General features: G+C 63.4%; 51 protein-coding genes and 2 pseudogenes (2 of these 53 cut by a window edge). 33 read left to right on the top strand and 20 right to left on the bottom strand.

The window, feature by feature from the left end:
* Together clpA and G7B69_RS07575 are read right to left on the bottom strand one after the other, a co-directional pair.
* A protein-coding gene (gene clpA, locus G7B69_RS07570) for an ATP-dependent Clp protease ATP-binding subunit ClpA (protein WP_166177779.1) crosses the window boundary here: on the bottom strand, window positions 1-1,360 show its 5' portion. Its footprint begins 977 nt before the window's first position; the window shows 1,360 of its 2,337 coding nt (coding positions 1-1,360); its start codon is at window positions 1,358-1,360; its stop codon lies beyond the left edge, outside the window.
* A gap of 136 nt (window positions 1,361-1,496) precedes the next feature.
* Window positions 1,497-1,703, bottom strand: coding sequence for a DUF1192 family protein (locus G7B69_RS07575; protein ID WP_166177781.1), 207 nt, complete (start codon window positions 1,701-1,703; stop codon window positions 1,497-1,499).
* A 112-nt stretch (window positions 1,704-1,815) separates the two neighbouring features.
* On the opposite strand from G7B69_RS07575, the gene G7B69_RS07580 reads away from it, so the two are divergent.
* The 5 genes from G7B69_RS07580 (at window position 1,816) to G7B69_RS07600 (ending at window position 6,098) form a co-directional block, all read left to right on the top strand.
* On the top strand, window positions 1,816-2,802 hold the full coding sequence (locus G7B69_RS07580) for an NAD(P)H-quinone oxidoreductase (protein ID WP_166177783.1): 987 nt from the start codon (window positions 1,816-1,818) through the stop codon (window positions 2,800-2,802).
* Complete coding sequence (locus tag G7B69_RS07585) at window positions 2,799-3,686, top strand: DUF8021 domain-containing protein (protein WP_166177785.1); 888 nt, start codon at window positions 2,799-2,801, stop codon at window positions 3,684-3,686. The genes G7B69_RS07580 and G7B69_RS07585 overlap by 4 nt, the downstream gene beginning before the upstream one ends.
* Window positions 3,687-4,682: an LLM class flavin-dependent oxidoreductase gene (locus G7B69_RS07590; protein ID WP_166177787.1), complete on the top strand. Its 996-nt coding sequence runs from the start codon at window positions 3,687-3,689 to the stop codon at window positions 4,680-4,682.
* 4 nt (window positions 4,683-4,686) lie between these two features.
* Window positions 4,687-5,301 carry a glutathione S-transferase family protein gene (locus tag G7B69_RS07595; protein ID WP_166177789.1) on the top strand — a complete coding sequence of 205 codons (615 nt, stop codon included), beginning with the start codon at window positions 4,687-4,689 and terminating at the stop codon, window positions 5,299-5,301.
* Window positions 5,302-5,393: 92 nt separating this feature from the next.
* Complete coding sequence (locus G7B69_RS07600; RefSeq protein WP_166177791.1) at window positions 5,394-6,098, top strand: DUF1013 domain-containing protein; 705 nt, start codon at window positions 5,394-5,396, stop codon at window positions 6,096-6,098.
* 78 nt (window positions 6,099-6,176) lie between these two features.
* Here the strand turns inward: G7B69_RS07600 and G7B69_RS07605 are convergent, their stop codons facing one another.
* Complete coding sequence (locus G7B69_RS07605; RefSeq protein ID WP_243415068.1) at window positions 6,177-6,581, bottom strand: bactofilin family protein; 405 nt, start codon at window positions 6,579-6,581, stop codon at window positions 6,177-6,179.
* Window positions 6,574-7,716 (bottom strand): M23 family metallopeptidase, encoded by a 1,143-nt coding sequence (locus G7B69_RS07610; protein ID WP_243415069.1) that lies wholly within the window; start codon window positions 7,714-7,716, stop codon window positions 6,574-6,576. The genes G7B69_RS07605 and G7B69_RS07610 overlap by 8 nt, the downstream gene beginning before the upstream one ends.
* Window positions 7,717-7,948: 232 nt before the next feature.
* Between G7B69_RS07610 and G7B69_RS07615 the strand changes: the two genes are divergently transcribed.
* The 19 genes from G7B69_RS07615 (at window position 7,949) to G7B69_RS07705 (ending at window position 29,261) form a co-directional block, all read left to right on the top strand.
* Window positions 7,949-9,223: a glutamate-5-semialdehyde dehydrogenase gene (locus tag G7B69_RS07615; RefSeq protein ID WP_166177795.1), complete on the top strand. Its 1,275-nt coding sequence runs from the start codon at window positions 7,949-7,951 to the stop codon at window positions 9,221-9,223.
* A 61-nt stretch (window positions 9,224-9,284) separates the two neighbouring features.
* Complete coding sequence (locus G7B69_RS07620) at window positions 9,285-10,331, top strand: aldo/keto reductase (protein WP_166177797.1); 1,047 nt, start codon at window positions 9,285-9,287, stop codon at window positions 10,329-10,331.
* Window positions 10,328-10,993 (top strand): nicotinate-nucleotide adenylyltransferase, encoded by a 666-nt coding sequence (locus G7B69_RS07625; protein ID WP_243415070.1) that lies wholly within the window; start codon window positions 10,328-10,330, stop codon window positions 10,991-10,993. Before G7B69_RS07620 ends, G7B69_RS07625 begins: the two co-directional genes overlap by 4 nt.
* A gap of 108 nt (window positions 10,994-11,101) precedes the next feature.
* On the top strand, window positions 11,102-11,482 hold the full coding sequence (gene rsfS / locus G7B69_RS07630) for a ribosome silencing factor (RefSeq protein ID WP_243415071.1): 381 nt from the start codon (window positions 11,102-11,104) through the stop codon (window positions 11,480-11,482).
* Between the two features lie 18 nt (window positions 11,483-11,500).
* On the top strand, window positions 11,501-11,923 hold the full coding sequence (locus G7B69_RS07635; protein ID WP_166177803.1) for a 23S rRNA (pseudouridine(1915)-N(3))-methyltransferase RlmH: 423 nt from the start codon (window positions 11,501-11,503) through the stop codon (window positions 11,921-11,923).
* 4 nt (window positions 11,924-11,927) lie between these two features.
* Complete coding sequence (locus G7B69_RS07640; RefSeq protein ID WP_166177805.1) at window positions 11,928-13,130, top strand: murein hydrolase activator EnvC family protein; 1,203 nt, start codon at window positions 11,928-11,930, stop codon at window positions 13,128-13,130.
* A gap of 78 nt (window positions 13,131-13,208) precedes the next feature.
* Window positions 13,209-14,543 carry a S41 family peptidase gene (locus G7B69_RS07645; protein ID WP_166177807.1) on the top strand — a complete coding sequence of 445 codons (1,335 nt, stop codon included), beginning with the start codon at window positions 13,209-13,211 and terminating at the stop codon, window positions 14,541-14,543.
* An 8-nt stretch (window positions 14,544-14,551) separates the two neighbouring features.
* Window positions 14,552-15,022: a disulfide bond formation protein B gene (locus G7B69_RS07650; RefSeq protein ID WP_166177809.1), complete on the top strand. Its 471-nt coding sequence runs from the start codon at window positions 14,552-14,554 to the stop codon at window positions 15,020-15,022.
* A 17-nt stretch (window positions 15,023-15,039) separates the two neighbouring features.
* On the top strand, window positions 15,040-15,537 hold the full coding sequence (locus tag G7B69_RS07655; RefSeq protein WP_166178102.1) for a demethoxyubiquinone hydroxylase family protein: 498 nt from the start codon (window positions 15,040-15,042) through the stop codon (window positions 15,535-15,537).
* A 103-nt stretch (window positions 15,538-15,640) separates the two neighbouring features.
* Window positions 15,641-16,213, top strand: a complete 573-nt coding sequence (locus G7B69_RS07660) for a hypothetical protein (RefSeq protein WP_166177811.1) — start codon at window positions 15,641-15,643, stop codon at window positions 16,211-16,213.
* Window positions 16,214-16,256: 43 nt separating this feature from the next.
* Complete coding sequence (gene wecB, locus G7B69_RS07665; RefSeq protein WP_166177813.1) at window positions 16,257-17,381, top strand: non-hydrolyzing UDP-N-acetylglucosamine 2-epimerase; 1,125 nt, start codon at window positions 16,257-16,259, stop codon at window positions 17,379-17,381.
* A gap of 61 nt (window positions 17,382-17,442) precedes the next feature.
* Complete coding sequence (gene wecC, locus G7B69_RS07670) at window positions 17,443-18,819, top strand: UDP-N-acetyl-D-mannosamine dehydrogenase (RefSeq protein WP_166177815.1); 1,377 nt, start codon at window positions 17,443-17,445, stop codon at window positions 18,817-18,819.
* A 487-nt stretch (window positions 18,820-19,306) separates the two neighbouring features.
* Complete coding sequence (locus G7B69_RS07675) at window positions 19,307-20,671, top strand: O-antigen ligase family protein (RefSeq protein WP_166177817.1); 1,365 nt, start codon at window positions 19,307-19,309, stop codon at window positions 20,669-20,671.
* 230 nt (window positions 20,672-20,901) lie between these two features.
* The gene (locus tag G7B69_RS07680; RefSeq protein ID WP_279323154.1) at window positions 20,902-21,456 is read left to right on the top strand and encodes a polysaccharide biosynthesis/export family protein; all 555 of its coding nucleotides are present in this window, start codon (window positions 20,902-20,904) and stop codon (window positions 21,454-21,456) included.
* Window positions 21,457-21,470: 14 nt separating this feature from the next.
* Entirely contained in the window at window positions 21,471-23,675 is a 2,205-nt protein-coding gene (locus G7B69_RS07685; RefSeq protein ID WP_166177821.1) for a GumC family protein, read from the top strand.
* Between the two features lie 73 nt (window positions 23,676-23,748).
* Window positions 23,749-24,921: a hypothetical protein gene (locus G7B69_RS07690; protein WP_166177823.1), complete on the top strand. Its 1,173-nt coding sequence runs from the start codon at window positions 23,749-23,751 to the stop codon at window positions 24,919-24,921.
* Window positions 24,922-25,091: 170 nt separating this feature from the next.
* The gene (locus G7B69_RS07695) at window positions 25,092-26,534 is read left to right on the top strand and encodes a lipopolysaccharide biosynthesis protein (RefSeq protein WP_166177825.1); all 1,443 of its coding nucleotides are present in this window, start codon (window positions 25,092-25,094) and stop codon (window positions 26,532-26,534) included.
* On the top strand, window positions 26,527-28,113 hold the full coding sequence (locus tag G7B69_RS07700) for a glycosyltransferase (protein WP_166177827.1): 1,587 nt from the start codon (window positions 26,527-26,529) through the stop codon (window positions 28,111-28,113). Before G7B69_RS07695 ends, G7B69_RS07700 begins: the two co-directional genes overlap by 8 nt.
* Complete coding sequence (locus tag G7B69_RS07705) at window positions 28,110-29,261, top strand: glycosyltransferase (RefSeq protein ID WP_166177829.1); 1,152 nt, start codon at window positions 28,110-28,112, stop codon at window positions 29,259-29,261. The genes G7B69_RS07700 and G7B69_RS07705 overlap by 4 nt, the downstream gene beginning before the upstream one ends.
* Here the strand turns inward: G7B69_RS07705 and G7B69_RS07710 are convergent.
* From G7B69_RS07710 to G7B69_RS07720, 3 genes are all read right to left on the bottom strand, one after another.
* Entirely contained in the window at window positions 29,258-30,664 is a 1,407-nt protein-coding gene (locus G7B69_RS07710) for a right-handed parallel beta-helix repeat-containing protein (protein WP_166177831.1), read from the bottom strand. The genes G7B69_RS07705 and G7B69_RS07710 overlap by 4 nt on opposite strands.
* 46 nt (window positions 30,665-30,710) lie before the next feature.
* Window positions 30,711-31,622 carry a hypothetical protein gene (locus tag G7B69_RS07715; RefSeq protein WP_166177833.1) on the bottom strand — a complete coding sequence of 304 codons (912 nt, stop codon included), beginning with the start codon at window positions 31,620-31,622 and terminating at the stop codon, window positions 30,711-30,713.
* Window positions 31,623-31,766: 144 nt separating this feature from the next.
* The gene (locus G7B69_RS07720) at window positions 31,767-32,615 is read right to left on the bottom strand and encodes a class I SAM-dependent methyltransferase (protein WP_166177835.1); all 849 of its coding nucleotides are present in this window, start codon (window positions 32,613-32,615) and stop codon (window positions 31,767-31,769) included.
* Window positions 32,616-32,760: 145 nt separating this feature from the next.
* On the opposite strand from G7B69_RS07720, the gene G7B69_RS07725 reads away from it, so the two are divergent.
* The 3 genes from G7B69_RS07725 (at window position 32,761) to G7B69_RS07735 (ending at window position 36,765) form a co-directional block, all read left to right on the top strand.
* Window positions 32,761-33,927 (top strand): glycosyltransferase, encoded by a 1,167-nt coding sequence (locus tag G7B69_RS07725; RefSeq protein ID WP_279323149.1) that lies wholly within the window; start codon window positions 32,761-32,763, stop codon window positions 33,925-33,927.
* A gap of 193 nt (window positions 33,928-34,120) precedes the next feature.
* Complete coding sequence (gene asnB, locus G7B69_RS07730) at window positions 34,121-36,130, top strand: asparagine synthase (glutamine-hydrolyzing) (protein ID WP_166178104.1); 2,010 nt, start codon at window positions 34,121-34,123, stop codon at window positions 36,128-36,130.
* Window positions 36,131-36,141: 11 nt separating this feature from the next.
* Entirely contained in the window at window positions 36,142-36,765 is a 624-nt protein-coding gene (locus G7B69_RS07735; RefSeq protein WP_166178106.1) for a sugar transferase, read from the top strand.
* 43 nt (window positions 36,766-36,808) lie between these two features.
* Here G7B69_RS07735 and G7B69_RS07740 read toward each other — a convergent pair whose 3' ends face one another.
* Window positions 36,809-37,672 carry an NAD-dependent epimerase/dehydratase family protein gene (locus G7B69_RS07740; RefSeq protein WP_243415085.1) on the bottom strand — a complete coding sequence of 288 codons (864 nt, stop codon included), beginning with the start codon at window positions 37,670-37,672 and terminating at the stop codon, window positions 36,809-36,811.
* Window positions 37,672-38,796: a glycosyltransferase family 4 protein gene (locus G7B69_RS07745; protein ID WP_166177841.1), complete on the bottom strand. Its 1,125-nt coding sequence runs from the start codon at window positions 38,794-38,796 to the stop codon at window positions 37,672-37,674. Before G7B69_RS07745 ends, G7B69_RS07740 begins: the two co-directional genes overlap by 1 nt.
* Before the next feature lie 131 nt (window positions 38,797-38,927).
* On the opposite strand from G7B69_RS07745, the gene G7B69_RS07750 reads away from it, so the two are divergent.
* The gene (locus G7B69_RS07750) at window positions 38,928-40,871 is read left to right on the top strand and encodes a nucleoside-diphosphate sugar epimerase/dehydratase (protein WP_166177843.1); all 1,944 of its coding nucleotides are present in this window, start codon (window positions 38,928-38,930) and stop codon (window positions 40,869-40,871) included.
* A gap of 42 nt (window positions 40,872-40,913) precedes the next feature.
* Here the strand turns inward: G7B69_RS07750 and G7B69_RS07755 are convergent, their stop codons facing one another.
* On the bottom strand, window positions 40,914-41,912 hold the full coding sequence (locus tag G7B69_RS07755) for an SDR family NAD(P)-dependent oxidoreductase (protein WP_166177845.1): 999 nt from the start codon (window positions 41,910-41,912) through the stop codon (window positions 40,914-40,916).
* A gap of 12 nt (window positions 41,913-41,924) precedes the next feature.
* Entirely contained in the window at window positions 41,925-43,184 is a 1,260-nt protein-coding gene (locus G7B69_RS07760; protein WP_341479174.1) for a nucleotide sugar dehydrogenase, read from the bottom strand.
* Window positions 43,185-43,766: 582 nt separating this feature from the next.
* On the opposite strand from G7B69_RS07760, the gene G7B69_RS07765 reads away from it, so the two are divergent.
* A complete protein-coding gene (locus G7B69_RS07765) occupies window positions 43,767-44,630 on the top strand; it encodes an FkbM family methyltransferase (RefSeq protein ID WP_166177849.1) in 864 nt (287 codons plus the stop codon).
* Here G7B69_RS07765 and G7B69_RS07770 read toward each other — a convergent pair.
* Together G7B69_RS07770 and G7B69_RS16785 are read right to left on the bottom strand one after the other, a co-directional pair.
* Window positions 44,627-45,259: pseudogene (locus G7B69_RS07770) on the bottom strand (SDR family oxidoreductase); the annotation flags it as partial. The gene G7B69_RS07765 and the pseudogene G7B69_RS07770 sit on opposite strands and share 4 nt — an antisense overlap.
* Before the next feature lie 256 nt (window positions 45,260-45,515).
* Window positions 45,516-46,053: pseudogene (locus G7B69_RS16785) on the bottom strand (UDP binding domain-containing protein); the annotation flags it as partial.
* A 68-nt stretch (window positions 46,054-46,121) separates the two neighbouring features.
* On the opposite strand from G7B69_RS16785, the gene G7B69_RS07780 reads away from it, so the two are divergent.
* Window positions 46,122-47,381 carry a nucleotidyltransferase family protein gene (locus tag G7B69_RS07780; RefSeq protein ID WP_166177851.1) on the top strand — a complete coding sequence of 420 codons (1,260 nt, stop codon included), beginning with the start codon at window positions 46,122-46,124 and terminating at the stop codon, window positions 47,379-47,381.
* Between the two features lie 541 nt (window positions 47,382-47,922).
* On the opposite strand, the gene terL is transcribed toward G7B69_RS07780, so the two are convergent.
* From terL to G7B69_RS07810, 6 genes are all read right to left on the bottom strand, one after another.
* Window positions 47,923-49,308: a phage terminase large subunit gene (terL, locus tag G7B69_RS07785; protein ID WP_166177853.1), complete on the bottom strand. Its 1,386-nt coding sequence runs from the start codon at window positions 49,306-49,308 to the stop codon at window positions 47,923-47,925.
* Window positions 49,305-49,832, bottom strand: coding sequence for a DUF5681 domain-containing protein (locus G7B69_RS07790; RefSeq protein ID WP_166177855.1), 528 nt, complete (start codon window positions 49,830-49,832; stop codon window positions 49,305-49,307). The genes terL and G7B69_RS07790 overlap by 4 nt, the downstream gene beginning before the upstream one ends.
* 122 nt (window positions 49,833-49,954) lie before the next feature.
* Window positions 49,955-51,322 (bottom strand): site-specific DNA-methyltransferase, encoded by a 1,368-nt coding sequence (locus tag G7B69_RS07795; protein WP_166177857.1) that lies wholly within the window; start codon window positions 51,320-51,322, stop codon window positions 49,955-49,957.
* A 458-nt stretch (window positions 51,323-51,780) separates the two neighbouring features.
* On the bottom strand, window positions 51,781-52,584 hold the full coding sequence (fabI, locus tag G7B69_RS07800; protein ID WP_166177859.1) for an enoyl-ACP reductase FabI: 804 nt from the start codon (window positions 52,582-52,584) through the stop codon (window positions 51,781-51,783).
* Window positions 52,581-53,621, bottom strand: a complete 1,041-nt coding sequence (locus G7B69_RS07805) for a YihY/virulence factor BrkB family protein (protein WP_166177861.1) — start codon at window positions 53,619-53,621, stop codon at window positions 52,581-52,583. Before G7B69_RS07805 ends, fabI begins: the two co-directional genes overlap by 4 nt.
* A 62-nt stretch (window positions 53,622-53,683) precedes the next feature.
* The gene (locus G7B69_RS07810; RefSeq protein ID WP_166177863.1) at window positions 53,684-54,619 is read right to left on the bottom strand and encodes a DnaJ C-terminal domain-containing protein; all 936 of its coding nucleotides are present in this window, start codon (window positions 54,617-54,619) and stop codon (window positions 53,684-53,686) included.
* 78 nt (window positions 54,620-54,697) lie between these two features.
* On the opposite strand from G7B69_RS07810, the gene pdxH reads away from it, so the two are divergent.
* Genes pdxH through G7B69_RS07825 form a run of 3 tightly spaced genes read left to right on the top strand, consistent with a single transcriptional unit; the run spans window position 54,698 to window position 57,032 of the window.
* The gene (gene pdxH, locus G7B69_RS07815; protein ID WP_166177865.1) at window positions 54,698-55,300 is read left to right on the top strand and encodes a pyridoxamine 5'-phosphate oxidase; all 603 of its coding nucleotides are present in this window, start codon (window positions 54,698-54,700) and stop codon (window positions 55,298-55,300) included.
* The gene (locus tag G7B69_RS07820) at window positions 55,297-56,238 is read left to right on the top strand and encodes a cation diffusion facilitator family transporter (RefSeq protein ID WP_166177867.1); all 942 of its coding nucleotides are present in this window, start codon (window positions 55,297-55,299) and stop codon (window positions 56,236-56,238) included. The genes pdxH and G7B69_RS07820 overlap by 4 nt, the downstream gene beginning before the upstream one ends.
* A complete protein-coding gene (locus G7B69_RS07825) occupies window positions 56,235-57,032 on the top strand; it encodes a PhzF family phenazine biosynthesis protein (protein WP_166177869.1) in 798 nt (265 codons plus the stop codon). Before G7B69_RS07820 ends, G7B69_RS07825 begins: the two co-directional genes overlap by 4 nt.
* On the opposite strand, the gene G7B69_RS07830 is transcribed toward G7B69_RS07825, so the two are convergent.
* Window positions 57,017-57,671 carry the 3' portion of a serine hydrolase domain-containing protein gene (locus tag G7B69_RS07830; protein WP_166177871.1) on the bottom strand. Its footprint extends 473 nt past the window's final position, so the window shows 655 of its 1,128 coding nt (coding positions 474-1,128); its start codon lies off the right edge, out of view; the stop codon is at window positions 57,017-57,019. The two genes, G7B69_RS07825 and G7B69_RS07830, sit on opposite strands and share 16 nt — an antisense overlap.

Genomic DNA, 57,671 nt, shown 5'->3' on the forward strand with positions numbered 1-57,671 from the left:
CGTCGCTCGACACGCTCTTGGGCGGAATGCGCGCCATCGTCGCGATCACCGCCTCGATTTCCTTGGCGGTGATTTTCTTCTTCCGCTTGCTCGGCGGCACGAGCATCTGCATCGCGCCGACCTCGTCGATCACGTCGATCGCCTTGTCGGGCAGCTTGCGGTCGTTGATGTAGCGGCTCGACAGTTCGACCGCGGTCTTGATCGCGTCGGGCGTGTAGCTGACCTTGTGGTGTTCCTCGAACGCGCTTCTGAGCCCCTTGAGGATCTTGATCGTGTCCTCGACCGTCGGCTCGTTGACGTCGATCTTCTGGAAGCGGCGCAGCAGCGCGCGATCCTTCTCGAAGTGGTTGCGGAATTCCTTGTAGGTGGTCGAGCCGATGCAGCGGATCGCCCCGCTGGAGAGCGCAGGCTTGAGCAGGTTCGAGGCATCCATCGCCCCGCCGCTGGTCGCGCCGGCACCGATCACGGTGTGAATCTCGTCGATGAACAGCACTGCTTCGGGCATCTTCTCGAGCTCGGAGACGACCTGCTTCAAGCGCTCCTCGAAGTCGCCGCGATAACGCGTGCCGGCGAGCAGCGCGCCCATGTCGAGCGAGTAGATCACCGCGTCCTGCAGCACTTCGGGCACGTCGCCCTCGACGATCTTTCGAGCGAGGCCTTCGGCGATGGCGGTCTTGCCGACGCCCGGATCGCCCACATAGAGCGGGTTGTTCTTCGACCGGCGGCAGAGGATCTGGATCGTCCGGTCGACCTCCGGCCCGCGGCCGATCAGCGGATCGACCTTCCCGTCGAGGGCCTTCTGGTTGAGGTTGACGGTGAACTGGTCGAGCGCGGAATCCTTCTTGCCCTTCTCCGGCTTCTCGTCGCTTTTTTCGCCCGGCGCCTCGCTGCCTTGCGGCGCGCGGGTGTCGAGCTGCTTGCCGCCCTTGCCGATCCCGTGGCTGATGAAGCTGACCGCGTCGAGCCGGCTCATGTCCTGCTGCTGGAGGAAGTAGACGGCGTAGCTGTCGCGCTCGGAAAACAGCGCGACGAGCACGTTGGCGCCCGTCACGGTGTCCTTGCCCGACGACTGCACGTGCAGGATCGCGCGCTGGATCACCCGCTGGAACCCGGCGGTCGGCTGCGGGTCGGTGTCGTCTTCGGTCTTGAGCGACTGGTATTCCTGGTCGAGGTACTGGCGCACCACGCCGGCCAGCTCGTCGATATCGACGCCGCAGGCGGTCATCACTTCGGCGGCGTCCGGGTCGTCGACCAGAGCAAGCAGCAAGTGCTCGAGAGTGGCGTATTCGTGACTGCGGTCGGTCGCGTTCTGCAACGCGCCGTGCAGGGTTTTCTCGAGGCTCTGGGCGAAACTAGGCATGATCAGGTGTCCGTGAGGTAGTGATACGATCCAATGGTTGAGACTTTCGCAAAGCGGCTATTAACCGCCTGAAAACGTCTCGGTCCGGCAACAGAAATATGGGGCGCCCCGGAGCGAATGCGAGGGGCGGAATCCATCAATCGGTCTCTCGCGGCCGGAAAAGCTCGTCGGCCGCCTGGCGATGATGGGCCGCTTTGGCGTGGTGCGCCTTGACCCGGGCGATCTCGGTTTCGAGCGTGGCGATGCGCTCCAGCAGCTCATCCTGCGAATACGTGTCGAGAGATTCCTTCGCCAGCAGGCTGGCGGCATCGCCGCGCGGGCGCGGGAGTTCCTCTGCGTCCATTGCGCTGCAGCATCGCAACGCGCGCCGGTTGCTGTCAATACACCGCGCGGTTAGGACTGTGGACGTGGCGCGGATGCAACAGGGGGCTTAAGCGGTGGAATTGCCTGAGCGAATGACCGCTGTCGGGATGGCGCAGCCGGGCGGGCCCGAGGTGCTGCGGCCCGAAGACACGGCGGTGCCGCGCCCGGGCGCCGGGCAGGTGCTCGTCAAGGTCGCCGCCGCCGGGGTCAACCGGCCGGACGTGATCCAGCGTCTCGGCCGCTACCCGCCGCCACCGGGCGCGTCGCCGATTCCGGGACTGGAGATCGCCGGCGAAGTGGTCGCGCTCGGCGAAGGCGCGCCGGCGGAGATGCTCGGGCGCAAGGTCTGCGCGCTTGTTACCGGCGGCGGCTATGCCGAATATTGCGTCGCGGTCGCCAGCCATTGCCTGCCGGTGCCCGACGGGCTCTCGCTCGCCGAAGCGGCTGCGCTGCCCGAGACGCTGTTCACCGTGTGGCACAACGTGTTCGAGCGCGGCTTCGCCCGCGACGGCGAAACCCTGCTGGTCCACGGCGGCACCAGCGGAATCGGCACCATGGCAATCAAGCTCGCCAAACTGTTCGACCTGAGGGTGATCGTCACATGCGGCAGCGACGGGAAGTGCGCGGCCGCCCGCGAGCTCGGCGCCGATCACGCGATCAATTACCGCACGCAGGATTTCGTCGAGGAAGTGAACAAGCTCACCGGCGGCAACGGTGCCGAGCTCGCGCTCGACATGGTTGCCGGCGACTATACCCAGCGGAATCTCGATTGCCTCGGCGTCAACGGCCGGCTGGTGACCATCGCCGTCCTCGGCGGTGCGCAGGCAACGATCAATATGGCCGGGTTGATGGTCAAGCGGCAGACGATCACCGGCTCGACGCTGCGCGCGCGCTCGGATGCGTTCAAGGCCGCGCTGGCCGAGGAGATCGAGCGGACCGTGTGGCCGTTCGTCGCCGCAGGCCGTCTGCGCCCGGCAATGGACAAGGCGTTCCCTTTGCGCGAAGCCGCTGCGGCGCACGCGCGGATGGAAGCGGGCGAGCATGTCGGCAAAATCGTGCTGACGATGGAGGACCGATGAATTCGAACCGCTTTCCTGAGGCCGATCGCGCGGCGCTCTACGCGCACGCCGAGGCCTATCTCGACGCCTTGGCGGCGCGCGATCCTTCGCGGTTGCCATGGGCCGAACGCGTCGTTTTCACCGAAAACAACGTCCAGCTGGCGATCGGCGACGGCACCTGGAACACTGCCAGCGGCCGGCGCGACTACGACCTCAAGATGGCCGATCCCGCCACCGGGCAGGTCGCCTGGTTCGGGGTCATCGAGGAGCATGGGCTACCGGCGATCATGGCGCTGCGGCTGCGCATCGAGCGCGGCCGGATCGCCGAGGTCGAGGCGATCGTCACCCGCAAGGTCGAGAACAGTCCCTTCCCGAGCATCGACACCTACATCGAGCCCCGTCCGCTGATGCTCGCCGACGTGGCGCCGGCCCAGCGCACCCCGCGCGAGCGGATGATCGCGCTTGCCGACGGCTATTTCGACACTCTGCAGCTCAACGACGGCAAGCTGTTCACCCACTTCACCGACGACTGCGAGCGCATCGAGAACGGGATGCAGACGACGCACAGCGACAGCTTTCCCAACTACCCTGTGGCCGCGCTCGGCACCCGCGAACAGTTCGAAAAAGGGCAGTACAGGTACGACGACCGCCTGCGCGCCCGCCGCTTCCCGCTGGTCGACGAGGAGAAGGGCCTGGTGCTGGCCGGCGGGTTCATCGATCACTGCGGCAAGCTGGTCGACTTCGCGTGGACCGACGGCACCCCGGTCAGGAGCTTCTACCATTTCCCGCACTCGTACTGCCTGCTCGAGGCGTTCAAGATCGTCGACGGTTCCATCGCCGGGATCGAGGCGGTGTTCATTGACGTGCCTTATCACATGCCTTCGCCATGGGGCGGAGAACGGTAGATGAAGTTCGGCGTTTTCGACCATATCGACGCCAACGGAATGGCCATTGGCGAGCAGTACGAGCAGCGCCTGAGGCTGGTCGAACTCTATGAAAAGCGTGGCTTTTACTGCTATCACCTGACCGAGCATCACGCGACCGACCTGGGCATGGCTTCGTCCCCCTCGGTGTTCCTCGCCGCCGCCTCGCAGCACACCCGCACGATCAAGCTCGGCACGCTGGTTTACCTCCTGCCGCTGCACCACCCGGTGCGGCTGCTTGAGGAAATCGGCATGCTCGATCAGTTGACGGGCGGGCGCTTCCAGCTCGGCGTCGGCCGAGGGGGACAGCCGGCCGAACACTCGCGCTTCGGGCTCGCCGAGGAGGATCTCGGGCCGATGTTCGAGGAGGCGCTCGGGATAATCCTCGAGGGGCTCGCGGGTGACCTAAAGGCGCACAAGGGCACCTACTACAACCTCCCCGACGTTCCGCTGCGCATCCGCACCGTTCAGCGGCCGCACCCGCCGCTGTGGTACGGCACCGCCTCGAGCCACCGTAACCAGTGGGCCGCCGAGCACGACGTCAATTTGCTCTGCCTGGTGCCCAACGCCCGCTCGCGCGAGGTGTTCGACGATTATCGAGAGAAGCTGGCCCGGCTCGGCAAGGCGGAGCCGTGCATCGGCCTTGCCCGCCAGCTGATCGTCGCCGAAACCGATGCCGACGCCGAGCGGATCGCCGAGCGCGCGTGGCAGCCGTTCGTCCGTTCCTTCAACTGGCTGGTCGAACACCTCGGGCGCCCGGCGTTTCCGATCGCTCAGACCTTTGCCGGCGCGGTCGAGCAAGGGCTTGCCTTCGCCGGCTCGCCCGCCTCGGTGCGCGATTTCGTCGGGAGGGCGCGTGACGAGGCGGGGGCCAACTACCTTGCGCTCGAAGTGGCGTTCGGCGACATTTCCGAACATGAGGCGGCGCAGACCGCCGAGCTATTCGCGCGCGAGGTAATGCCCGCATTCGAGGAGTGATCCAATGGAAGCCCTGATCCTTCACGAGGACCGCCGCAGCGGCAATTGCTACAAGATCCGGCTGACCGCGGCGCTGCTCGGCCTGCCGCTCGAGCGCCGCGAGTACGACATCATGAAGGGCGAGACGCGCACTCCCGAGTTTCTCGCCAACGTCAACGGTAATGGCCGCATCCCGGTGCTGCAGGTGTACAACCGCTTTCTGCCGGAAAGCAACGCGGCGTGCTTCTATCTCGCCGAGGGCAGCAACCTAGTTCCGGCCGACCGCTTCGAGCGCGCCGACATGCTTAGGTGGATGTTCTTCGAGCAGTACAACCACGAGCCCAACATCGCCACGCTGCGCTTCTGGCTCGCCTATGTCGGCGAGACCAACCTGACCGACCAGCAGCGCGCGCAGGTCCCGGCCAAGAGGATCGCCGGCGAGGATGCCCTGGCTCTGATGGAGCAGGAATTGACGAAACGCGACTGGTTCGTCGGCGAGTCCTGCACGCTGGCCGACATCTCGCTTTACGCTTACACCCACGTCGCCGAAGCCGGGGGCTTCCGGCTGGAGGATTACCGCAACGTCTGCGCCTGGATCCGCAGGATCGCGGCGCTGCCGGGCTACGTGGCGATGGATTGAATCGCTTGCCGTAACTTGCCGCAAAGCCTACATGAACCGCAAGCGGCCGTCCCGAGAGGGGCGGCCCTTCTATTTTCACCGGAGAGAACACAGTGGCCCAGCCCGCCCCCCTGATGCCGCACGCGACCGCTTCCTGGCTGGTCGACAACACCTCGCTGAGCTTCGAGCAGATCGCCGAATTCTGCGGGCTGCACATCCTCGAAGTGCAGGCGATGGCCGACGACCTCGCCAGCTCGAAGTACACCGGGCGCGATCCCGTGCACTCGGGCGAGCTGACCCACGCCGAAATCGAGCGCGGCCAGGCCGATGTGAATTACAGCCTCAAGATGCAGCGCGCCCCGGTCGACGTCAGCCGCACCAAGGGACCGCGCTACACGCCGGTTTCCAAGCGGCAGGACAAGCCCGACGGCATCGCCTGGATCATCCGCAACCACCCGGAAATTTCCGACGCGCAGATCGGCAAGCTGATCGGCACCACGCGCAACACCATCAATGCGATCCGCGAGCGGACGCACTGGAACATCCAGAACATCCAGCCGAAGGACCCGGTCACGCTCGGCCTGTGCTCGCAGCGCGAGCTTGACGCGGCGGTTGCCCGCGCGGCGAAGAAGGCCGGCACCGATGTCGGTGAAACGGCGGTCGAGGAAAGCCGCGACGATCGCGCCAGGCTGATCGAGGAACTGCGCGCCGAACGCGATACCGCGGTCAAGGCCGCTGTCGAAGCCGCCCAGGAGGCCGAGGCCGAGGCGTGGCTCGAAGCCAAGCGCGCGGCGGAGGCTGACGAAGCGAACGCCTGATCTGCGGACCGAAGACAAAAGAAGGGGCCGCTTCCAACCGGGAGCGGCCCCTTTCTTGTTCGGCTTGGGCTGCGGCGGTCAGCCGGCCAGGGACAGCCGCTGTTCCTCGTCCTGGCCGAGCTCGAGAACCTGGCCGGATACCACGGGCGCCGCCGCCTTGGCCGCGTCGCCGGCGAAGCGGCCTTCGACCTGGGCGCCCTGCTCGATCGTCAGCGTGTCGTAATGCACGTCACCTTCGATCCGCGCGCTGCGCAGGATCACCAGCTCGCGCACCGTGATCGTGCCCTTGACGCGGCCCGACAGGCGCGCGGTCTCGGCTTCGATCGCGCCTTCGACGAGGCTCGATTCGCCCTGCACCAGCGAGGCGCAGGAGATATCGCCCTGGACGGTTCCGTCGACATGCAGGTCGGCACTGGCCGACACGTTGCCCTTGATGACGACGTCGGCGCCGATCACCGAGAAGGTTCCGGCGCTGCTAGCCACGGACCGCGGTCCCACGGCTGGCGATCGTTCCGCGGGCTTCTTCGAGAACATCGGGAGCCTTCTCCAGGAAGGGGCGCGGATTGACCACGCGATTGTTGATGCGCACCTCGAAGTGGAGGTGCGGGCCGGTCGAGCGGCCGGTGCTGCCGATCGCCCCGATCACGGTTCCCGCGGCAACTTGCTGTCCGACTTTGGCCATGGTCTTCGACATGTGCGCGTAACGCGTAAGCAAACCGTTACCGTGACTGATCTCGACCACGTTGCCGTAGCCCCTGATCTGTCCGACGAAGCTGACCTGGCCATCGGCGGTGGCGTGGATCGGCGCGCCGTAGGCGCCCTTGAAGTCAAGTCCGGGGTGGAACGCGCCGCCGCCGGTGAAGGGATCGCTGCGATAACCGAAGGTCGAGGTGATCAGCCCGCCGTCGGCCGGCATGACCTGTGGAATGCCTTCGAGCCCCTGCTCATACGCGTCCATCCGGGCGAGGCTGAGGCCGAGCCGCTCGAAGCGCGGGTCGGTCGAGCCGTCGCGACTGGTCGAGAGCTTCTCGAGCGGGCCGCCCTGCGCTTCGCGCATCGAGGCGAGCACTGCCCGCGGATCAAGGCCGAGCTTGCGCAGCGCCAGTTCGCTGCGCTTGGCGCGGCGATCGGCATAGCGGGTGAGATTCTCGACGAAAGCGAGCTGGCGCGCCTCGAGCCGGGCGAGGCCCGCCGCTTCGGGGATCGATTCGCTGACCTTGTCGACGGTCTTGGCCGCTTCGCCACGGCTGTCGGAGACATGCTCGTCGGGACGCACGTCGTCAGGCAGCATCGGCAACACGTCTTCGATGAAGTCCTGCCGCCGCTTGAGGTCGTCGGCCACTTTGCCGAGATCGCCGCGATAGGCGGCGACGCGATTTTCCGCCTTGGCGACTTGCGCCTCGCGATCGAGCAGGTCGGCGCGGTGATATTGCATGAAACCCATCACTGCCATCGACCCGCCCCAGGCGAGCAGAATCGCCAGCGCTCCGCCGGCGGCGGCCATCTGCATCTTCGACGTGACGGTGACGAAGCGCACCTGTCCGCGTGAACGCATGAAGAATTCGCGGTCTGGGAACCAGCCTTGCAGGCGCTCCCGTACCGCGGCGACGGTAATCATTATTTCGGTGACCCCCGAGTCCCGTTCCGATCGCCAACGGCGGTAGCGCGACAATTGTTAATGACAAATCGGACGAGCCCGACTCGCCGCCGAGTCGAGCGGGAATCGGGGTGAAGCGTTAAGATGTTGCGGGGAATCGCAATTTCGCCGGGAACCTGACCCGAATCGGCCAAAACCGAGTCCACGTTGAGTCCGGCCTGACAGACGCGTTCGGCAATGCTAAGGGGCGCCGATGTCGACCGCCCCGGACCCTCAATTCGACGCAGAAGCGCTCGTCGGCGTTCTCGCCCGCGCGGGCCGCAAGGCGCAGCGCGTGCTGGCCCGGATGGACGAGGGGGCGAAGGCCGCCGCGCTGCGGGCCGCCGCCGCGGCGCTGCGCCGCCATGGCGAAAAGATTCTCGCCGCCAACGCCCAGGACGTCACTGCCGGCGAAGCGCGCGGGTTGACCGGCGCGTTGCTCGACCGGTTGCGGCTCGATCCCGGCAGGCTCGAAGCCATGGCCGCCGCCGTCGAAGCGGTCGCCGCGCTGCCCGACCCGGTCGGCGAAGTGATTTCGCACAGCACCGTGCCGAGCGGGCTCGATCTCACGCGCGTGCGCATCCCGATCGGGCTGATCGGCATCGTCTACGAAAGCCGCCCCAACGTCACCGCCGATGCCGCGGCGCTGTGCGTGCGCGCCGGCAACGCGGTGCTGCTGCGCGGGGGCAGCGAGGCGGTCAACTCGAACCGCGCGATCCATGCCGCGCTCGCCGAGGGGCTCGCCGAGGCGGGCGTCCCGGCCGAGGTGGTGCAACTGATGCCGACGCAGGACCGCGAGGCGGTCGGGGCGATGCTCCGCGCCGCGGGGCTGATCGACATGATCGTGCCGCGCGGCGGCAAGGGGCTCGTCGAGCGGGTGCAGAACGATGCCCGCGTGCCGGTGCTCGCGCACCTCGACGGCATTTGCCACACCTACATCCACGCCGCGGCCGACCCGGCGATGGCCGAGAAGGTCGCGCTCAATGCCAAGATGCGCCGCACCGGCATCTGCGGGGCGATGGAGACGCTGCTGCTCGACACCGCCTTTCCGGCGGCTCACGCGGTGGTCGATGCCTTGCTCGAGTCCGGGTGCGAGCTGCGCGGCGATGCGCGCGCGCAGGCGATCGATCCGCGGATCAAGCCGGCGAGCGCCAACGACTGGGACTGCGAGTATCTCGACGCCATCCTTTCGGTCGCGGTGGTCGACGGCCTGGATGCCGCACTCGACCATATCGCCCGCCATTCCTCGGGCCATACCGACGCGATCGTCACCGCCGACCAGGCCGCCGCCGAGCGCTTTCTTGCCGAAGTCGACAGCGCGATCGTGATGGTCAACGCCAGCACGCAGTTCGCCGATGGCGGCGAGTTCGGCCTCGGCGCCGAGATCGGCATCGCCACCGGCCGCCTGCACGCGCGCGGCCCGGTCGCACTCGAAGGCCTGACGACCTACAAGTGGGTCGTGCGCGGCACCGGCCAGACGCGGCCCTGAACGAGCGCGCTTGAACGACTCCGCTACTCGCCCCTAAGAGCGGGCGAAGAAGGAGACCTCCATGCGCTACAATCGCCTCGGCAGTTCCGGCCTGATCGTCTCCGAGCTGTGCCTTGGGGCGATGACCTTCGGCACGCGGGCGAGCCGCTTCGGGCTGGTCCACGGCCTCGACCAGGACGCGGCGACCGCGCTGGTCAGGCAGGCCTTCGACGCCGGCGTGAACTTCATCGACACCGCCAATGTATACACCGAGGGGCAGTCGGAGGAATTCGTCGGCGGCGCGCTCAAGGCGCTCGGCCTGCCGCGCAGCCAGGCGATCGTCGCCACCAAGGCGACCGGCGGGATGGGCCCCGGCAAGATGGAATCCGGGTTCTCGAAGAAGCACCTGCTCGACCAGATCGACGCCAGCCTCGCGCGCCTCTCGCTCGACTACGTCGACCTCTACCAAATCCACGCCTGGGATCCGCACACGCCGATGGAGGAAGCGCTTCGCGCTCTGGAGGACATCGTCCGCTCCGGCCGGGCGCGTTACGTCGGGGTGTCCAATTGGGCCGCCTGGCAGATCATGAAGGCGCTCGGCATCCAGGAACGGCGCGGGTGGGACAAGTTCGTCAGCCTGCAAGCCTATTACACCGTCGCCGGGCGCGACCTCGAGCGCGAGCTCGCGCCGCTGCTCAGGAGCGAAGGCGTCGGACTGATGGTCTGGAGCCCGCTCGCCGGTGGGCTGCTCTCGGGCAAGTACACGCTCAATGCCGAGGGCGAGATCGAAGGCGAGGGCCGCCGCGCGGCGTTCGATTTCCCGGTGGTCGACAAGCCCCGCGCAATGGCGCTGGTCGAGGCGATGCGCCCGCTGGCCGAGGCCAAGGGCGTGTCGGTTGCGGGGATTGCGCTCGCCTGGCTACTCCACCAGGAGGTCGTCTCGACTGTGATCGTCGGCGCCAAGCGCGCCGAGCAGCTGAGCGAGAACCTCGCCGCCACCGAGATTGAGCTCACCGCCGACGAGCTCGCCGGTCTTGCCGATCTGAGCGCATTGCCGCGCGAATACCCCGGATGGATGTTCGACATGCAGGGCGGGTACTATGCCGACAAGGTTTCGCCGAGGCGGTGAACCGCTCCGGCCCGCTTACCGGGCTGCTCGGGGGCAGCTTCAATCCGGCGCACGGGGCGCACCGCCGAATCTCGCTCGCGGCGCTCGAGGCACTCGGGCTGGACGAGGTCTGGTGGCTGGTCTCGCCGGGCAATCCCCTCAAGCCGCAGGCCGGGATGGCGCCGCTCGCCGCGCGCGTGCGCTCGGCCCGCGCCCAGGCCCACCGCGCCCCGATCCGGGTGAGCGCGATCGAGCGCCAGCTGGGCACCCGCTACACCATCGATACGTTGCGGGCGCTCAAGCGGCGGTACCCGAAACGGCGGTTCGTCTGGCTGATGGGAGCGGACAATCTCGCCCAGCTGCACTTGTGGCGGGATTGGCGGGGATTGGCCCGGGAGATGCCGATTGCGGTGATCGCCCGTCCCGGCTATGATGGCAAGGCCCTCGCGAGCCCCGCGATGGCCTGGCTGCGGCGCTACCGGTTGCCCGCGACCTGCTTGAAAAACCGGCTGGAATGGAGCGCCCCGGCGCTGATCGAATTGCGTTTTGACCCCGATCCGCGCTCGGCGACTGCGATGCGCCAGGCGGATCCGGACTGGGCCCGGCGACTGGCCGGCCCCCCGCCCCGCGACGCGGTGACGCACTCGCTCATTTCCGATTTCGCAGGCAGCCACGCTGGATGACGCCAGCCGCACCTGCGTCGGCCATTCCTTGCTTCAGGAGCACACACTGCTGCGATGACTCCAGCGCAGACTGCGCCGGCTGCTGCCGGCATCTCGAAACCCGCCCGCATGGGTGAGATCTCCTCTTCTCCAACCGCCGTGCCCGGCTCGCTCCACGCGCTCGTTCTCGAAAGCCTCGACGACGACCAGGCGCTCGACGTCGTGTCGATCCCGCTGGAGGGCAAGTCGAGCATCGCCGACTTCATGGTGATCGCCTCGGGCCGCTCGACGCGGCAAGTCGCCGCGATCGCCACGCACCTGGCCGAGCGGCTCAAGGCCCGCGGTCACGGAAGCCCGCGGATCGAGGGCTTGCCGGCGGCCGACTGGGTGCTGATCGACGCCGGCGATGTCGTCGTCCACCTGTTCCGCCCCGAGGTTCGCAGCTTCTACAATCTCGAGCGGATGTGGGGCTTCGGCGACGAACCGGCCGCGGCCGCCGGCAGCGCCTGAGCGTTCGCGACCGGGGCGATGCTGCTGCACGTCGTCGCCCGCGGCAAGATCGGCCGTTCGCCTGAGGCCGAGCTGGTCGAGCGTTACGCCAGGCGGATCGCCTGGCCGCTCAAGCTGACCGAGCTCCCCGAAACGGGCGGTCGCCTCCCTGCAGCGCGAACGCCCATGCGCACGGTGCTGCTCGACGAGAAGGGCCGGCAGCTTTCGTCGGAAGATCTCGCCAGGCAGCTTGAAACCTGGCGCGACGGCGGCATTCGCGAGGCGCGGTTTGTGATCGGCGCGGCCGATGGGCACGAAAATGCAGAGCGCGCCGAAGCCGACGTCCTGCTTGCGTTCGGCGCCGCGACCTGGCCGCACCTCCTCGCCCGGGCGATGCTGCTCGAGCAGTTGTTCCGCGCGACCAGCATCCTTGCGGGGCATCCCTATCATCGGGCAGGGTAGCGCCATGAACCGCGCGCCGTTCCTGTTCCCCCTCGCCGCCCTGCTCGCGGCGGGCGCCGGCGCGGTGCAGTTCTCGCCTGACGCCGATCCGGCCGCGACGCGCGAGGAATTGCGCCAGGCGCTCGCCGACGGCCGGATGGCCGAAGCGCGCAGCAGGATCCTCGAAGCCCAGGCCGCGCGAGCGGTCGAGGCTGCCGACAAGACCGCGCGCCAGGCGGCTGCCCTCGCCGCGCGCATCCAGCAGGCAGAGGCCGGGATCGCCGCCGCGCAGGCGCGTATCAGCCTGATCGACCGCGAGCGCCAGGCGCTGCGCGAGCAACTCGGCGCGGAGCAGCGCCCGGTGGTGCGGCTGACCGCCGCGCTGCAGCAGTTTTCGCGGCGCCCGGTCGCGCTCTCCGTGCTGCGGCCCGGCTCGGTGCTCGAGATGGTCTACACCCGCGCCTTGCTGGCGAGCGCGGTGCCGGTGGTCCGCAAGCGCACCTCGCACTTGCGGGCGCAGCTCGCGCGCGGTCGCGAGCTGCGCCGGCAAGCGGCGCTCGCTCTCGCCGGCTTGCATGACGAGAGCCTCGCGCTTGCCGGGCGCAAGCGGCAGTTGGCGGACATCGAGACCCGCCAGCGGCTCGCTTCGCGCACCGCCACCGGCAGTGCCGCGCGCGAGAGCGAGCGGGCGTTGGCGCTCGCCGAACAGGCGCGTGACCTCAGCTCGCTGGTCGGCGAGCTCGACCGAGCCGGGGCCCTGCGGCGCCGGCTGGCGGCGTTGCCCGGCCCGGTCCTGCGGCCCGCGCGGCCCGAGGACGCGCAGCTCGTCACCATAGCGCCATCCGCTGTGAGCGGCGTCGGCCCCCCGCCGGCGCCGTACCTGCTGCCGGTTGCCGGCCGCACGGTGGCCGGCTTCGCAGCGAGCGGGGACGCCGGGACCAGCAACGGCCTCACCCTCGCCCCGCGCCCCGGCGCCCAGGTTGTCGCGCCAGGTGCGGGGCGCGTCGCCTTCGCCGGCCCCTACCGCGGTTATGGCCGCATCGTCATCCTCGAGCACGATGGCGGCTGGACCAGCCTGGTCACCGGCCTTGCCCGGGTCGACGTCCGGGTCGGGGACCGCCTGGTCGGCGGCGCGCCGCTCGGCGTCGCCGGGCAGGGGCAGCCGACGGTGTCGCTCGAGCTGCGGCGCGACAACGAGCCGGTCAACCCGCTCCAATATCTGCGCTGATATCGACGAGGGCCACGCCTCATCTGGCGTTAAGGCCTCTCACGCGATAGAAGGCGCGCAGAAATGCAAGGATTCCCGATGAAGATTGCCGCCTCGCTGCGTGCGCTCGCTCTGCTGACTTCGGTCGCGCTCCTGCCCGCCGCCACCGCCGGCTTCGCCCAGGTGGACGGCCGCATCTCGCCCGAATTCGCCAAGTTCTTCGCGGTCTACGAACGGATCAAGGCGAACTATGTCGAATCGGTCGACGACAAGACGCTGATCAAGGGCGCGATCGACGGCATGCTCGCCTCGCTCGACCCCCACTCGGCTTATCTCGAAGGCGCCGGCTTCGAGCGGCTGACAACGATGATCGACGGCAATTACCAGGGCCTCGGCATTTCGGTGCAGATGGACGACGGCGCCGTGAAAGTGGTCTCACCGTTCAAGGGCAGCCCCGCGGACAAGGCCGGCATCAAGGCAGGCGACTATATCACGCACATCAACGGCAAGCTGATCTACGGGCTCGATATCGACGACGCGGTCGAGCAGATGCGCGGGCCGGCTGGCAGCACGATTCGCCTCTCGCTGGTGCGCGAAGGCCGCGACGAGCCGTTCGACGTCACCGTGACCCGCGGGACGATCGAACTCGAGCCGGTCACCTCGGAGCTCAAGAGCGGCAATATCGGCTACATCAGCGTCAACGAGTTCAGCCGCGACGTTGGCCGCGACGTCAACGGCGCTCTGAAGGCACTCAAGGCGCAGGCCAAGGGCCATCTCGGCGGCCTGGTGCTCGACTTGCGCAAGAACCCGGGCGGTTCACTCGACGAAGCGGTGGCGCTCAGCGACCTGTTCCTCACCGACGGGCAGATCGTTTCGCAGCGCGGCCGCAACAAGCGCGACACGATCTATTACGACGCCGAGAGCATGTTCCCCGGCGACGTCGCCGCGGGCACCCCGATCATCGTGCTGATCGACGGCGGCACCGCTTCGGCCAGCGAGATCGTCGCCGGCGCGTTGCAGGACCAGCACCGCGCGCTGATCATGGGCGAGCGCAGCTTCGGCAAGGGCAGCGTTCAGTCGCTGCTGCCGCTGACCAAGGACAGCGCGCTCAAGCTGACCACCGCGCGCTATTACACCCCGGCCGGGCGGTCTGTGCAGGAAGGCGGCATCAAGCCCGACATCCGCGTGCCCCAGCTCAGCGATCCCGACGAGGCGCTGCGGCTGAAGTACGCCTATCGCGAAAGCGATCTCAAGCGACACCTGGTCAACGAGGCAGCGCTCAAGGACGACGACCTCGAGAACGACGCCAAGCCCGATCCGCGCTTCACCGAGACCGCCGAGCAGTTGAAGAAGCAAGGCATCGACGACTTCCAGCTGCATTACGCGCTGCAGACGTTGGCTCACACCGCCAACGTACGAACCGCGCAACGCTGAGCGCCAGGGTGACGGCATCGGACAAGCTCGCCCAGCGGCTCGCGATCGGCGTGCCGGCGCTGCTGCTCGGCGGCGCCTATCTGTCACAGTACGGCTTCGGGCTGTTCCCGTGCGAGATGTGCTGGTGGCAACGCTATGCCCATTTCGCCGCGCTGGCGCTGGCGCTGGCTTCGACAATTGCCGCGCCCAAACGGCTCTGGATCGGTCTCGCAGGACTGGCGATCCTGGTCGCTGGATTGCTCGGGGCTTATCATGCCGGCGTCGAGTACAAGTGGTGGGAGGGGGTCACCACCTGCAGCAGCACCGCCGGGGGCAATTCGCTCGACGACATTCTCAACGCCCCGCTGATCCGCTGCGATGAGCCGCAATGGACGCTGCTGGGCATTTCGCTCGCCGGCTTCAATTTCCTCTTCTCGACCGCCGCGGCGGTGATCATTTTCGTACTGCTCGGCAGCCGTGCCCAGGAAACCCGGGCGTGAGCAAGGACCGTTCAGCGATGATCCGGGTCGACCAGGCCGGCGAATACGGGGCGACGCGGATCTATGCCGGGCAGCTGGCGGTGATGGGCGATCGCGGGCCGCATTCGCCCGACATCCGGGCGATGGCCGAGCAGGAAGCCGGCCACCTCGCTAAGTTCGACGCCCTTGTAGCCCGGCGCGGGACGCGGCCGACCGCGTTGCAGCCGTTCTGGTCGGTCGCCGGCTATGCGCTAGGCGCGGCCACTGCGCTGATCGGGCCCGAAGCGGCGATGGCCTGCACCGCGGCGATCGAGGAAGAGATCGACCGCCACTATACCCGCCAGCTCGCCGAACTCGACGAAAGCGGCGAGGACCCCGAGCTGGCCCGGATGATCGGTGAATTCCGCGAGGACGAGCGCGAGCATCGCGACCTGGCGATCGCTGCCGGGGCCGAACGAGCCCCGGGTTACGCGCTGCTGTCGACGGCGATCCGCCTCGGCTGCCGCGCGGCGATCCGCCTTTCCGAGAAGATTTGACGAGGAACAACGCGTGGGCGCAAAGCGCTTCACTAGGTGTTCACCTGATGGAGGCTTCATTCGCCGGCTGGCATACGCGGGGCCGCACCGAAGGACAAAGACGATGAAACGCTTCGCTCTCCTCACGCTCGCAGCGCTCGCCGCGAGTCCCGCCGCGGCGCAAAACGGCTCGGCGCAAGGGCCGGCCGAGCCGAAGGTCAATCAGCTGATCGTCTACGGCGACGACCAGTGCCCGCCGTCGACCGGCGACGAGATCACCGTTTGCGCCCGTCTCGACGAAAGCGAGCGCTACCGCATCCCCGAATCGCTGCGCCAGCTCGACGGGCCGCAAAACGAAGCCTGGACGAATAAGGTGAGGTCGTTCGAGACGGTCGGCGATTTTGGCCCGCTGTCGTGCACCCCGACGGGCGCCGGCGGCGAGCTCGGCTGTACCGCGAAGATGATCGAGGCCGCGTACGCCGAGAAGCGCGAGATCGCGCGAACCAACGTCCACATGGCCGAGCTGGTCGCGCAGGCGCGCCAGCAACGCCTGTCGACCCTCGACGCTGACGCTGCGGCGACCCAGGCCCGCGTCGAGGCGCTCGAAAAGGAGCGCGCGCGGCTCGAAGCGCAAGGCGTTCCGCCGGCCGAAGCCGCCGCCCAGGCGGCCGACAACATCGCCAAGACCCAACGGTGACAGCGTAAGTGCGCGATTAATAAAAATAATCTAGTGCGGCCGGATGAGCGGTCGCAAGCGCATCCTGACGGTATTCGGCACGCGGCCGGAAGCGATCAAGCTGTTCCCGCTGGTCCATGCCCTCGAAGCCGATCCGCGCTTCGAAAGCCGCGTGTGCGTTAGCGGACAGCACCGCTCGATGCTCGACCAGGTGCTCGAAATCGCCAGCATCGCCCCCGACCACGACCTCGACCTGATGCGGCCCGACCAATCGCTCGATGCGCTCACCGCTGAGCTGCTCACCGGGCTCGGCAAGATTTTCGACGCCGAGCGGCCCGATTGGGTGGTCGTCCAGGGCGACACCGCTACGGCAATGACCGCAGCGATCGCCGCGTATTATCGCAAGATCCCCGTCGCGCATGTCGAGGCGGGGCTGCGTAGCGGCAATATCCATCATCCCTGGCCCGAGGAGGTCAACCGCAAGATCATCGGCACGATCGCCGCACTTCATTGCGCTCCCACCGAGACTTCGGCGGCGGCCCTGCGGCGCGAAAACGTCGATCCGGCGGCGGTCCATGTTACCGGCAACACGGTGATCGATGCGTTGCACTGGATCACCGCCAAGATCGCCGAGCGACCCGAGCTCGCCGACGGGCTCGCTCATCTCGAACGGCGCTTCGCCGGCAAGCGGATCGTCGGCGTGACCAGCCACCGGCGGGAGAATTTCGGCGAGGGAATGGCGGCGATCGCGGATGCAATCCGCCGCCTTGCCGGACGCAATGACCTGGCGATGATCTTCCCGGTCCATCTCAACCCCAATGTCCGCGCGGTAATGAACGAAAGGCTCGGCGGGCTAGACAACGTCGCGCTGATCGAGCCGCTCGATTACCCACATTTCGCGCGCCTGCTGGACCTTGCCACGCTGATGCTGACCGACAGTGGCGGCGTGCAGGAAGAAGCGCCTGCACTCGGCAAGCCGGTGCTGGTCATGCGCGAGACCACTGAGCGGCCCGAAGGTGTCGAAGCGGGAACCGCGAAGCTCGTCGGTACCGATGCGGACCGGATCGTCGCCGAGGCCGAGCGCTTGCTGGATGACCCGGCGGCCTATGCCGCGATGGCCCGCGCCCACAATCCGTTCGGCGATGGGCGCAGCGCCGCGCGGATCGTCGGGCTGCTCGCAACTACCTGATCGTTACCGTATTTTTCATCCCTTGCTGCCACACGGGCCCGGACGACAGCGAGGAATAAGCATGCGCGGCGAGAACCTGCCCCAGGTCAGTGTCATCGGGCTCGGTTACATCGGCCTGCCGACAGCGGCGGTGATCGCCCGTGCCGGCATGCGCGTGCACGGGGTCGACGTCAGCCAGGCGGTGGTCGACACGATCAACCGCGGCGACATCCATATCGAGGAGGTCGATCTCGATGGGCTTGTCCAGGCCGTCGTCCAGCGCGGCCTGCTGCGCGCCGGGACCGAGGTCGAGACGGCCGACGTATTCGTGATCGCGGTGCCGACCCCGTTCCACAGGGACGGCCAGCATACCCCGGACCTGTCCTACGTTCTCGCTGCCGCGGAAAGCGTCGCCAAGGTGCTCAAGGCGGGCGACACGATCATTCTCGAATCGACCTCGCCCGTCGGGACGACCGAGCAGTTGCGCGATGCGATCGCGGCGGTGCGGTCCGACCTGGCGCTGCCCGGGCTTACCGCCGGCACGCCCGATATCGCGATCGCCTATTGTCCGGAGCGCGTGCTGCCCGGCCGCATCCTCGAGGAACTCACCCACAACGACCGCTCGATCGGCGGTGTGACCCCGCGCTGCGCGAGAAAGGCACTCACGTTCTACAAGCGCTTCGTGCGCGGTACCTGCGTCACCACGGACGCGCGCTCGGCCGAGATGACCAAGCTGGTCGAGAACGCCTACCGCGACGTCAACATCGCCTTCGCCAACGAGCTGTCGGTCGTGGCCGATGCAATGGACCTCGACGTGTGGGAAGTGATCCGCCTGGCCAACCGCCATCCGCGGGTGAACATCCTCTCGCCCGGGCCGGGTGTGGGCGGGCATTGCATCGCGGTCGACCCGTGGTTCATCGTCCACGGCGCGCCGCAGGAGACCCCGCTGATCCGCACCGCGCGCGGCGTCAATGACAACAAGATCCACCACGTGATCGCGCGCGCGAGCGCGCTGGTAGAAACCAACCCCCAGGCGCGAGTGGCGTGCCTTGGGCTCGCTTTCAAAGCCAATATCGACGATTTTCGCGAAAGCCCCGCGCGCTTGGTCGCCGCGACGCTGGCGCGCCGCTTCGGGGAAAGGATCGCTATCGTCGAGCCTTTCGCCGCCGAGCTGCCGCCTGAATTTGAGGGTACCGGCGCGACCCAAATCGATATCGACACCGCCCTCGAGGATTGTGGCGTTCTGATCGTCCTCGTCGATCACGATCTGTTCAAGTCGGTTCCACTTGCCGAGCGCGCCGGGAAGGTCGTTTATGACACTCGCGGTGCCTGGGCCGATCAACCAGGGGTTGGCGCCTTGTCTTGCGAAGTGTTGTCTCGCGAAGTGGGTGAGGCAGTGCCCGAAGCGGGCCGCTGGGCGCAGACGCGGACCACCTCCCGTACGGCCTCTGGAACCTGATCCCAGGCAGGGCCTTGCAGAACAACCTGGCCGGGTGTTGTTCTATCGATTGCCAATCCCGCCTGCGCGATGAGGCGCATGACGTTATCGCACCGCGAATCGTTCGCGACCGCGGCCGCGGGGGCGATGTCGGCTGTTGGCGTCAGCGATTGGCTCGAAAAGATGCCCGTTTGGTACAACCCAATCAGGAGGATGATAGCTGGGTAGATTATCCCTGCAGCCGCTCTCGCGCGTGGGATTGCCAGCGCTAACCCCATTGGCAGCAGCATGAGTGCGTAGAGCACCAGTGCACACAGGCTCGCGAGTGTTTGGGACATAATTCCTGACGCTGCTAGGCTGCTTTAAGCCACGGTGCAATGTGCCCCAAATTTTCGCAAGATGCGGGCAGCTTTACACCGGCGCGCGGACCCTATAGCGCCCGAAGCGGGTACATCGATAATCGGAAATTGATCGCATGCGGTTCACCCGCCGATTCGAAAATTCACGCTTGGCTGTCCTGCTCCTTCTGTTCGCCGCGTGTTTTGTCCTCGGAGGCGCCTCCCGGGTCGACGTTTTCAGCCTCATTCTTCTGCAGCCGCTCGCCGTGGTCTGCGCTGTGGGGTTGCTGCTCCTCCCCGGTCCGATCGAATGGAGCCGTATCCGCGTGCCTTTCTTACTGCTGGCGGCGCTTGCTGCAACGATAGCCGCGCAGCTCGTGCCGCTTCCTCCTGCCATTTGGACCAACCTGCCTGGGCACGCAGCTTTCGCTCAGACCGCAACGATAGCCGGGATCGAACAACCCTGGCGGCCGATCAGCCTCACGCCAGATTTGACGCTTGCCAGTCTGGTGGGCCTGGTCGTCCCGTTGGCCGTCCTGATTGGGATCGGCTCGCTGGGCGTGGAACACAAGCGGTCCGTTCTCGCGGTGCTCATTCTGGGGACCATGCTCAGCGCCATGTTCGGCCTGGCCCAGATCGCCGGCGGCGAACGAAGCCCCTTTTATCTGTACCAGATCTCCAACTTCGGTTCGGCGGTCGGTCTGTTCTCAAACCGCAATCACCAAGCGGTGCTGATCGCCATGACGTGGCCGATGCTCGCCGTGTGGTCGGCGATGCCTCAGGACGACAAACGGCGGGGAGTTGTTAGGTTCTGGGTGGCGGTCAGCGTCGGCATATTCTTGATGCCGCTTATCCTTGTCACCGGCTCACGGGCTGGCATTCTTCTTGGTGCCTTTGGATTGGCTTGCGCATTTCAAATCGGGCGGACGCGACGAAACAAGACTTCCTTCGTACACGGCAAATGGAAGCGCCGGTCGCAGATCGTGGTGGCAATAAGCGGAGTTGCAGTCCTGCTGATCGCCGTGTTCCTTTCGCGCGACGAAGCCATTCGGCGGCTGGTGGACGGTGGGAGCGAAGAGACGCGTGTGGCGAATACGCCGACGTTGCTCCACATCGCGGCTGACTTTTTCCCGATCGGTTCTGGATTTGGAAGTTTCGATCCGGTCTTTCGTTTCTACGAACCACTGCGCCTGCTCAAACCCGAATATCTCAATCATGCGCATAACGACTTGCTCGAGCTGTTGATCACCGGCGGATTGTTTGGCGCCATCATCTTGCTCGCATTCCTTGGATGGTACGTGGCTCGTGCTTTCAAGATTTGGCGCCGCCCGTCCCAAGCCGGAGACTTCGAGAAGCTGGGCTCGGTCATGATGCTCATCGTCCTGTTGAGCAGCCTTGTCGATTATCCGTTGCGAACACCGCTGATGTCGGCGGTTTTCGCGGTGGCTTGCTGCTGGCTTGTTGAGCAGAGCGCCGTTCGGCGCAGCGGTCGGCGGGGGAGGGGCGAAAGAGCTTTACCGCCATTGGCTTTGTAACTAGAGCGCCTCCCGAGAGTGGCCCGAGCGGCGGCAACAAGCAGCTGAGATAACCGGTGAAACTAGTCAAAATATTGGCCCCATCGGGCGCGCTTATGTTAGCCCTGTTGTCGCTTGGCGCGTGTACCTCTCAGGCGATGGTCAATACCGGCCGGGTCGCTCTGGCAACGCCCGACACCCTCCCGCCTCCGAGCAAGACAGACGTCACAACGGGAGGCCGCCCACATTACGTGGGCCCCTTCGACCGCATTTCAGTGGACGTGCTGGGTCTGCCCGAGTTGAGCCGTGACGTACGCGTCGATGCCGCAGGTCATGTCGAACTTCCGATCGCTGGTTCGGTCGATGTTACCGGTCAGTCGCCTGAGGAATTGGCTCAAATCATAGAGGCGCGGCTGCGCGGCAGTTACGTACGCAATCCGCAGGTAACGGTATCGGTGCTGGAAACCGTTAGCCAATCTGTTACCGTCGATGGCGAAGTCAAGATGCCGGGAATTTATCCTGTCCTAGGGCAAATGACGCTCATGCGCGCCGTTGCTACCGCTCAGGGAACCAGTGAATATGCGAAGACCAGTCACGTTGTCGTATTTCGCACTGTGAATGGGCGGCAAATGGCGGCTCTTTATGACCTTCGCGCCATTCGGCTGGGTGCATATGAGGACCCCAAGATCTACACTAATGACGTAGTGGTGGTCGGTGAATCCGACGCACGGAGGCTGTTCCCGCAAATTCTTCAGGCGGCCGGTTTGCTCGTGACGCCGGTAATAGCTTACCTCAATAACCATTGAACGGCGTCTAATGGATGAACGACGTAGCTTTTAATCGAGGCCTTGTAGGCACCGATCGGCCGCCCGGAGTGGGCGATTCCGCGGATGCGGGAGGGCGCCAACAGGGCGTTCTTCTTGCCTTGCGCTATCTGCGGCTCGCCAAGCGCTGGAAGTGGCTTCTGATCGGATCAGTTGTGGTTGGTGCCGTTGTCGGCTTGCTGGTCACCTTGCTCATGACCACGAAATACACGGCGTCGGCTACTCTTGAGATCCAACGCGAAAGCTATCGCGTCGTGAACGTTCAGGGGGTCGAGCCGGAAAACAGTTCGGTCGATCTGGAATTCTACCAGACGCAATACGGTCTTCTCAAGTCGGATACTCTTGCGCAACGGATTGTCACCGATTTGCGGCTTCAGGACGACCCCGTATTCTTCGACATGTTCGGAGCCTCCGAATGGGCGGACCGGTTGAGGTCCGGCTTGGCCGGCGGCAACGCCAGCACGCGAGACGAACGCGTCCGCGCGGCAACCAAGATCATCCTTAAAAACGAGAGTATTTCTCCTCAACGGCTTTCACGTCTGGTGGAGATCAGGTTCACAAGTCCGGATGCCAACTTTTCCGCGCGGATCGTGAATGCCTGGACTCGGCTTTTCATCGACACGACCCTGGAGAGGCGCTTCGACGCAACGTCCTATGCGCGCAACTTCCTTGAGAACCGCTTGAAGCAGTTGCGTGAGCGCTTGCAGAATTCCGAACGAACCCTGGTCGCCTACGCGGCGAAGGAGAAAATCGTAAGCGTGCCGTCGACATCGCCTGGAGGCGAGACGGTCGAGCACCCCCTCGTAGCCGAAGATCTCGAGGCGTCGAATCGTGAACTGAACGCCGCGATCGCAGCACGTGTCACCGCGCAAAGCCGTCTTCGGAGCGCCGGAGGTGCCACCTCGGAGGGACTCGCCAATCAGGCCATCACCGACTTGCGCACTCGACGAGCGGGCTTGGCTGCCGATCGTGCAAAAATGCTCTCCCAGTTCACCCCAAGCTATCCCCCCGCGCAAGCACTCCTCGACCAGATCGCCGAACTCGATCGGTCGATCGCGCGTGAGGAGAATCGAGTTCGCAGTTCACTGCAATCGACTTATGGGGCCGCCTCGTCACGGGAGGCGCTGTTGCGGAACCGGGTCAGTGGCCTCGAAGAGGACATGCTCGATCTGCGTCGCCGCACGATCCAATACAATATCTATCAGCGCGACGTGGATACCAACAGGCAGCTCTACGACGCGCTGCTGCAGCGATATAAGGAAATCGGGGTCGCGGGGGGTATCGGCGTCAACAATATTTCCGTGGTCGACCCGGCTGATCCACCGCAGATTCCCTCATCGCCGCATCTCGTATTGAATTTGCTGATTGCAATGATGGCCGGCGGATTGGTCGGGCTGGGCTTAGCGCTCTTGTTTGATCAGACTGATGAGGCAATTTCCGATCCGCGCGAGCTTGAGACCGATCTAGGGCTGCCGCTGCTTGGTACGATTCCCAAAGTTGTCACCGGCGACCCGGTCGAGGAGCTCGAGGATCCAAAGTCCCCGATCGTGGAAGCATATCTGTCGATGCGGACGACCTTGTCGTTCACGACCGACCACGGCGTGCCCCGCACGTTGATGGTGACGAGCACGCGTCCAAGCGAGGGCAAGTCGACCACGGCCTATGGTCTTGCGAGAACTCTGGCGCGAACGTCGCGCCACGTGATCGTTGTCGACGCGGACATGCGGTCGCCCTCTCAGCATGAGATATTCAGCCTCAAGAACGCGGTCGGGCTGAGCAATTATCTTTCGGGTAGCGAGGATCTTCCCGCGCTCCTGCAAGCCAAGCCCGCGCTCAACCTGACCCTCCTGAGTGCCGGGCCGAAGCCTCCCAACGCAGCCGAGTTGTTGACCGGAGCCCGCTTCGTGCAATTGCTCGCTGAATTGTCATCCATGTTCGATCATGTCATCATCGACGCTCCTCCTGTGATGGGCCTAGCCGATACCCCACTGCTCGCGAGCAGGGTCGAAGGCTGCATTTTCGTTGTCGAATCGCACCAGACTCGCGCCACAATGGCAAAGGTGGCGCTCGACAGGTTGCGAGATGCGCGGGCGCGAGTCCTCGGCGGCCTTCTGACGAAGTTCGACGCGAAGAAGGCCGACTACGGCTACGGCTACGATTACGGCTATGGATATGGCGAGCGTGAACCGGACCCGTCCTGACGCCAGACCGAACGAGCGCGAGCCGCGTCCAAAGGGCTTTCCACACGGGATTCTCTACAATCTGCCTTGGATAGTGATGGGAATTACGGGCCTGGTGCTCGCGATTCAAACTTCGGTGGCCGGGGCGTTCGCGAGTAGCGGTCCAGCGATCGCCCTCAAGTTCGCACCGTTTAACGCCGGCGCGCGTGCCAAACTCGCGGAACAGATCGGTGGCTCCGAACAGGGGCAAAAAGTCGCGAATGAACTCGCGTCCGATGCCATCCGCCGTGATCCACTCCAACCGGTTGCCCTCCGGATCCTTGCACAGGGACTGGACTCCCAAACTCCCGCGTCCCAAGAGCGCGCCGCGGCACTGATGTCCGAGGCGCAACGCCTGTCTCGCCGGGACACCCTCACGCAGCTTTGGTTCATCCAGCGCAATGGCGCGCGCGGGAAAGGTGCGGCCATGATGCAGCACTTCGACATTGCGCTGCGGGCTTCGATCTCCGCTCGTCCCAACTTGTTCCCGTTCCTCGTCACCGCATCGACAGACCCGACCGTACGGGTAGTGCTGATACGCACTCTTTCGGCGCGCCCGGGTTGGGAAAAGGCCTTTGCCACATATGCGGTTCGCGAGGGAAGGGACCTCGGACTGGCGGCTGAGCTCGCTCCGCGGCTGCTGGATGCCCGCCAACCGGACGACCGCGTCTTGTATCAGGATCTCCTTAATCGGCTCGTTCAGGCCGGGCGATACGATGTCGCATGGAACGTATATCAAGCGACAGGTGCGATGCCGAAGGATAGTCGCGCACCGTTGCGCGGCGGAAATTTCGAAGGCCCCGACGCATTTCCGCCGTTTGACTGGTGGTTCAGCGAAGAGCCGGATCTATTCGCGAGTCGGGAGCACGCCTCGGGAGGAGGACTGTTGTTGCGCGTCGCCGCGTCCGACGACCAGTCGGGTGAAGCGGCCCGGCAACTTGTCAGGCTCGCACCCGGCATCTATCAATTATCGGCAAGAATGGGGGATCTTCCGAATGACCCGGCCGAATGGCCGACATTGCGGATTCGTTGCGCGCCGGACGACCAGCTTCGCCTCGTGAGTATTCGCCCGAGCGGCGCCGGAACGGCGGCTCGCCAGGTCAACGGTCGCTTCGAAGTCCCCGACAAATGCCATTTCCAGTGGCTCACGATCGACCTGGCGGGCGACGGTCCGCCTCAGGAGATCGCGGCGTGGGTCGATGACATCGCCATTGTGAGGACGCATTGAAGGGCCGATGCGCCGGCGACGTGCAAACGGCGATCGGTTCCGCGCTGGTCAAATCAGAATTCTCCGGCCAAGACGAGCACCATTCGGCTACCCGATCTCCTGGTTCCGGCGTCACGCGCCGTGAGGTCGTGAAGGGCGCTAAGAGATTGAGCGAACATCCGGTTTTCTAGATGCGCGACATCACTATCTATGTGGCCGCACGGGCTTTCCCGGCGGCGCTTACCCTCGCCTCGTTGGCACTCCTCACGCGCTACCTGTCTCCCGCAGACTTTGGGCGCTATTCGCTCGCGATATCGTTGGCCGGCTTCGTCAATGTCGTGCTGATGTCGTGGAACCTGCAAGCGTTCTACCGCTTCCATCCGATCTACCGGGGCCGCCGTGCGGCGCTGCTCAGGAATGCCACCGTGGCTGGCTTTCTAATTTCGGCGGCGATCGGCGTTCTCGTCGTAATGCCTCTCATACCTCTCTTCGCCCGCGATTGGGGTTGGGGTTATGCATTGGCAACTGTGGCTCTTACGCCGGGGCTGGCGGGCTTGGAACTGATGAGCTATCGGCTGAACACTGCGGCGAAGCCTGTGGGGTACTTTGCGCTGCAACTCGCGCGCACCGTAGGGAACCTCGTTGCCGGCGGCCTGGTGGCCTACCTGACGAACTCGTTGGTGCTAGTGCTGCTCTCCATTGCGGGCTGGTGGTCGCTGACGGCCCTGTTCGCCGGTCTGGGCTCGTGGATCGCGCGCCTAGAGGTAGCCGCAGAGCATCGACGCATGATACGTCAGATGCTCGCATACGGTCTGCCGCTCACGGCTGCATCGGCGCTGATTTCCGCAGTCGGAACCCTCGATCGATTCATGCTTGAGGCCCTCACCAATTCGCGGACGGTTGGTGAGTTTGCGGCGGGAATGGACCTCGTTCAATTTTGCCTAGGTGCGATGGGAAGTGCGATTTCGCTGGCGGCTTATCCCGGTCTTATGGCGGCGTTTTCCCGCGACGGCGAAGAGTTGAAGCCGCGGCTCGAACGGTATTCGAGCGTTCAGATCGCAGTTATCCTCCCGCTGGCGGTTGGATTTGCTCTCGCAGCGGAGCCGCTGTCCAAGGTCTTTGTTGGGCAGGGACTGCAGCCTCAGGCGGCGGCAGTAATTCCCTGGGCGTCGGCCGCCATCTTCCTGGGCGTGCTCAAGGGGTTTTATCTCGATCTTTCGTTTCAACTGGCTCGCTGGACGGTCGGCTCCACTTTAGTGGCGGGCATCATGGTGGTTATCGTGGCCGTTCTGAATTTCCTGCTCATTCCGCTTCGTGGCTCAGTCGGCACGGCGCAAGCCAGCTTAGGCGGCTTTGCCGTGGCGGCCGTGCTAAGTTACGTCCTGGGATCGCGCCACGCGGTGGTCATGCCGTTTTGCGTTCCAGATCTTGTAAAGTTGGCGATCGCCGGTGCAGCGATGGCGCTGGCAATGGCGTCGGTCACCGCATCCTCGCCCTTGCCCGCATTGCTCGTCAAGGGATTGGCAGGAGGAGTGGCCTACGTCGTCATCCTGATCGCCACCGACCCTTTCGAAGTGAGAAAGACTGCTCGAGTTATCTTTTCAAGGGCGGCTGCTGCAGGTCGAGATGCCTGACGCCCCGCTGTTCACGATATTCACGGCGACCTTCAATCGTCGCGACACACTCGCGCGGGCATTCCACAGCATCCAACGGCAGACGTTGCGCGATTTAGAATGGGTGATTGTCGACGACGGCTCCACAGACGGAACGGAAGAAGAGGTTCGCCGCTTCGCCGAGGCTGCGCCTTTCCCGATCAAGTTCCTGCGTCAGCCCAATTTAGGCAAGTACCGCGCATGGAACGCCGGCATTCGCGCTGCAACGGGTGCACTCGTCGCCAATCTCGACTCCGATGACGAATACCTCCCGGACGCGCTCGAGCGTCTCCATCTTGCGTGGCAAGATCTCCCATCGGGTGATCGGAATCGGTTTGTCGGCGTAACCGGCCTCTGCCTGGACGAACAAGGTAATGTTGTCGGCGATCGATTTCCTTCGTCACCATTCGATTCTGATTCCGCGACAGCTGGTCTCGGCCTCGATGTGCAGGGCGACAAAGCAGGCTTCCTGCGGCGGGATGTCGCTCTTGCGCACCCGTTTCCCGAGGATTTGCCGACTCGGTTTATACCTGAAGGAAGGATCTGGCTGGAAATTGCCAGATTCTACAAGACGAGATTCATCAATGAGCCGGTTCTCCTTATCCATGACAGCGGTAACGGCCGCTTGAGCAGACTTGACCGTTTGGAACGCGCTCCGGGGGACCTTGAATACAACCGCTTCGCGCTGGCGCACTTCGGCACAAGGTTTCGCCGCAGGGGGTTGAAAGCGGCCATTCTCATGTCCCGCGCTGCGCTGCTCCTGGGAATGACTCCGATCGAAATAGTGAAACTGCCAGCCACCGCATTCGGCAAGCTGGCAACAGTTGCAGGCTACCCGTTGGCGTCGTTCTTGTATCGACGCGATCTAATCCGAGCGTACGGACGCGTCGGGCTCCTCGCATCGGTGACGCGCGCGCTCCCACGATTCGTTGATAGTCGCCCGCTTCGCCACATCGCCTGCGCTCTCGTCGCTTCATCCCCAGATAGACGTCTCGAGGCCAACGTTCTCGATTTCAAGATGAGCCTCGATTTGAACGCTCCGCTCGATGTGGCGGCTCTGCTCTTTCCCCGATTTCTCGTATCTCGAGGCGTTCGATTTGTTCGCCACAAGTTGGCGCAAGGCGGCACCTTCATCGATGTTGGAGCGGGCGTGGGCTTCTGCTCACTGTATCTCTCGCGCAAACGCACCGACCGCGTATTCGTCGCCGTTGAAAGAGATGCTGACCAAAGAGCCTTGCTCGAGCGAAATCTCCAGCTTTCGTCAGTGGCGAATGTATCCGTGCATGGCGACTTGGCCTCGTTTTGCGACGCCGATCATTTCGTTGAATTGCCGCGTCCGGTGATTATCAGAATCGGCGCGGATGCTTGGCAGGGCGGTTCTGCGAACGTACTCTGGAGCGAGACGTTGGCCAAGGTTTCGCCGGATGTGGTGCTGGTGGAAGGCGCGTCGCCTGTAAGCGAATGGCTTGCCGCGAACAAATATCTCGAGCGTCATGCGGCGAAATCCGAGCGGATCTTTGTGCGAAACACGACAGATTCCGCGGAGGCAAATTCGAGATGAGCGACATTCGCGCCGAATGGGGACTCGCTGACTCCTCTCCCCCCGATCGCATCGCGATTTTCCTGCCCGACCTCGGCGGCGGCGGTGCCGAGCGGGTAATGGTCACGCTTGCCAATGAATTTTTGGCGCGCGGGGTCGCGGTCGATCTCGTTCTGGTCGACAAATCGGGACCCTACCTCAGCCTCGTTGCCGATGGTGTAAGAATCATCGATCTGCGCGCCCGCCGCATGGCGAGAGCGCTGCCACCTCTGGTCAGGTACCTTCGAGCGGAACGACCGAAAACGCTGCTGTCGGCGCTCAGCCATAGCAATATCGTAGCTGTGCTTGCCGGTCGCCTCGCGCGCACGAGTGTCCGAGTGGTCCTGAGTGAGCGCGTTAGCTATCTTGCCTATGAACAGTTTGGCCACGGATTTTCAAATACCATAGTTCAGAAGCTGATGAAGTTGCTTTATCCTGCAGCAGACGCCGTGGTTACGGTGGCCGAGGCGATGATCGACGAGCTCGCGTCGAAGGTCGGCGTTCCCCGCGACCGATTGTTCGCGATTGCCAACCCGGTGGTCGATGATGAGCTTCGCATCCAGGCTTTAGCAGAACCGTCCTTCTGGCCGCCCCTCCCCGAGGGGCGCCGCGTTGTCTTGGGGGCAGGGCGACTTTCGCCACAAAAGGATTTCGCCACATTGATCGACGCGTTCGACCGTGTGTGGCCTGAGGTCGACGCTGCGCTTGTGATCATCGGCGAAGGCCCCATGCGAGGCGAATTGGAAGCGCTTGTCGCCGCGCGCGACCTGCAGGATCGCGTGTTCCTGCCGGGATTCCTCAGCCCGCCCTTTCCGCTCATGCGTCGGGCCGATCTTTTCGTCCTCTCGTCCCGTTTCGAGGGGCTGCCCGGAACGCTTATCCAGGCGATGGCGTGCGGCACGCCTGTCGTGAGCACCGATTGCCCCACGGGCCCGTCACAAATTCTGGACGGCGGGAAATGGGGTGTCTTGGTGCCGGTCGGGGATGTCGAAGCACTGGCTAGTGCGATGACAAAGAGCCTGTTGGCAAGCGATCATCCGGACGTCGTCCGCCGCGCTGAGGTCTTCGGCGTCCGACAGACCACCGATGCCTATCTCGAGGTTCTGTTGCCGCGGCGGCGTTCAAGTTAGAGCCGTCTCAGCGCCACCTGAAAGCCACGGATTTGGTTCCCGCGCACTGTCGCCGAGGCGGGGGCCATGATGGCGGTCAATCCGCCATTCGCTTCGATGAAGTTGTCGACGATCAGCGACCTTTTGCCAGTCGTGTGAATGCAGCCCGATCGGCTATTGCCACGAGGGCTCGACAGTCGGTTTGAAACGATCGCAGCGTCGGCGGCCTCAACGTAGATGATCGCTCCATAGAAATTGGAGATCGCGTTCCCGGATATCGTGCATTCCGGACCATAAACCAGAATAGCTCCGTCGAAGTTGCCCAGGCTCGAGACGATCTGACTGCGTCTCAATTCGCACTTGGGCGCCCAGAAAGCGACCACTGCGCCGCAATCGTCGACGTCAAGCCGATCGACCTTCACCAGCCCAGCGCTCTGCGCATGGACGTATACGAGGGGTTGCCCAGCTCCCGCGGCCGTCACTCGGCGGAATACCGGGCTCGCGATCGCGACGTTGCCCCCCGGACCGGCAGGCACGTCGATCGCGCCGCGCTGGGCAGACGCGGTGAACCCCTCGATAGTGGGTCGGATTATCTCGCCGCTCTCGGCGCCCCATGAAATGGCGCCGCGGTCATTGTCGACAAACACGCAATCGACCACGCGCACGGCGCGCGGCCGGGCGACGCCGGAAACCAGCAATCCAAAGCCGGCATTGCCCTCAAACCGAACCCCCTGAAGCAAGATGTCGTCGACGGAGTGCAAGGGAGAGTCTTGGTCGGCCTCGAGATCAATCCCTGCGGATGGGTCCGTGCCGTGCGTCTGCGCGTATACGCCGCCCAAAAACTGGCCGCGGCGGCCATGGACGACCGAGCAGCCTTGCCGCCAGTTTTGTCGCGCGACGCATTCGCGCATGACAAAATCGCTGCAGTGGGTTTCCGGTTTCGCCGGGGTTTCGGTGTAAAACATGAACCCGTCCACGACTGAGTTCAAGGACGTAAGCGTGGTGCACTGGAAATGCCTGCAGGTTTCAAAGATGAAGTTGTGGGCAGGCAGCTCGCGCGGCGCGCGAACTCTGCGATTTCCGTCAATGGAAAAACCTGAGAGCGTGAAGTCCGAACAGTTTGTCAACCGCAGACCGCCATGACCCCATGCGGCAGGGACGCCCGGTCTGACGGTGATGCGGCCGGGTCCACGCAGCGAGAATTCGCGCTTGTTCCTTATGCGCAACTCTGATGAAATCCAGTAATTTCCGTCGAGAAGGCCCTGCATGCCGTTTCCGAGCCGATCGAGGAAGGTTTGCAACGCTGCGGTGTCGTCTGCCCCCTGCCCGGCGCCGAATTGTTCCGGGCGCAAGGCGTTGGCAAGATTCGACGTCGGCGCACGTGCGCAACTTGCCGCTGCGGCGCCCGTGAAGGTGAGCGCCACGAGTCCAGCGAGGGCGTGTCTTCGGCATAGCGCCGCGGGCCAGGAGTCACTGGAACCAGAGAATGAACCAGACAGTCGCGAATACGGCATAAGCTGCGATCGTTGGCCAGCGGATCAGCGGACTGGCTCGCGAGACGAGAACGGGAAACGTGGTAGCGGCAATAACAAAGAAACGGGCGCCGTAGACCCCTTGAATGGCCGAGATGAAGGCCAACGTCGAGCAGAACAGCAAGAGCAGCGCCTCAAACGCAAAGAGCGCGCCACGGACTTGAAGCGCGAACCAGGCGCCGAACAAGACCCATGCCAACGAGAGGAGAACCCCCGAATTATATTCCTCGACGGTGAAGGCTCTCTCGTCGCCCAACGCCGAAAGCAGCACCGTTCTGAGCCAAGTGATCGCTGCTGCGGCGATGAGCACCGTCGCTCCACCGACGAACGGACGCTGCATTATCGCCCGGTAAGACGGCAGGTTTCGAGCCAATCGGTAGAAGATCAGTACACCGCCGAATAGGAAGAAAGCCGTATGGAGTGACGCCGCGACGAGGGCCAACAGCACGCACCAAACGGGACTCCGCGCCCGAACAGCCAGGAGGAAGATTCCCGTCGCAAGCCCCGATCTGATCTGTTCCTCGACCAGATTTACGAAACCCGGATTGACCAATAGCGGCAGGTAAAGCGGCGAACGCGTTTCCGCGATCACATACCAGGCAATCAGCGCGACGGAGATGAAACTGACAATATCGAACGCCGAGTCGATATTACCGACGTATGAGGTGAGGGCGTCGAAGCCTCTAACCCACACTCCTTCTGAGACGAAGAAATCCAAAGGCGAGAGATTGAGGCTCTGGAACAGGAACCAATTACTGTCGAAACCAGTGCGATAGTTCTCAAGATCCGGAAAGGCGAAAGGATTGATCTCCTTCCATCCTATCGACGTGAACGCCACTGCGAACGCCACCGCCAGCAGGAGCCGTCCAAGCAGACCAAACGAAAGGGGGGGTTTCAGAGTCGGCGGGGAGCCCGGAACACCTGGGTAATCGGCGTGGGCTTCGAGACCGAGATGGGTGCCGCCGAATGACGGAGATCGGACCATTCCTGGAGCCTATGCCCTGATCCCGACCGCCACCCAAAACGGTTCACGATCGCTGAAGCGAATGTCACGAAGCCCCGCGTCCGTCATCATTCTTTCGATCTCCAGGCGTGTGAACCGGTGCTCAAGCCGCGTTCCAAACCTATCTAGGGCGTCGGTCTTCATCCAATAAAAGTCGAGATTGCGATAGAAACTTAGCGGTAACGGCGCGACGTCCACCCCTGCTCGCTCCAACACGGCCGCCGATCGGGCCATCGGCCAATACACAGCTGCAGCGATCGCCAACGCAACCGATTTTCTGGCTGAGAAGGGCAAACGGCTGATGGCGCGCCGGCTCAGATCGCTGATCCGCCACAAACATCGGAACCACCATGGGCGGCTGTCGAATCGGTAATAAAGATAGATCAGGAAAGGAGCGCCATGTTTCAACTTGCGAACGCAATCCGCAAGCGCACGCTTAGTGTCCGGGATGTGATGCAGCACTCCGAGCGAATAGCCGAAATCCTGACTTTCGTCCCGCAGAGGAATGTTCCCGGCATCGGCTTGATGAAATTCGGGGGATGGCTTGCCCGCCAGCCTTCGCCGCGCAACCGCGAGAGCCTTGGGCGCCGGGTCGATGCAATGCAGGCGACCCACCCTGTCAGCGATTCCTTCTGCCCAACGGCCCGATCCACAACCCAGATCAAATCCTTCCGCGTCGGATCGTAACGAAGCGAACGGGAAGATGTGAAAGTAGCGATCGAACGTCCGCGCAAAGTCGTCTGGTGACAAATCATGTTGATCGTACGTGTCCCATTCGTCGCCAAACCCGGCCACTGTCGCGGAATCAACGTTTCCAACGAATTTCGTGTTTTGGCTCATCACGGGTCCTCAACCATGAGAATGCTTCGCGTGCAAGGCGGAAAGAAGTTCATAGGGGGTGACCCACTTGCCGTCGAAGTCTTGCGCGAAATCAGGGGCGCTCCTAGATCGCGAGCGATGGCGAGGCGATTTCCGATAGAGATACGTGAGGCGGGGTCCCTTGCCAGCCGATGATGGCGCAGATGAGCGCAGGACAGTCGTTCATATAATCACCGGTTTGGCCACCGGCGGCGCCGAGCGGATGCTGCAGAGGCTGGTCACGGGTGAATCGACCTATCGCCACATTGTCGTTTCGCTTGGCGCAAAAGACTCCATCGGAATCGAGATAGAACGGGCGGGTGTCGAGGTTCTTGCCTTGCACATAGGCAGCGGCGTTGGACTTGTGGCGGCTTTTCGCAGGCTTGTTGCCATCGTTGACGAGGCGCGACCGGTGGCAATCCAGGGGTGGATGACGCACGGCAATATTGCCGCAAGCCTGGTCAAGATCGTCGCTCGCAAGAAGCTTCCGGTTTTTTGGGGCGTTCGCCAATCGCTCAACTTCACCGGAGAGCGCACACGGACGCGGCTCCTGATTTATCTCGGCGCCATGATGGCGAGAACCGCCGACGTCATCGTCTATAATTCGCAAGCCGGCGCAATTCAACACGAAGCTATCGGCTACCCGCGATCGCGCCGGCTCGTTATTCCAAACGGATTCAGCCTCCACGAATACAGGCCGGCGCCCGATGTACGCAGGCAAATGCGCTCCTCTCTCGGCATAAGGGCCGATGAGATCGTTGTGGGGACGGTCGGGCGCCTCCACCCTGTGAAGAACCATGAGGGTTTTCTTGCCGCGGCTGCGATGATCGCGCGCGACCGTGGCGATGTTCGGTTCCTGCTGGCCGGCCAGGACGTCGACTTAGAACACGCACCGTTCAATCGGCTTGTCGAGCAGTCTGGCATCGCGATCGATCGCCTCCTCGCGCTTGGGGAAAGGACCGATGTTGCGAGGGTGATGTGCATGTTGGACATCGCCGCGAATGTCTCCCATGCCGAAAGCTTCCCAAATGTCGTTGGAGAAGCGCTCGCATGTGGCGTCCCCTGTGTCGTAACGCCAGTCGGAGACTCCGCGTTCATCGTTGGCGATGCAGGCGTCGTCTGCGGCGACACGGCTCCGAATTCAATCGCCGACGGAATACGCAAGTTGCTCGAAGTCGGGCCGGAGGGGCGTGCGCGAATGGCGCTGCGCGGTCTTGAGAGGATGCGGGAGTTGTTCTCGCTCCCGACCGTGAAAGCGCGCTTCGATGCCCTTTATCGATCTGCGGGCGTTTGAGGGCGCGACCGGCTGGAAGCTGCCCGTGCGATCGGGCAACTCGGCCAGGTTACCCAGGCGAACCGCCGTTGGTGCAATGGATTCATAGCTCAGACAACCTTTTGCTCCGCGTGGATAAAATGTCTACACGCCTGGCGAGGCTCCTCTCGTGGGCCGCGGCCTGGCGCTGGGGATCTTTGGAGAAATAGCGAATATGTGCGGTATTGTTGGATTCCTCGGTCCTACCGCTCGCGAAGAGGCTGGAATTTCGCTCGTTCGGCGCATGTCGGCAAAGATCGATCACCGGGGCCCGGATGACAGCGGTGCCTGGATCGATACGGAAGCAGGCGTGGCGCTGGGGCATTGTCGTCTGGCCATCATCGATCTCTCGCCTGCCGGACACCAGCCAATGACTTCGGCTTCGGGACGATATGTGATCGTCTACAATGGTGAGATCTACAATTTCCCCGACCTGCGCCAGACTCTGGAAGAGAGTGGAGCCGCAGGTCCATGGCGCGGTCACTCAGACACCGAGGTCCTACTTGCAGCTATTGAGCATTGGGGGGTTGAAGGCGCGCTCGCTCACCTCAACGGGATGTTCGCGTTCGCGCTTTGGGATCGGCGCGTGCGCAAGATGATCTTGGCGCGGGACCGGGTAGGCGAGAAACCGCTTTATTACGGCCGTTCCAAGGGAACCACCCTGTTTGGCTCCGAACTCAAAGCCCTTCAGGAGCATCCTGACTTCCGCGGGGAGCTTGACCGGCAAGCGCTTACATCGTTCTTTCGGTTCAATTACATCCCTGCCCCCAGAAGTATCTGGACCGGAATTGCGAAGCTGTTGCCCGGGCATTACGTGGAGATCGACGGCGCCAGCGGCGAGATAGGCGAGCCGCGCGCATACTGGAGCTTACGCGAGGTGGCGCTCGCTGGGGCTTCCGAGCCCTTCCCCAACACTCCCGATCTCGTGGATCGGCTCGAAGCGCTGTTGCTGGACGCTGTAGGCATTCGAATGACGGCCGACGTGCCCCTAGGCGCATTTCTCTCAGGAGGAGTCGATTCGGCCACCATCGTTGCCATGATGCAGGCGCAGTCCACCCGGCCAGTTCAAACCTTCACGATCGGTTTCGACGAAGCAAGATTCAACGAGGCAGAGCACGCCCGCGCCGTGGCGGAGCACTTAGGCACCGAGCACACCGAGCTTTACGTCCGGCCACGCGATGCGCTCGATCTCGTTCCAAGGATGCCGCGGATCTGGGACGAGCCGTTTTCGGATTCGTCTCAAATTCCGACCTTGCTTCTTTCGGAGCTGACGCGACGACATGTGACTGTCAGCCTTTCGGACGATGCCGGCGATGAACTGTTTGGCGGCTATAACCGGTACGTGCTGGGGGCGCGCATCTGGAACGCGCTCTCGCGGGTGCCTCGATCCGCCCGAGGTGCTCTGTCGGCGGTTCTTTCGGCTCACCTGACCGGCCGTGTCGCCAATTCGATCTCCAGCGTCGTGCCGCAGTTACGCAATCTTAATTTTGGTGACAGGCTTCCGAAGGTGGCCCAGATCTTGAAGGAATACACGCAGGAGGCGGTTTACCGTCGCTTGGCATCGCACACCGACAAGCCGGCCGAGCTTGTCGTCGGCGGTCAGGAGCCCAAAGTGTGGGGTAGTCAAATCCCCGAGTTCGCAGACTTTCGCGAATGGATGATGTACCTCGACACATTGACCTACCTGCCTGACGACATCCTGGTGAAGGTTGATCGCGCCTCCATGGCCACCAGCCTCGAGAGCCGTGTTCCCTTCCTCGACCCGCGGCTCATCGAATTTGCTTGGAAAGTTCCGATGTCCGCGAAGATTCGCGGGTCGACCGGCAAGCATATCCTGCGCCAAGTCCTTGATCGGCATGTGCCTCGAAATCTAATCGACCGGCCGAAAATGGGGTTTGGGGTGCCGATCGAGGAATGGCTCCGGGGTCCGCTCCGGGATTGGGCGTCGGCCTTGCTGGATCCCAGCCGTCTACGACAGGAAGGGTATCTCAATCCCAGCCCGATCGAAAAAATGTGGTCGGAGCATTCGACCGGAGCGCGACGCTGGCATTACCAGCTTTGGGACGTGCTGATGTTTCAGGCCTGGCTCGAGAACGCCACGACGAATGCATCAAGTTCATTCGGCGACCTCGACACGCCATCGTCCGGCGGCGAACTTCGGATCGAGCTGGCGGAGCAGGCGTGACTCGAATCCCGATACAGGGCGAGGACGAGACAGCCGAACGAGCTTCCACTCTTCGTGCGGAACGCGCGAAAAGAAGGTTCGACCTTGTCTGCGCACTATTGCTCGCACCTATTCTTCTCTTACCCGCCGCGGTCGTCGCCATGGCTATCCGTATTGACAGTCGCGGGCCGGCCGTTTTCAGACAGACGCGGGTGGGGCGCTACGGCGCCCCGTTCACGATCTACAAATTCAGGACCATGCGCCAAGGCAGCCGCGACATTCCGTCGCACCTCGCCTCGCGAGGCCAGCTTACACGCATTGGTTCCCTGCTCCGCCGTCTTAAACTCGACGAAATTCCGCAGCTCATCAATGTCATTCGCGGGGACATGAGCTTCGTCGGCCCTCGCCCCTGCCTTCCAAGCCAAGCGGTGCTGATAGAGGCTCGGGCGCAAGCCGGTGTCATGCAGCTACGGCCGGGGATCACCGGGCCGGCGCAGATCAGAGGCCTAGACATGTCTACGCCCGAGCGGCTCGCCGCGGCGGACGCGGAGTATCTCGTACGGTGGTCTCTTCGGCGCGACCTCGAACTGCTATGGCGGACAGGGACCGGCGCGGGCAACGGTGATGCAATCCGCTCACCCGCAGCTCACAATTAGACCGAGACCCTCTTTAGTGCGCAGGCGGGCTACCTCTTTGTCTTCAACGCGACAAAGGCGCGTCGGCTCGCCACCCGGTAATCTGCTCGACTTCTTGGGGGTCTTGCGCGACGAGCGGTCGCGAAAGCGAGCGCATGTCGAAGCCCACCAATCTCCCGAGCGACCCAAGCTTCGTCGGCAAGGGAAACAAGCTTGCCTGGCGGCCATACTTTGCGGCGATCGTTCGGACTAGATCCGCGGTCCCCATAGGTGGACCGTCGGACGGTTCGATGGGGCCGGCGGCTGCCACCCTATCCCAAGCGTCATTCGAGAGCGCCAGCAGATGAAGAATCAATCGGCTCAAGGCCTGCACGTCGAGATACGAGCGATGGGCCGTCATGTTTGAGAAGGGAAGCGGCAGCCCGCATCGGACTGCGCGCTCGAGCAGTGCATAACCTCCGCCCCCTCCCTCCCCGTAAACAGGCGGCAGACGCAAGATAATAGGGACCACAAAGCCGAAGCCGGCGAAAACGTCCTCGGCCCGTGACTTCGACTGGCCGTAGACCGATGCCGACCGCAATCCGGGGCGCGCGTAAATGCTGCTGGCGTAAATGATTCTGGAGGTGCCAGCCAACTGCATTGCGCTGACGATTGCAGCCGCTCGATCTGCAGCAGTATGCGCCGACAGCCCCTTTCGATGACGCAAGGGGCTGTCGGCCAAATGCACGACACAACTGCAGCCTGCGAAGGCGGCGGCCAGCAGTTGCGCATCGCTGCAATCGCCGCCTGCGCGAGCGATCGCCGCGCCAGGTTCGGCGGAGGGCGTCCCGGTACGATTGATCGCCACAGGTACGTCGCCTTGGCCCAAGATTGCGCGAACGAGGTGAGAGCCGATGAACCCGTTGGCGCCGGTTATCGCAATTTGCATCACGACAGGGCTTGCCCGTAAACGTCGAGGTGCTGGGCAACGATCGTTCGGATGTCGAAGCGCTGCTCGGCGAATGCGCGGCCCTTGCGCCCCATCTCAAGCCGCCGGACAGGGTCGTCGAGAAGCATCGCGATCTTCTCAGCCAGGTCTCGTGCGTCGGCCGCAGCGCACAGAAGTCCGGTTTGTTCGGGCAGGATAGCAGCCCTGCAACCTGGCAGATCCGTAGTCACGGTCGGCCGTCCCGCCGCTGCCGCGTCGATCAACGTCTTGGGCAAGCCCTCTCGATATGACGGCAGCACCACGATGTCGGCCAACTCGAGAAAGCCGGGAACGTTGTCCGAATGACCGTTCCAGCGAATTACTCCCGATCTATCCCAATCTCGTAACGTCTCTTCCGGTATGGTCGTGGGATTGCCGCCATCCGGGCTTCCCTGGAGGCAGAAATCCGCTTCGTAGCCTTGCTCACGGAGCAAGCGCGCGGCCTCCACGAACTCGAACACGCCCTTGTCGCGCAACATTCGTGCCGGCAACACGACTCGCGGCCGGCGTTGTGGCGGAGGTTTTGGATCGAACAGGTCCAAATCCACGCCCGACCCGGGGATGAGAAGGTCTCGCCCCGGCCAGCATATATTTTGCTGCCGAAAGAACGATCGATCCGCGTCATTCTGGAATATCGCGTAAGCCTTGGGGCGGTGAAGCGCCGCCCGGTACCCGGCTAGAAGCACTCTCTTCAAACGTGGGACACGGTCTTCAGGCCCCGTGAACGCATAACCCATGCCGGAAATCGCGGCAACGACAGGGATTGCGGCGAGCCTGGCCGCGATCCCGCCGAACAGGATCGGTTTGGCGGTGATGAGATGGACGAGATCTGGCCTTTCACGCCTGAGCAGGCGCATGACAGCGAGCAAGGCTGCGAGTTCGCGGATCACGCCGGCGAGTCCGCGATAGCCGCGGATCGGCACGTGGCGAAGTCCGGCTCGCTCGATTCGCTCGGTTGCGGCGCTGTCGGGGCAAGCGACCAGCACGTCGTATCCCGCGTCCTTCGCGGCCCGCGCGATGGGCAATCGATGCGAGACAAAAAATGAACCTTCATTAACTAGATACAGCAATTTTGGTTTAGACATGGATTATGGCTAATCGCATTGAGTTGTGATCGCGTGCAGCAGTCACTATCAGCAGCGCGCGAACACACTCTTGCCCCGGCGGTTGCACGGATGCAAGATAGGGGCGCTTTGGTCGCGAATGAAAGCCCGATATGTCTGATCTTCTTTCGGTTCTTGTCAGCCTGCCAAGGCCTGCCAAGCGCGCGCTGCTGGTTGCCAACGACATCGCGGCAGCGGGCGTCAGTGTCGTCATTGCGTTCTATCTTCGACTTGGAACGCTTCCGGACCAGCCAATTCAATTCTTTTTTGCATTCGCGATTAGCGTTGCAGCGCTTGTTCCAATATTTACGGCACTGGGACTTTACCATGCGCTCGTCCGATTTGCCGGTACGCACTCTTTCGAATCCGTTGCTCGGGCCATCGGCATATATTCGCTCGTATACGCACCCGCTTTCATCCTCCTGGTACCCCCCAACGTGCCGCGCACGATCAGCCTGATTCAGCCGGTCGTGCTGTTGGTTCTCACGGAATCGAGCCGGGCATTCTTCCGGCGTTGGGCCTTTGCCTCGTCAGGGCTCGCACGCGTGCGAAGGCCGCGACGAAGCGCGGTAATTTACGGCGCCGGCGCCGTCGGGCGGCAACTCGCTTCTGCCCTTCAGACAGGACAAGGAGTGAAGCTTATCGGGTTCGTCGATGACGACGAGAGCTTGGCGGGGCATACGATGCAGGGGCTTCGCATCTACTCTCGCCATGATCTGCCTGAACTGGTCGTCACGCGAGGACTGGAGGAGGTCCTGCTCGCACTGCCGCGGACATCTCGCGAGCATCGAAACGCCATTGTGCAGGAATTGCAGAAGTTCGGGCTTTATGTTCGCACGCTTCCCGCACTTGACGATCTCAGCACAGGAAAGGTGACCGCCAACGATCTGCGGGAAATCGAAATCGAAGACTTGCTCGGACGTGAGACCGTCGACCCCGATGTTGATCTCCTGCGCAAGAAGATTGCAGACCGCGTGGTGCTGGTAACAGGTGCAGCGGGATCGATCGGCAGCGAGTTGTGCAGACAGATCATTGATCTGGGCCCCACGGCCCTGTTGCTGTACGATATCAGCGAGAGCGGCATATTCGCTCTGGAAAGACAGCTGCGCCGGCTGGCACTCAACACCCGCGGCGTTCCGCCTGAAATCGTTCCCCTGCTGGGTTGCGTGCGAGACCGCGACCGCCTTGACGAGGTGTTCACCACATGGCGACCGCAAACGGTCTATCACGCGGCGGCTTACAAGCACGTTCCGCTCAGTGAGCAGAATCCGGCCGAGGCAATCCGGACCAATATCTTCGGAACGCGAAATGTGGCCGAGGTCTCATTGCTGCACGGTGTCGCCGATTTCGTGTTGATCAGCACTGACAAAGCCGTGCGACCGACCAATGTCATGGGAGCCAGCAAGCGAGTTGCGGAGTTGGTCCTGCAGGCCATGCACCAGCGTAGCGAGAATACGACCTATTCCATGGTCCGTTTCGGCAACGTGCTCGGCTCAAGCGGTTCCGTGGTTCCGGTATTTCGGGAACAGATCAGGAGCGGCGGGCCGGTCACGTTAACCCACCCAGAGGTAACGCGATATTTCATGACCATCCCAGAAGCCGCGCAGCTGGTCATCCAGGCGGGAGCGCTGGCCCGAGGGGGCGAAGTCTTTCTTTTGGAGATGGGCGAAGCGGTCAGGGTTTACGAATTGGCTCGCGCAATGATCGAGCTTAGCGGTCTCCTAGTCCGCGACGCGCAACGTCCGGACGGGGACATTGAGATCAACATCATCGGCCTGCGTCCTGGCGAGAAGCTCTACGAAGAACTGTTGATCGGGGAAAGCGCCGAAGCCACCAGCCACCCTCGTATCTTCAAGGCGCACGAAAACTGCCTCCCTTCCAGTGAACTGGACGAGCGGCTCCATGAGTTGCTCAGCACCTTGCGCGATCGCGACGTCGCGCGCCTTCTGGCGCACCTTCAGGCCCTCGTTCCCGAATTCAAGCCAAAGATCGGGGCCGCCGTAGTTCCTCCGGTTCCTCAAATCGGCGCCGGAGCGCCGCTTCGGGTAGTCAACTGACTTGCATCTCTTGCCGGCAGGCTTTGGCGTGCCGGCTTGGCCTCATAGACGGTGATAACGGCGGTACCAGTCGACAAACCGAGGTACGCCGACATCTATCGCCGTACCCGGCTGGAAGCCGAGATCCTGCTGGATTGCGCTGATATCCGCGAACGTTTCCGGCACATCGCCGGGCTGCATGGGCTGAAAGTCGAAATCAGCCTTGCAACCGCAAGACTGCTCCAGCAGCTCGATCATTCGCATCAAATCTTCCGATCGGTGATTGCCGATGTTGTACAACCGATGCGGCGCCAGGCTGCCACCGGCCTTGGGTGCACCGTCATCGGTCGGCGGATTGTCGTGGCAAGCAACCACGCCAGTAACAATGTCATCAATATAGGTGAAATCGCGGCGCATTTGACCGTGATTGAACACCTGAATGGGCTGCCCGCTCAGGATCTTGCGAGTGAAAATCCACATGGCCATGTCGGGACGTCCCCATGGGCCATAGACGGTGAAGAAGCGCAGCCCGGTTAGCGGCACGCGGTAGAGGTGAGCGTACGTCTCGCTCATCAGCTCGTCGGCCTTCTTCGTCGCTGCGTAGAGCGAAATGGGATGATCGACCCGATCCTCCACGCGAAACGGCAGGGTCTTGTTATTTCCGTACACCGATGACGACGACGCGTAGACCATGTGGCTCGCTCTCTGATGCCGCGCCACTTCGAGAAGGTTCAAATGGCCCACCAGGTTGGCTTGCACGTACGCGTGCGGGTTCTCGATCGAATAGCGCACCCCCGCCTGGGCCCCGAGGTGGATGATCCGATCGAATTCCAAACCCTCGAGCGCGCGCGTCAGCGCCTCGAGATCGGCGAAATCAACACGGACGAACCGAAATGATTCGCCAAACGCCGATTTAAGTTCCTGCAGACGATCACGCTTGAGCTGCGGGTCGTAATAGTCGTTGATTGAATCGATGCCGATGATTTCGTCGCCTCGCGCGAGCATCCGTTGCGCTACGTGAAAGCCGATGAAGCCGGCGGCGCCGGTGACCAAGGTGGGCATTTTCGTCTCCGCTCAGAGGTTCCAGCGCGTCGTCGACGCGCTCACTTCGGTATGCCGCCAAATGCCCTTCAGGTCCGCGAGCAAACCCCCATTTGCGAGTAGTCTGTCGAGCTCGGAGAGCCCCAGAGCCCGATATTCATCGTGGGCAACGGCCCCGAGTACCGCGTCATAACTTTGTTCCAGCGCATCCGCCGACAGGGCGATACCATATTCCGCCATGGTTTCGGTCGGGTCGGCCAAGGGATCGTGGACCGCAACGTCGTGGCCGCGCTCGCGCAGTGCGCGAACAATGTCGATGACTTTTGAATTGCGCACGTCGGGAACGTTTTCCTTGAAGGTGATGCCCAGCACCAGAATTCTCGACGGCTTGCCTCCCAGGCCGCCATCCATCTCTGCCGCGACCCAGCTTCCCATGCTGTCATTAGTCTCCCGTCCGGCAAGAATCACCTTTGGCTCGTGCCCGATCATTTGAGCAAGATGGCTCAGATAGTAGGGATCGACACCAATGCAGTGACCACCAACCAGCCCTGGTTCGAACTTGAGGAAGTTCCATTTCGTGCGCGCCGCCTCGAGAACGTCCCACACCGACAGCCCGAGCTTGTGAAAGATCCGGGCGACTTCGTTCATGAAGGCGATGTTGATGTCACGCTGCGCGTTTTCGATAACCTTGGCCGCTTCCGCCGTCTTGATGGAGACAGCGCGAAACACCCCTGCCGAGGTTACTCGCGAATAGACTCGCGCCAGCTCCTCGGTGACGGTTTCATTTTCACCGGCTACGACCTTTACGATACGGTCCACTGTATGCTCGCGGTCGCCCGGGTTGATGCGCTCGGGACTGTAGCCGAGGAAAAAATTTTCGCCCCGGCGAAGACCGCCTTCGGCTTCGATTATTGGCCCGCACACCTCTTCGGTCACCCCAGGGTAGACCGTGCTTTCGTAGACGACGATGGCAAGCTTTTCGGGATCGATCATCCCGGCGATAGTTCGGGACGCCGCCATCACGGGCCGCAGATCCGGCTTGTTGTCCGCATCTACCGGCGTCGGCACTGTGATGATGTAAATATTGGCCCCGTTGGCCGCGGCGACATCGGAGGTAAGTCGAAGAGACGATTGAAGAATCCTTTCGCTCGGCAGTTCGCAGGTCCGATCATGCCCGTTGGTGAGCTCTTCGATGCGGCTTGTGTCGATATCGAATCCGATGGTTGTGAAATGCTCTGCTAAAGCCACCGCCAGGGGCAGGCCGACGTAACCCAGCCCGACCACGACGATCACCGGGTTCTCTGCAAATCGCATTAATCCAGCTCCGATTGTAGATTGAAAACCTAGAGCGATATCGTCGCGGCAGCGGCTGCCACTGACATAGGATCTTGGGCGCCTGCTTTGCTCGCGGGTATGCTTTCGGGAGAGGCCGCTACCGCTTCTGAAGCATGCCGGCGGCCAATGGACAGTAGTTGCTGAGAGGAACGTCAATGCTCCAGCTAGCGCGACTCTGAGAATACGTACAAATCCGCGTATCGCTTCTGATTTCCGTGCGGGTCAGGCGAGCGGAAGGGGGCGGCGCCGAACCCGACCTGTTCGAGGCGACGTCTGATGCGAACGGAGGGCAGGGTTCTCCAAGCGGAAGCTGCAGGACCCTTTCCTCATTGCCGACGGTTCGTTGGTAGGTGCAAACTCGGTAATCTCCGGAAATCGCCTGCTCTACGATCCGCTGCGCGGCAGCCGGGCTCGCGACCGGCAAGGTGCCGGTCAGGACAGCGACGGCCGCTACTAAAACTCGAGTCCGAGGTGGAAGCCCAATCATCGCGATCGCCCTTAGGCCAAACAACAGTCGATCCGCAAGGAGTTGGAACAGGCGTGTATGTCAATCCGATCCACCAAATCCTTGAAGCGCATTCTTTTGCAGTCAGCAAGACGCTGCTATGGCCACGCCCTTTCGCCTTGGAAAGAACGATGGATACTGAATTGAAGCTGGTGTGCGCGGTGGGCCGCTCATTGCCGCCCCTGCCGCACGCAACCGCGCTCATAAATCGGGTGCTCAAGCCGATTTACCTGCGCAAGGCTCGTCCGACCGTCATTGCGAACGTCTGGGGCATGAAGATGCGCCTTGATCCGAAAGAGGCAGTCGACGGAGGGCTGCTGTTCTATCCGCAGTTATACAATCGAACCGAGATGCGCTGGCTGGAAGAACACGTGCGGCCCAATGACGTTTTTGCTGATGTGGGGGCCTATATCGGAGCCTTCAGCTTGCGCGCGGCATGCCTGACCAAACAGGTCATCGCGATTGAGGCCAATCCCGATGCGTTCGCGGTTCTCGAGGAGAACATTCGTTTGAATCGGCTATCGGTCAAAGCTTACAACATCGGAGTGTCCGATAAGCACGAAAAACTTAAACTATATATTCAGGACAGAAAGAACGCGGGCGGATCATCATTTGTCGTGCGGCATGCTGGGGCATTTAGGGAAGTCGACTGCAGGTCCCTCTCCGAAATCGCAGCCCATATCGATGTGATGAAAATCGACATCGAAGGCATGGAATACAAGGTTCTTGGACCGTATTTTCAGACATGCTGCCCCCGTATCATAGTTCTCGAAGCTTGGGGGGAAACAGACGCGCTGCGCCTCTGCCTGGACCACGGTTACCAGATCGAGGATCGCAGTGAGGAGAATGTGCTGCTCAAACGCACTGACCGCGCGGTTTCGTTCGCCGGGCCGTCCTAATGCGGTGCATCGTCCTGCTTCATGCTTATATTTGATCGCGGCATCCACGAAGTGCAGTCCCTCCTCACACCTGACGACAAAGCAGGCAGCCTCGCCGACGTCTCCGATGTTCACGTTGCGCCGCAGCGGCGAGTTCTGCTGGTTCTGCTTGAGGATGTAGCTGAAGTCACCGATCCCGCGCGCGGCCAGGGCACGGATCGGGCCGGCCGAGATCGCGTTCACGCGGATGTTTGCGGGCCGAAGGTCGTTGGCGAGATATTTCACGCTGGTTTCGGCGGGTTTAGCGACGCCCATCACGTTGTAATGCGGGATCACCTTTCGGCGCCGTAGTAGGCCAGCGTGAGGATCGACCCGCCGTTTGCCATCATCGCCCGCGCCCGCTGCGCCACCGCGACCAGCGGATAGGCCGAGACGTTCATCGTCAGTAGGAAGTTATCGAGCGTGGTGTCGCAGAACTTGCCGCGCAGCTGGCTCTTGTCGGAAAAGCCGATCGCGTGAGCCACGAAATGTATCCTATCCCAGCGCCGCTTGAGGGTGTCGAATGCGGCTATGTCAGACACGTCGCAATCGAAAGTGGAGTCAGAACCGAGCTCTTCAGCCAGCGGGATCACCCCCTTGGCGAGGGCCTCCGGGCGCTCGAGCGCGAGCATCACTTCGGCCTGCAGGATGCAGCGGCCCAACGATCTTGTTCGACGGCGCCCGTCGGAGCGGACACTTTTCAACCAACCCCCGTCTGCTCGGACGGGAGTCGCTTTTAATCAGGGTTTTACCTTGGAGCGTCTGAGAGGCTGATCCTTGCGCAACGAGTGGCTCAGCGCGTGCGCTGACTTGGTCTTGGAGGTGGTACTTTTGGTCGGTTCGTCCCACTAACCCCCTGACGATGATATGCCTGAAACCGTGCCGCTCGACCTCGTCCCGATAATAGAGGTTGCGCAAGTGAACCAGCAGCTTTTCGGCCAGGACTTCGCCCATGCGAGCAAAATCGAGGGCGCGGAAAGCATCCCATTCGGTCACGATAACGGTCGCGCTGGCACCTTCCAGCGCGTCGTAAGCGTTCGTGCAATAAGTCACGTCGTCGAGCAGCTTGACGGCCTGCCCCATGCCTTCGGGATCGTAGGCGCGCACGTTCATCCTCCGCGTCCTGCAGCGCGTGGACGATCGCCAGCGGCGGCGAATCCGGCATGTCGTCGGTGTTGGCCTTGAACGTCAGGCCCAGCACCCCCGCGGCCTTCCCATGGGTTTCGCCGCCGAGCGCCTGGACGACTTTCCGGCCCATCGCACGCTTGCGGTTGTCGTTGGTCAGCACGACCGCCTCGACGACCCTGAGCGGCGCTTGGTAATCGTGACCGGTCTTGAGCAGGGCCAGGGTATCCTTGGGGAAGCACGAGCCGCCGTAGCCCGGGCCGGCCTCGATCCAAAAAGATCGGGTTCAATTGAACCGCCTCGTGGCCATCGCCGCACAAGAGTTCATCGTTCGTTATCGGATAAAAGATGATTCATAAGCATTCCGCAACTCAGCTGCTGACTGAAGCGGAGTTCAAAAACCGCTCCTCCTTGGCCATTCGCCGAGGCCTCCCACTGTGGCTTTGGCATGACGTTGCCACCGAAGCTTGGCAAAGCGCGCTGGATTCGATCGAACGGATGATTCGGCAGATATTGGCTTCGGGACAAGCGCTCGGCCCCCTGAAAGGTGACGCAAACGCAATCGGGATTGCTGCCTACACTTCGGGTTTGGGCCCCCTGTTGGGATATTGGTGCTCACAGGGGCTGTTGAGTGCGTCCGAAACCACGAGCGACATTTTAGCGCGACACTTCCAGGAGAATTCTCTCCGGATGGAGACTCTCACGGCGCGGTGCATAGAGGTGCTCGCGCGCATGGATGAGAACGGCATAGACGTGACCGTGTTAAAGGGAATGCACACCGCATTCGAGTGTTTTCCGACTCCGGGTACCCGACCGATGTCGGATATCGATCTGCTTATCGCCCCTTCCGACAAGTTGGCCGCCCAGCGCGTCTTGAGGGGACTCGGGTACTCACCGGAACAGGAGACCAAGCTGCCGGATGAGCAACTCTGGCGACACAGTTCATCCGCGCTCACCCCAAAGAGTCTGGCATTTGTTCATCGCGATGATCCTTGGGGAATCGATTTACACACCTCGACAAATCGACGGTACGCGCAGGGCGCGCCCATCATCCCACTAGATGAACTGATCAGCCAAAGCACAACACACTGCTGGCGCCCTGGTTGCCACGCCTCTGCGATCGCTGCGGTCCCGACGGTACTTTTCTTGGCCTGTCACGCAGGCTGCCCCGTCGGAAACCTCCGGATGCTTAGGCTGGTCGAACTGGTCTTGTTCATCAGGAAGGCCCAACGATTGGAAGCCTTCGGCTGGGACGAATTCTTAGAGTTTGGCGAGCGGACTGCCACGCTGCCATATGCCTATGCTGCCCTGCATATCGCGTGCTCGCTGGCTCGCGACATCGTCCCGGAAGATGTCTTGCAACGATCGCGCCGAAATGTACCCCCGCTAGCGCTCAAGCTGATTGCTGACCTAACGCCTTCGACGGCGCACGCGATTACCCGATGCTCCGTCAAAGAGCGATTCATGTGGACGCCCACCCTAAGGGGCAAAATTCAGCAAATTGCGCACGACTGCGTGCCGACCGAGCTGCCTCGCGCCATGATCTTTCCAGCCATTAGACGCCGGATCTGGCGTCTGTTTCGTGGCACCTTCAGCTTAGGACTTTGAGACGTCGGTCGTGATTTGAAAGCGACGATTTGTGTGGCGCCTGGCGTGGCTTGAGCTTCGAAGGGCGTTGATGGGGTTTTCTGCCGAGATATCAGAAACTGGTTCCCGCGTCGTCATGGCTCCCGCCCGAATACTACCCGATGGCGCGCGCCACCTTCCACGTTTTCCCTGCCAAGCGCATGTCGGCGAGTGGAACGTGAGGTGCTGAGATTTACCAAGAAGCTCGTAAGACGTCGCGCGCCGCGAATATTCGATGCCCTCGCGTTGAGAGGAAAACAGAGCTTTCGCCATTGGATCTCCAGATCCTCAGTGTCCGCTCGATGCCTAAGGGTTCATTGCGCAATCGACTTAAAGGGCATTCGTCAGCCCCAAGGTTGTGGAAATTGTCTTGATGCCGGCAGGCTTGCCTTGAATGGGGCCTGAGAAGCCTAAGCCGATCAGCCTTCGCGAGCCATGGCTTCCGTCGTCACCAAGGCCTGGTATGGTGTCTCACCGCTTGGCGCGCTCGCCCATCGGGCATGTATTCGGTGAGCACCCAGCGTCAGGTGGCAAGCTGGTACTTCACGAACTGACTGAAACTGTCGACCCGATCGTCATACTTGCCTTGCGGAAACGCTCGCAACTCGTCGCGGAAGTCATGCAGCCACGGCGCCTCGCGCGGGAGCAGGAAATGCCCTGCCTCAACTTCACCGAGGCAGCCGTTGAACCGTTCTTCCTTGCTGACCTGCGACTTCACCATGATCGGCCACGGCTTTCCGGTCGAGCGAAGGTCTTGGTAGAGCGCGTATCCGCTCCCGGCTTCTTCCATGATTATCCTGTCTGCCCGGTAGCGCTTGTGGAGCTCGAGAACCGCGCGTTTCAGATCAGGAAAATCAAGACGCTTGCGGAAAACGTCCAGCAGATACCACTTGCGGCAGGTGCGCTCGAATCCCCACGTGGTGCAGGCCGAGTAGTCGCTGGTGGGCGCCGACGTCATGCCCGTATCCCAGCTCTGCACCACCTTGAGGAACTCGCGACGCCCGGGCGCTTCGTCATAGGTGCCCAACCAGTCGAGGCGGATCATGTTGCCCTCGGCGGTGACCGGCTTCTGCTGGTACTGGGCCGAGAACACCACGGGGCCGAGGTCCCGTCGGAGCTGGTCGAGCGTCGCGCGGTCTTCCCGCGCAGGATTAAGGAGATCGCCGACCTTGCGAACGTGCACCCGGCCGGTACCGATGGCCACCTCCTCTTCCTTCTCCGCGATCGCCGGCAGGTTGAGATGGCGGTAGCCCTTCTCGAGCATGTACGCCGGCAAGTCGTCTTCATGCAGGCGCTGCTGGATCGAGATGATGCGACCCGTGGCCTTGTCGTTGAGGCGGCTAAGAAGCGTGTTATCGTACCAGTTACGCACCTCTTGGCGCTGGGTCGGGCTGCGTGCCTCGTCGGCCTTCATGCAGTCGTCGACGATGATGATGTCGGCACCAAATCCCGTGATTGAACCCCCGACCGAGACCGCCTTGCGCTCGCCACCAGCGGTGGTTTCCAGTTCGAGCGCCCGGTTGCCGCGGTCACTGATCCGCGTTTTCGGAAAGTCCCTCTTGTACCAGTCGCACTCCATCAGCATCCGGGTCTGGTTCGAGTGGTAGCGGGCCAGGTCCTGGCTGTAGCTGGCGACCATGATCTTGGTCCTGGGATCATGACCGAGGGTCCATGCAACCCATGCAACCGAGGTCGTCACGGACTTCAGATGCCTCGGCGGCATCGTGACCACCAGCCGACGTTCAGCGCCGGCATGGACCTGTTCGAGCGCATGGCAGAGGGCCTTCAGGTACCAACCGAGCTCGAGCGGAGGATCACCTGAGTGGAGTGTTTCGAAGGCCTTCACCAGAAACAGGGGAAAGAATTGCCGCCGCGCCGTTGAGAGGAGGGCGGGATCATGACGGGTCATTGCCCGTCTCCCGTGCCGGTCAACTCTTCGCGCAGCGCCTGCAGGATCGCGAGGTCGGCAGCGGTGAGATCCTCTTCGGGCGCGTTGGCCGCACCTTCGAGTTCGTTCGTCTCAGGGACAGCGTTCTTCCAGAGCTTGATCAGCTCCAACTGCGCACGCGGATTGCCCTTCATCGCCTGTTCGAGGGTTTTCTGCAGGACGGCTTCGATCCGGCTGATCCGCTTCGTGCCCTCACCGGTGCGGACAGCGATCTTGCCGCCAAGCGTCTCGCGGACTAGCGTGTTTAGGCCCTTGGCCTTCCTGGGCCGACCCTTCGAGTTGCCAGACTGGCCTGGCCTGAACCGGGTGTGTTTGGGCGGCTTCTTGTAGCCGACCTCGTAATCTCGCTGGTCGAGACGTGCCGGCTCATCAGCTTGTTGATCAACCGGCTCTGCTGCTGGGGCCGAACGGGTACGGACGCGCACGCGGGGCGGGGGAGGGTTGTGGTTGGACGATGGGTCTGGGGTGATGGGAACGATAGGCATCAGAAGTCTCCTGGAATCTGGATGTGAGGGGGAGGTCCCGCACGCCGATCTGACATGCCGAAGCCCTGTCCTCAGAGGTCGGTGGCGAGGGGCTCGATCGAAGCAGGCGTCTTGCCGCTTCCTTACGCTGCGGAGCGCTCGTCGGCGATTTCAGCAAACGTCTGGCCGGTCCTCTCGAGCACGGTCTGTTCGCCGCTCATGGCTTCCCATCGGCGGATCGCCACGTCGACGTATCCGGGCGCGATCTCGATCCCGAACCCGCGCCGCTTCGTTCGCTCTGCGGCAAGGATGGTCGTGCCGGATCCCATGAAAGCATCGAGCACGATCTCGCCGGGCCGCGTCACGTCGCGGATGGCGTCGGCCACCAGCGCGACCGGCTTGACTGTCGGGTGATCGGTCAGGTCAGCCATGCGGCTCTTCCCGAAGGTGTTCACACCGGCATAGTCCCAGACGTTCGTGCGGTAGCGACCGTGCTTGCCCAGCTCGACGTTGTTGGTGTGTGGCGCTTTGCCCGTCTTGGCGATGAAGACCAGTTCGTGCTTCGAGCGGTAGAGCGAACCCATGCCTCCGTTGGTCCCGTTCCACACGCACAAGTTGAGCAGCGACAGGTCATTGACTTCGATCGCCGCCAAGAGCTCGCCCATGTGACGCCAGTCCATGCACAGATCGAGCATGGCGCCATCCTTGAGATGCGGCAGCATCCTCGCGGTGAAATCAGTGAGAAAGCGCGTGAACTCATCCTTGGTCATCTTGTCCGAGGCCACCGCGAACTCGGCGTGGCTCGCCTTGCCTACGCCGCAGACGCGGTCAGACACTTGGACGTCGTAGCGGGGGTTGGAGAAGGCCATTGCGGCAATCTCGCCCGCCATAAGCGCGACCCACGCCGCGGCATCGAGGCTGGAGCCACAAAGCAACCGATGGTGTCCTAACACCCATAGGTCGCCCGCCCGGCTGACCGGCTCGGCCGGAAGTTCGAGTTGCTCGTCTGCCGGGTCGACCGAATTCCCGTCACAGCCCGCACCGCCGATGATCGGATCGATCTCGCCGGTTTCCCAGCCCAAGATTTCGATGGGAGTCTCATCGATGTCGATGATGGCAGCGAATTCAATCGCCAGCGCACCGGCATCCCACTTCGACAGCCCGGCGAGCCTGTTGTCGGCGAGCCGGTAGGCGCGCACCTGGGCGGAGCTCCAGTGGTGCGCCACGATCACCGGCACTTCGACAAGGCCAGCGCGTTTGGCTGCGGCAATTCGAGCCTCGCCGGCAATGATCGTGCTATCCTCGTCAACCAGCACCGGCATCGCGAACCCGAACTCCCTGATCGAGGCGGCGAGCTTCGCGAGCTGTTCGTCGGGATGCTTGCGCGGATTGTTCTTGTAGTCGCTCAGGGAACTGATCGGTCGGTATTCGATCGGACCGAGGCGCTGGTCGAGCGCGGTGAGTTCATTGGGAAGTGCAAGTGTCTTCCGGGCAGTCTGGGAGTAAGTCATTCCTGATATCCTTCTTGCTTCGTCAGCAAGGAGGGCGGGGCAGAGTTATGCAGCACACAAGCAGACAACTACCATCCCGCCCGCAATTGCGTGGCGATTTGATAAAATTGCCCTGTCGCTGCTTGCTTTCGCGGGATTGCGCGGTGCACTCTGCCTTAGGACGATGCATATCTTTGGCACACGTGGGCCGTTCGTCAAGTGGGAGGCCGGTGAGAATTGTCTTCGGTGCTACCGAGGGTTAGATTGCTTTGAGCGGAAAAATCCCTGCCGGTTTCCTGAATCTTCCTTGTTCCAATGCTAGGGAATTCGTTCGCAGGAACGACGGAATCCGGTAGTTCTCAGGCTCGCTCGAGACCGCGATAGCGTGCGATTTGGCGATTTTTCCCTGTAACTTCCCGTGTATCAAGGAATTAGGCCGTGCTTCGATGGCAAGGCCGCGCGCCTGGTCGATTAGCCTCTCACACCAGCGCGATATCCGGCGCGTCTTCTTGCTTCATGCCGATGACGTTGTAGCCCCCGTCCACGAAGTGGACCTCGCCGGTAACCCCCGACGCAAGGTCCGAGAGCATGTACAGCCCCGCGCCGCCGACGTCCTCGATGGTGACGTTGCGGCGCAGCGGCGAGTTCAGCTGGTTCCACTTAAGGATGTAGTTGAAATCGCCGATCCCGCGCGCCGCCAGCGTCTGGATCGGACCGGCCGAGATCGCGTTGACGCGGATGTTCTCCGGCCCGAGGTCGTTGGCGAGGTAGCGCACGCTGGTCTCGAGCGCCGCCTTGGCCACGCCCATCACGTTGTAGTGCGGCACGACCTTCTCGGCGCCGTAGTAGGTAAGCGTGAGGATCGACCCGCCGTTTGGCATCATCGCGCGGGCCCGCTGCGCGACCGCGACCAGCGAGTAGGCCGAGACGTTCATCGTCAGCAGGAAGTTGTCGAGCGTAGTGTCGTAGAACTTGCCGCGCAGCTGGCTCTTGTCGGAAAACCCGATCGCGTGAACCACGAAATCGAGCGTGTTCCAGCGCTGTTTCAGGGTTTCGAACGCGGCGTCGAGGGAGGCCATGTCGGAGACGTCGCAATCGAAGGTGAAGTCCGAGCCGAGTTCCGCGGCGAGTGGGACCACGCGTTTGGCGAGCGCTTCGCCCTGGTAGGAGAAGGCCATTTCCGCGCCGTGCTCGCGCAGCTTCTGGGCGATGCCCCAGGCGAGCGACTTGTCGTTGGCGAGGCCCATGATCAACCCGCGCTTGCCGTCCATCAGCCCGGTCATTCGGTACCTTCCTCCCGTTGCTTCTCGTCAACTTGCGCCGCGCGGACGCGATTGTCGGCCTGGCCGATCAGGTCCTGCTCTTCTTCGGGCGTCTCGGCCAGCGCCGCGTTGAGTTCGGCGCCCATAACCATCCCCAGGCCGACGAGCCAGAAAAAGAATAACGCGATCATGATCCCGGCGAGCGAGCCGTAAGTGAGGTTGTAGCTGAACACGCTGCGCAGCAGCGGCGGCAGCGCCAGCGCGACGAGGATCCACCAGAGAGTGACCAGCAGCGCGCCGGGCCATTTGGGATAGCGCGGCCGGCGATAGGCGAACGGCGTCAGCGTATAGAACAGCAGGTAAAGCGAGCCGTACAGGCCGAACGCCGGCACCACGCGCGACAGCGCGAGCGAGCCGAGCAAGTCGCCGAGCTGCGGGAAGTAGGCATCGATTACTTCCTGCGCGGCGCCGATCACGACTTGCGCGATCAGGCTCAGCATCAGCATGACCACCGCGGCGATGATGATACCGGTGGAGAACAAGCGATACTTCCAGAACGCCGAGGTCGGCTCGGTGCCGTAGGCGCGGCGCAGAACGTCGCGGATCGTCTCGATCAGGCTGCCGACGGTCCACAGCCCGACCAGGCCGCCGATCCACAGCAGCCACCCGGTGCGCTGCTGGATCACCGTGCGCGCTACCGGGCCGATCACGTCGCCGACGACCGGCGGGAGCGCGTAGAGGATCGCGTTGATCGATGCCGCGCGTTGGCTCTGCTCGCCGATCACCGAGAAGATCGCCGCGCCGGTGATGAAGAACGGGAAGATCGCCAGCACCGCCATGTAGGCGAGGTTGCCGGCATGGATGAAGCCGTCGTTGTAGGTGCCGACGAGAACCCGCTTGACGACGCAGAACACGCGCGATCCGGGGCCGACGGTCTCGCGCATCTGTTCCTGGAAGCCCGCCCGGTGGAGCAGGGCGGCCTTGCGGCGTCCCTCGGGCGACAGGTCCTCGACCGGCGGGCCGTGCTTGTCGATGTCGGGAAGGCCGTGGAGCTCCATCGTTCCGGCTTATGGACAGCAGGGCGCGGGCTGTCGAGTTGGGGTGCGGAGCGCCCGCCGGGTCAAACGCCGAGCTTCGCGCGCACGTTCCGGGTATCGCGCCAGCCGTCGAGCTTGCCGGCGAGCTCGGTCACGTCTTCAGGCAGCTCGATCTCGAGGGCGACGAGCTGGTCGCCGCGGCCGCCGCCCTTGCGGGTGAAGCCCTTGCCCTTGAGGCGCAAGACTTTGCCCGAGCCCGAGCCCGGCGCGACCGTGAGCATCACCGCGCCGTCGACCGTCGGGACCTTGACCTTGGCGCCCTGGACCGCCTCGTCGAGCGTGATCGGCAGCTCGAGCCGCACGTCGTCGCCGTCCCGGCGGAAGAAAGGATGCGGCTCGATCATGATCGTCACCAGCGCGTCACCGTTGCCGGCCGGGCCGGGCTCGCCTTTGCCGGAGAGGCGCATCTGCGTGCCGTCCTCGACTCCGGCGGGCAGCTTGAGGTCGAGCGTCTTGCCGTCGCCGAGCGTGATCCGCTGCGGCTTGAGCCCGGCGGCGTCGGCGAACGGCACGCGCAGCCGGTACTGGACGTTGGCGCCCTTGCGCGGCGGCGGGCGACGGCCGCCGCCCATTCCGCCCGGCGCGCCGGTGCGGCCGCCGAACAATCCTTCGAAGATGTCGCCGATATCGAGCCCCTCGGCGCCGCTGAAGCCCTCGAAGTCCTGCGCCGAGAAACCGCGCGCGCCGCCGGCGCCCGGGCGAAACCCGCCGCCGCCCATGCCGAAGGGCATCGCCGGGTTGCCGTCGGCGTCGATCTCGCCGCGGTCGAACTTCGCCCGCTTGTCGGCGTCGGACAGCAGGTCATAGGCCTTGGTGACGTCGGAGAAGCGCTCCGCCGCTTTGGGGTTGTCGGTGTTGCGGTCGGGGTGCAGCTCCTTGGCGAGCTTGCGGTAGGCGGACTTGATGTCCTTCTCGCTCGCACCGCGCGCCACGCCCAAGGTTGCATAAGGATCGGCCATGGCGTGTTAGCTAAGTGTAACAGTGCGTCCGTGCAAGCAGCGCTTTCCTCGATCGTTCACCGAGTCTAGGGCTGCGGCATGCAGGCTGAACAAGACGCCATCCCGCACGACGACCCGCTGGCGCTGTTCGAGGCGTGGTTCGCCGAGGCGCGGGGGAGCGAGCCGAACGACGCCAATGCGATGGCGCTCGCTACCGCGACGGCGGACGGCCGCCCCTCGGTGAGAATGGTGCTGCTCAAGGGGCACGGGCCCGACGGCTTCGTGTTCTACACCAACGCGGAAAGCCGCAAGGGGCAGGAGATCGCCGAAAACCCGCACGCCGCGCTGCTGTTCCACTGGAAGAGCCTGCGCCGGCAGGTGCGGGTCGAGGGCTCGCTCAGCGAAGTGACCCCGGCAGAGGCCGACGCCTATTTCCACTCGCGCCCGCGGGTGTCCCAGCTCGGCTCCGCCGCCTCCGACCAGTCGCGCCCGCTCGATTCGCGGCAGACCTACCTCAACCGGGTCGAGCAGCTTGCCGTGGAATACGTCGACCAGGACATCCCGCGCCCGCCCCACTGGACCGGCTTCCGCCTTTCCCCCGCGACCATCGAGTTCTGGCTCGACCGTCCCAACCGCCTCCACGAACGCCGCCGCTTCGTCCGCGATGGCGAGCGCTGGAGCAGCGCGCTGCTTTACCCATGACCGACGACCCGCAGGCACGCGCCCGGCTCACCCGCAGCGCCGCGCTGGCCTCGATCACGATGGCGCTGCTGCTCCTCGGCATGAAGGTGTGGGCCGTGCTGCAGACCGATTCGACCGCCATGCTCGGCAGTCTCGCCGACACCGCGCTCGACCTCGTCGCCAGCGTGGCCACGCTGATCGGCGTGTGGATCGCCGCTCAGCCGGCCGACCGCGAGCATCGTTTCGGCCACGGCAAGGCCGAGGCGCTGGCGGCGATGTTCCAGGTGGTGCTCATTTCCCTTTCCGCGTTCGGCCTCGCTTTTCGAGCGATCGAGCAGCTGCTCGGTGGGCACCGTGTGGCAGGTGCGAGCGAAGGCATTCTCGTGTCGCTGATCGCAATCGCCGGAACATTCGTGCTGCTCTGGTGGCAGCGGCAAGTGATCCGCCGGACCGGAAGCCTCGCGATCAAGACCGACAACGTGCATTACAAGTCGGACCTGTTCCTCAACCTCGGTGTCATCGCTGCGCTCGCGCTCGACCACTACTTGGGCATTGGCGGCGCCGACCCGCTGTTTGGCCTTGCCATTGCCCTGTGGCTCGCCTGGGGCGGTTGGCGTGCTTCCAGTGAGGCGCTCGATCACCTGATGGACAAGGAATGGCCGGCCGAAAAGCGCGAGCAATTTCTAGCGGTGCTGGCCAAGCATCCCGAACTCAAGGGTGTCCACGACTTGCGCACCCGGACGAGCGGCGCGCACGATTTCGTCCAGTTTCACGCGATGGTGAAGGGCGACATGACCGTCGCCGAAGCGCACCGAGTTATGGACGAGCTCGAGGAACGCATCGAGGGTGAGTTTCCGGGAGTGGAGGTGCTGATTCACCCCGACCCCGAAGGGCTCTTAAACGAGACCGGCGCCGCTGCCGAAGAGCTGCTTCCCGGTTTGGTTGAGGAGCCAAGGTGAAGCTTCCTTACTGGCACGTCGACGCCTTCGCGGCGCGCGCCTTCGCCGGCAACCAGGCGGCTGTGATGCCGCTCGGTCACTGGCTGCAGGACGCGGTGCTGCAAGCGATCGCCGAGGAGAACATGTTCGCCGAAACCGCCTTCGTCGTGAAGGACGAAACCGGCGCCGCCGACTGGGAACTGCGCTGGTTTACCCCGGCCTGTGAGATACGCCTGTGCGGCCACGCCACGCTGGCCGCGGGTCATGTCCTGCTCGAGCGGGACGGCGGCGAGCGGGTGACCTTCCGCACACGCAAGGCCGGCAATCTCGAGGTCCGCCGGGCCGCCGGCGGTGGTTACGAGCTCGCCCTGCCGACGATCGCCACCGAACCCGGCGAGTGGCCCGAGGCGGTCGCACTGCTTGGCGCGAGACCGCAGGAAGTCTGGCGCAGCCGCGACCGCTACGGGATCTACCTGTTCGCCAGCGAAGCCGAGGTCCGCGCGCTGGCGCCCGACCTCAAGGGCCTCGCCGCGCTCGGCGACGACCAGTTCATCTGCACCGCGCCTGGCGACCGCACCGACGTCGTCAGCCGGGTGTTCGTCCCCGGCGGCGGGGTCGACGAGGACAGCGTGACCGGCTCGGCGCACGCCGCGCTGACCCCGTTCTGGGCGGCTCGGCTCGGCCGGACGAGCTTCTCCGCGCACCAGGCCTCGCGCCGCGGCGGCGACCTGACCTGCCGGCTCAAGGGCGACCAAGCGTGGCTCAACGGCCACTGCGCGACGGTGGTCGAGGGTAGCTTCTATCTCGAGGGATAGAGCGCGGCGATCTTCGCCAGCGAATCGATCAGCGCCGGCCGGTCCTTGCCGTCGGTCTTGCCGAGGCGGACGATGGTCAGCCCCTGCGAGGGCGAGACGATCACGTATTGCCCGAGATGACCGACCAGTGCGAAGGCGTCGTGCGGGCCCTGCTTGGCATAGAGTTCGTCACGTTTGCCGCCCGATGGCCGGTTGAGCCACGTCATCGCGCCGTAATCGGCCGAGCGCGGGCTCGGCGTGGTCATGAACTCGATCCACGCCCTCGGCACCAGCTGGGCGCCGTTCACCGACCCCTTGTGTCGCAGCATCTCGCCGAACTTGCCCCAGTCGCGCGCGGTGGCCCAGATCATGCTCCCGCCGATCATCGTCCCGGCGGCATCGTATTCGGGCGTGAACGAAGGCGCACCGAGCGGGCCGGACACGCGCGATTCAAAAAACTCGGCGACTGCTTGCCGCCGCGCATCGGGCTTGGCGCCGGTCGCGAGCACCCGCGCGGCGATGTCGGCCAGAATCACGCCCGTAGGCGTCGAATAAGTGAACACCTTGCCCGGCTCGTGCGTGAGCGGCTGCGCCTCGGCCCAAGCGGCCATGTCGTCGCGCCCGTCGCGGAACAGCATCCGCACTTCGCCCGATTCGTAG

The sequence above is a fragment of the Croceibacterium segetis genome (assembly GCF_011320115.1).
Lineage (GTDB): Bacteria > Pseudomonadota > Alphaproteobacteria > Sphingomonadales > Sphingomonadaceae > Croceibacterium_B > Croceibacterium_B segetis.

Coding starts and splice junctions, on each gene's coding strand:
- G7B69_RS07640 (WP_166177805.1), top strand. CDS start 11,928: ATGAACCGCGCGCCGTTCCTGTTCCCCCTCGCCGCCCTGCTCGCGGCG.
- G7B69_RS07580 (WP_166177783.1), top strand. CDS start 1,816: ATGACCGCTGTCGGGATGGCGCAGCCGGGCGGGCCCGAGGTGCTGCGG.
- G7B69_RS07615 (WP_166177795.1), top strand. CDS start 7,949: ATGTCGACCGCCCCGGACCCTCAATTCGACGCAGAAGCGCTCGTCGGC.
- G7B69_RS07610 (WP_243415069.1), bottom strand. CDS start 7,716: ATGATTACCGTCGCCGCGGTACGGGAGCGCCTGCAAGGCTGGTTCCCA.
- G7B69_RS07740 (WP_243415085.1), bottom strand. CDS start 37,672: ATGCAAATTGCGATAACCGGCGCCAACGGGTTCATCGGCTCTCACCTC.
- G7B69_RS07645 (WP_166177807.1), top strand. CDS start 13,209: ATGAAGATTGCCGCCTCGCTGCGTGCGCTCGCTCTGCTGACTTCGGTC.
- fabI (WP_166177859.1), bottom strand. CDS start 52,584: ATGACCGGGCTGATGGACGGCAAGCGCGGGTTGATCATGGGCCTCGCC.
- G7B69_RS07750 (WP_166177843.1), top strand. CDS start 38,928: ATGTCTGATCTTCTTTCGGTTCTTGTCAGCCTGCCAAGGCCTGCCAAG.
- G7B69_RS07635 (WP_166177803.1), top strand. CDS start 11,501: ATGCTGCTGCACGTCGTCGCCCGCGGCAAGATCGGCCGTTCGCCTGAG.
- G7B69_RS07575 (WP_166177781.1), bottom strand. CDS start 1,703: ATGGACGCAGAGGAACTCCCGCGCCCGCGCGGCGATGCCGCCAGCCTG.
- pdxH (WP_166177865.1), top strand. CDS start 54,698: ATGCAGGCTGAACAAGACGCCATCCCGCACGACGACCCGCTGGCGCTG.
- rsfS (WP_243415071.1), top strand. CDS start 11,102: ATGGGTGAGATCTCCTCTTCTCCAACCGCCGTGCCCGGCTCGCTCCAC.
- G7B69_RS07705 (WP_166177829.1), top strand. CDS start 28,110: ATGAGCGACATTCGCGCCGAATGGGGACTCGCTGACTCCTCTCCCCCC.
- G7B69_RS07585 (WP_166177785.1), top strand. CDS start 2,799: ATGAATTCGAACCGCTTTCCTGAGGCCGATCGCGCGGCGCTCTACGCG.
- G7B69_RS07720 (WP_166177835.1), bottom strand. CDS start 32,615: ATGAGCCAAAACACGAAATTCGTTGGAAACGTTGATTCCGCGACAGTG.
- G7B69_RS07820 (WP_166177867.1), top strand. CDS start 55,297: ATGACCGACGACCCGCAGGCACGCGCCCGGCTCACCCGCAGCGCCGCG.
- G7B69_RS07805 (WP_166177861.1), bottom strand. CDS start 53,621: ATGGAGCTCCACGGCCTTCCCGACATCGACAAGCACGGCCCGCCGGTC.
- terL (WP_166177853.1), bottom strand. CDS start 49,308: ATGACCCGTCATGATCCCGCCCTCCTCTCAACGGCGCGGCGGCAATTC.
- asnB (WP_166178104.1), top strand. CDS start 34,121: ATGTGCGGTATTGTTGGATTCCTCGGTCCTACCGCTCGCGAAGAGGCT.
- G7B69_RS07810 (WP_166177863.1), bottom strand. CDS start 54,619: ATGGCCGATCCTTATGCAACCTTGGGCGTGGCGCGCGGTGCGAGCGAG.
- G7B69_RS07700 (WP_166177827.1), top strand. CDS start 26,527: ATGCCTGACGCCCCGCTGTTCACGATATTCACGGCGACCTTCAATCGT.
- G7B69_RS07620 (WP_166177797.1), top strand. CDS start 9,285: ATGCGCTACAATCGCCTCGGCAGTTCCGGCCTGATCGTCTCCGAGCTG.
- G7B69_RS07695 (WP_166177825.1), top strand. CDS start 25,092: ATGCGCGACATCACTATCTATGTGGCCGCACGGGCTTTCCCGGCGGCG.
- wecC (WP_166177815.1), top strand. CDS start 17,443: ATGCGCGGCGAGAACCTGCCCCAGGTCAGTGTCATCGGGCTCGGTTAC.
- G7B69_RS07780 (WP_166177851.1), top strand. CDS start 46,122: ATGATTCATAAGCATTCCGCAACTCAGCTGCTGACTGAAGCGGAGTTC.
- G7B69_RS07745 (WP_166177841.1), bottom strand. CDS start 38,796: ATGTCTAAACCAAAATTGCTGTATCTAGTTAATGAAGGTTCATTTTTT.
- G7B69_RS07655 (WP_166178102.1), top strand. CDS start 15,040: ATGATCCGGGTCGACCAGGCCGGCGAATACGGGGCGACGCGGATCTAT.
- G7B69_RS07790 (WP_166177855.1), bottom strand. CDS start 49,832: ATGCCTATCGTTCCCATCACCCCAGACCCATCGTCCAACCACAACCCT.
- G7B69_RS07795 (WP_166177857.1), bottom strand. CDS start 51,322: ATGACTTACTCCCAGACTGCCCGGAAGACACTTGCACTTCCCAATGAA.
- G7B69_RS07755 (WP_166177845.1), bottom strand. CDS start 41,912: ATGCCCACCTTGGTCACCGGCGCCGCCGGCTTCATCGGCTTTCACGTA.
- wecB (WP_166177813.1), top strand. CDS start 16,257: ATGAGCGGTCGCAAGCGCATCCTGACGGTATTCGGCACGCGGCCGGAA.
- G7B69_RS07660 (WP_166177811.1), top strand. CDS start 15,641: ATGAAACGCTTCGCTCTCCTCACGCTCGCAGCGCTCGCCGCGAGTCCC.
- G7B69_RS07685 (WP_166177821.1), top strand. CDS start 21,471: ATGAACGACGTAGCTTTTAATCGAGGCCTTGTAGGCACCGATCGGCCG.
- G7B69_RS07595 (WP_166177789.1), top strand. CDS start 4,687: ATGGAAGCCCTGATCCTTCACGAGGACCGCCGCAGCGGCAATTGCTAC.
- G7B69_RS07590 (WP_166177787.1), top strand. CDS start 3,687: ATGAAGTTCGGCGTTTTCGACCATATCGACGCCAACGGAATGGCCATT.